This window comes from Streptomyces sp. NPDC030798 (assembly GCF_055572275.1).
On sequence record NZ_JBVIDR010000007.1, the window covers coordinates 340,145 to 397,067 of the forward strand.

Sequence of the window (56,923 nt, forward strand, 5' to 3'; positions counted from 1 at the left end):
CGTCGACTTCTCCGACCCGTACTTCGAGGCCACCCAGGCGGTGCTGACCGCCAAGAACAGCGGCGTCACCTCCCTCGCGGACGTCAAGGCCAAGGGCAAGAAGCTCGGCGCGCAGGCGCAGACCACCGGTGAGGACTACGCCAAGAGCAAGGGCCTCGACCCGGTCTCCTTCCACTCCTCCGACGCGGTCCTCAACGGCCTGCGCACCGGCCAGGTCCAGGCCGTCATCATCGACTACCCGGTGGTCCAGGGCTGGCTGAAGGACAAGGCGAACGCGAACGCCTTCCAGGTCGTCGACAACCTCAAGACCGGCGAGCAGTACGGCTTCACGGTCAAGAAGGGCAACAAGGCCCTGCTCGACGCCGTCAACAAGGCCCTCAAGAACGCCAAGGCCGACGGCACCTACAAGAAGATCTACGAGCAGTGGATCGGCCCCTACGACGCTGCCGCCGCCTCCCCGTCGGCCTCCTGACCCCATGACCGACACGGACACCCGGAGCCGGCCGAAGAGGTCGGGCCTCACCCGCCGTCAGAAGCGCCGGCTCTCGCGCGGGGCGCAGTACGCCGTCTTCGCCGCCGCGGTGATCGCCTTCGCGGTCACCGCGGACTGGGGGCGGCTGCAGAACCAGTTCGCGCAGGCGCACATCGCGCAGCAGCTCTTCCCGGACATCATCACGGTGGCCCTGAAGAACACCGTGCTGTACACCCTGTCCGGCTTCGTCGTCGGCCTCGCCCTCGGGCTGGTCATCGCCCTGATGCGGCTGTCGTCCGTGGGGCCCTACCGCTGGATCGCCGGCGTCTACATCGAGATCTTCCGCGGCCTTCCCGCCCTGCTGATCTTCATCTTCGTCGGCGTCGGCCTGCCCCTGGCCTTCCCGAGCATCCAGTACCCGGGCGGCACCTACGGCAAGGTCGCCGTCGCGCTCGGCCTCGTCTCGGCCGCCTACATGGCCGAGACGATCCGCGCGGGCATCCAGGCCGTGCCCAAGGGCCAAACGGAGGCGGCCCGTTCGCTCGGGTTCTCGCCCGCCCGGGCCATGGTCTCCATCGTCCTGCCGCAGGCCTTCCGGATCATCCTGCCGCCGCTGACCAACGAACTCGTCCTGCTCTTCAAGGACTCCTCGCTGGTGCTGTTCCTCGGCGTCACCCTGGAGGAGCGCGAGCTGTCCAAGTTCGGCAACGACCTGGCCAGTACGACCGCCAACTCCACGCCGATCCTGGTCGCGGGCCTGTGCTACCTGCTGATCACGATTCCGCTGAGTCTCGTCGTGCGCCGGATGGAGACCAACGCACGGAGGGAGATCCGGTGACCAGCCCCGAGATCCGCGTCCAGGACCTGCACAAGTCCTTCGGCGACAACCACGTCCTGCGCGGCATCGACCTGGAGATCGGCCAGGGCGAGGTCGTCTGCGTCATCGGCCCCTCCGGGTCCGGCAAGTCGACCCTGCTGCGCTGCGTCAACCTCCTCGAGGAGCCCACCCGCGGCCAGGTCTTCGTCGGCGGGACCGAGCTGACCGACCCCGACGTCGACATCGACGCCGTGCGCCGCCGCATCGGCATGGTCTTCCAGCAGTTCAACCTCTTCCCGCACCTGAGCGTCACCGAGAACCTCACGCTCCCGCAGCGCCGGGTGCTGAAGCGGGACAAGGCGACCGCGGCGCGCGTCGCCGCCGAGAACCTCGCCCGGGTCGGCCTGTCCGACAAGGCGGACGCCTACCCCTCCTCCCTCTCCGGCGGCCAGCAGCAGCGCGTGGCCATCGCCCGTTCCCTGGCCATGGGCCCGGAGGTGATGCTCTTCGACGAGCCGACCTCCGCGCTCGACCCCGAACTGGTCGGGGACGTCCTCGCCGTGATGCGCCGGCTGGCCGAGGAGGGCATGACGATGATGGTCGTCACGCATGAGATGACCTTCGCCCGCGAGGTCGCCGACCGGGTCGTCTTCATGGACGGCGGTGTGATCGTCGAGGACGGCAGCCCCGGACAGGTCATCGGCGACCCCCGCCACGAACGCACCCGCCACTTCCTCTCCCGCCTGCTCGACCCGGCGATGGCCGAGGTCGAGGAGGAGACCTCGGACCAGGTGGGCAAGACGGAGGCCTAGGCCTTTCGTTCGGATCAGGCCGGATCGGGGCGCGGTGCCAGGGGCCGCGAGCCCGGCATCATCCGAACGAGCGGCCCGGGGCCCACCCCTGTCCGCCCTGCGGCCGCACGCACCGGACCCCGCTCGGGCCGGCCCATCGGTCGATGTCGCTTTCCAGCGCCCTGATCGGCCGGGACGGCTCCGGGCTGATTAAGGTGCCGTACATGAGTGATGAGGCGGTGCTGCACCTGAAGGGGCGGGTCCTGGTGGGGCCCGAGGACGTCCGTGACGAGCTGTGGGTGGTCGGGGGCCGGATCTCCTACGACCGCCCGGCCCGCGCCCGGGACGTCACCACCGTCGAGGGCTGGGCGCTGCCCGGCCTGGTCGACGCGCACTGCCACGTCGGGCTCGGCGCCGAGGGCCCGGTCGACGCGGACACCGCCGAGAAGCAGGCCCTGACCGACCGCGAGGCGGGCACCCTGCTGATCCGCGACGCGGGCTCGCCCTCCGACACCCGCTGGGTCGACGCCCGCGAAGACCTCCCGAAGATCATCCGGGCCGGCCGGCACATCGCCCGCACCCGCCGCTACATCCGGGGCTACGCGCACGAGATCGAGCCCGCGGACCTGGTCGCCCACGTCGCGCAGGAGGCCAGGCGCGGCGACGGCTGGGTCAAGCTGGTCGGCGACTGGATCGACCGCGACCTCGGCGACCTCTCCGCCTGCTGGCCCCGGGACGCGGTGGAGGCCGCCATCGCCGAGGCCCACCGCCTGGGCGCCCGCGTCACCGCCCACTGCTTCGCCGAGAGCTCGCTGCGCGACCTGGTCGAGGCGGGCATCGACTGCATCGAGCACGCCACCGGCCTCACGGACGACCTGATCCCGCTGTTCGCCGAGCGCGGCGTCGCGATCGTCCCCACCCTGGTCAACATCGCCACCTTCCCGCAGCTCGCCGCCGGCGGCGAGCGGCGCTACCCGCGCTGGTCCGCCCACATGCGCCGGCTCCACGAGCGGCGCTACGACACCGTCCGCGGCGCCTACGACGCCGGGATCCCGGTCTACGTCGGCACGGACGCCGGCGGCTCACTGGCCCACGGACTGGTCGCGGCCGAGGTCGCGGAGCTGGTCACTGCCGGCATCCCGCCGGTCGACGCCCTGTCGGCGACCACCTGGGGCGCCCGGTCCTGGCTCGGCCGCCCCGGTCTGGAGGAGGGTGCACCGGCCGACCTGGTGGTGTACGCGTCCGACCCGCGCGCGGACGTGCATGCCCTGGCGGCGCCGCGCCGGGTGGTGCTGAACGGCCGGGTCGTGCAGTAGCCGGCCAGAACGCCTGTGCCCACGAAGTCGAACCGGCATGCGAAACATCCCCGATGGAGTGAAGTAACGCCGGATCGCTGACCGTTCACCCTCCGTGCGCAAAAGTTGACGGGTCCCACGCAAGTTCCGTCTGGGGGTCCCACACCTTGAACAGCACCGACTTCCGCATGCCCGCACGCCGTCTGGCCGCCGTCGCCGCGGTCACCGCCCTGTCCGCGGCGCCCCTCGCCCTGGGCGCGAGCGCCGCGCACGCGACCGCGCACCACGGTCACGCCTCCGCCGTCGTGCTGCGCACCGGGCTCGACGTGTCCCTGCTCGACAAGTCCGTGCACGTCCCGCTCGCGGTCGCACTCAACGAGGTCCAGGCTCCGCGCAGCGCCGACCGAACGGCCCTCACCGCCCGCCTGGACGGCGTGAACGCGGGCAGGCCGTTCACGGTCCTCGGCGCGCAGGCCGCCTCGGCGAAAGCCACCGTGACCGACCGGCGCGCCGAGGGCTCGGTGCGGCTGGCCCACGCCAGGCTGCACGTGCCCGGCCTGCCCCTGCTGTCCCTCGTCGAGGTCGGCACGGTCACCGCAACGGCGACCTGCGAGGCGGGCAGGACCCCGTCGGCCTCCGCGAACGTGCCGGGCACGGTCACCGTCCTCGGCCGGCGCACCACCCTCACCGCGGGCGGCCCGACCCGGGTGAAGGTCCCCGGCGTCGGAGAGGTGCGCCTCGACCTCTCCGAGCGCCGCACCACCTCCGGCACGGCAGCCGCCACGGCGCTCCGGCTCAAGGTCTCCGTCAACCCCCTGAAGCTCAACGTGGCCGAGGTGGAGGGAACGGTCACCCTGGCACAGGCGACCTGCGAGACCCCGGCCCTGCCGTCCCACCCGGCCCCGTCCCACGACCCGGCCGCCGGCACCAGGCCCCAGGGCGCCCGGGGCGACCTCGCGGAGACCGGCGGCAGCTCGCTGACGCCGTACCTCGCGGGCGGAGCGGTCGCGCTGGTCCTGGCGGGCGGCGGAGCGGTGGTGCTGACGCGCCGCGGCCGGAACTGAACCGACACCCCTGACGGAGACGGAGAGCCGGGCCGCTCGGCCGGCCGGGCGGGCGGCCGGGCACCGGCGGATCCCGTCCTCGGCGGGCCGTCCGTCGTCGGCTGTGGGCTCCGCACGGTCGGGATCCGCTTCCCGGACGGCGCCCGGGAGCGGGTGCCGCCGTTCAGCGAGGCGACGTCAGCGTCAGTGCCCGGTCCAGTGCCTGCAGGAAGGAGTTGACCGTCGCACGGTCCCGTACGGCGAGCCGCAGCCACTCCTCGCCCAGCCCCGGGAACGTGTCGCCGCGCCGTACGGCGAAACCCAGATCGCGCAAGTGCCGGCGCACGGCCGCCGCACGGGGCACCCGCACCAGGACGAAGGGGCCCTCGGCCGGCTCCACCAGGCGCAGCCCGTCGGCGGCGAACTCGCCGAGTCCGGCGACGAGATGGGCCCGGTCGGCGGCGATCCGGTGCGCCGCGTGCGCCGCCTCCGCCAGCGCCCGTGGCGCCACGCACGCCCGCGCCGCCACCAGCGCCGGCGTCGACACCGGCCACAGCGGCTGCACCCGCTCCAGTTCCGCGACGATCTCGGGAGCGGCCAGCACGTACCCGATCCGCAGCCCCGCCAGCCCCCACGTCTTGGTCAGGCTCCGCAGCACCACCAGCCCGGGCACATCGGTCCGCCCCGCCAGTGCCTCCCGCTCGCCCGGCACCGCGTCCATGAACGCCTCGTCGACCACCAGCACCCGCCCGGGCCGGGCCAGCCGTACGAGCGTCTCGGCCGGATGCAGTACCGACGTCGGGTTGGTCGGATTGCCGATCACCACCAGATCGGCGTCCTTTGGAACGGCGGCGGGATCCAGCCGGAACCCCTCCGCCTCCCGCAGCAGCACCCGGTCCACCGAGTGCCCCGCGTCCCGCAGCGCCGCCTCCGGCTCCGTGAACTGCGGATGGACCACGACCGGCCGCCGTACCTTCAGCGCCCGCGCCAGCAGCACGAACGCCTCCGCCGCGCCCGCCGTCAGCAGCACCCGCTCCACCGGCAGCCCGTGCCGCGCGGCCACGGCCGCCCGTGCGGCCCGCCCGTCCGGGTAGGCCGCGAGGGACGACAGCGAGGCGGCGATCTCCTCGCGCAGCCAGACGGGAGGCGTGTCCGCGCGGACGTTGACCGCGAGGTCGACCAGCGCGGCCCCGCCGTCCCGCACCTCCGCGTCGCCGTGATGGCGCAGGTCGTGCCCGGTGCCCCCGGCGTCCTCAGTGCGCATGGCTGTGTGTGTGCCCCCCGTGATGGTGGTGCCCGTGCCCGTGGTGGTGCCCGTCGTCGTCCGGGTGGAAGTGCGGCTGCTGCGGGAGCCCCACCTTGTCCTCGAAGCCCGGCAGCGCGATCCGGTACACGCACGAGTCGCAGTTCATCCGCAGATCGCCCTCGACGGCCTCCGCGTACCGCTCCATGACCAGGTCCAGCAGCTCCGGCTCGGGCCCGATGACGTCGGCCGAGCGCACCTCGAGCTCCGGGTGCGCGGCCGCCCACGCCCGGGTCTGCTCCCGCACCCGGTCCGGCAGGATCCCGGTGAACAGGAAGTACGGCAGGACGACGATCCGCCGCGCCCCCAGCCGCGCGCACCGGTCGAGCCCGCTCGGCACGTCCGGCGCCGCCAGGGACACGAACGCCGTCTCGACCCCGGCGTACCCGCGCCCCTCCCACAGCAGCCGGGCCGCCTTGAACACCTCGGCGTTGGCGTCCGGGTCCGTCGACCCGCGCCCGACCAGCAGCACGGTCACGTCGGACCGTTCCCCGGCCGTGCCCTCCAGTGCCTCCTCCAGCCGCCGCTCCAGCACCCGCAGCAGCGCGGGGTGCGGGCCCAGGGGACGGCCGTAGGTGTACGAGATCCCCGGGTGCCGCTCCTTCTCGCGGGCCAGCGCGGCCGGGATGTCGCCCTTGGCGTGCCCGGCGGACACCAGCATCAGCGGGACGGCCGCGAACCGGCGCACCCCGCGCTCCACCAGCTCCGCGACCGCCTCGCCCAGCGGCGGCGGGGACAGCTCGATGAAGCCGCCTGCGACGGGCAGTTCGGGGTGGCGGCGCCCCAGCTCCCGTACGAAGTCGCGGAACGCCTCGGCTCCGGCCTCGTCCCGGGTGCCGTGACCGGCGATGAGCAGGGCGGGCGGCGGGGTGGTCACGATGTCTCCTCGGATGAAGTGGGGTGGTACAGCAGGGCGTTGAGCGCGGCGGCGGCGACCGCCGAGCCGCCCTTCTCGGACACGTTGCTCACGGCGGGCAGCCCGCTCGCGCGCAGCGCGGCCTTGGACTCGGCCGCGCCGACGAAACCGACGGGCAGGCCGATGACGAGCGCGGGGGAGGCGTCCAGGGTCAGCAGTTCCTCCAGGGCGGTCGGCGCGCAGCCGATCACCCACAGGGCGCCGGGCCCGACCTCCTCGTACGCGAGCCGGACCGCATGGGCCGAACGGGTCAGCCCAGGTCCGGACCTGGCGTCACGGAGCCGGCAGACGGTCTCGCGCCGGGTGATGCCGGCGGCCACCATCTCGACGTCGACGACGACCGGCGCCCCGGCGTGCAGGGCCGTGTGCGCCTTCGCCAGGTCGCCCTCGTCCATGACGAGATCGCTCGCGTACTCCAGGTCGGCGGCGGAGTGGATGACCCGCTCCACCACCGCCCGGGTCAGCGGCGGGAAGGACGAGGTGTCCAGGCGGGCGCGCAGCCGGCGGAAGGACTCCTGCTCGATGGGGTGGACGACACGGTTCACTGGGCCTCCTCCGGCCGGGTGTCCTGCCAGCGGTAACCGCGCGGCGTCACCATGCGCCCCGCGATGATCCGGGTCGCGGTGTTGCCCACGGTGACGACCGTCATCATGTCGACCGTCGCCGGGTCGAGCCCGGCGAGCGTCGTGACCCTGCTGGACTCGTCCGGCCGGGAGGCGTTGCGGACGACACCGACCGGGGTGCCCGGCTCCCGGTGCTCCGCGAGGATCGCCAGCGCCTTGGGGAGCTGCCAGTCCCGGCCCCGGGAGCGCGGGTTGTAGAAGGTCACCACCAGGTCCGCCTCGGCCGCCGCCCGCACCCGCCGCTCGATGACCTCCCACGGCGTGTGCAGGTCGGACAGGCTGATCGACACGTGGTCGTGGCCGAGCGGCGCCCCCAGGATCGCCCCGGCGGCCAGCGCGGCCGTCACCCCGGGCACCCCGACCACGTCGATGTCGTCGGACGCCTCGGCGAGCGCCGGGGAGGCCATGGCGTACACGCCCGCGTCCCCGCTGCCGATCAGCGCCACCGCGTGTCCGCGCCGGGCCTCCGCGACGGCCGTACGGGCCCGCTCCTCCTCAGCGCCGAGCCCCGACTCCAGCACCCGGGTGCCGGGGCGCAGCAGGTCGCGGATCTGGTCGACGTACTGGTCGAGCCCGATCAGCACCGACGCCCGCCGCAGTTCGGCCGCCGCGCGCGGCGTGAGCAGGTCCCGGGCGCCGGGCCCGAGCCCGACCACCGCGAGCCGCCCGCGCCCCGGACGCCGTACGACCGCGCAGGTCGCCATCGCCGGCCGCGCCGCGGACTTCCGCTTCGGTACGAGGAGTTCGCCGCCGCGCAGCAGAGCCGCGGCCTCCGCCACGGACGGCGTGCCGACGGCCGCCAGCGGCGCCTCGGACGGGTTGGGCACCTCGACGGCCGCCAGCTCCTCGGCCGTGTACGTCACCAGGGGCACCCCGAGCCGCGCGGCGGCGCCGACGATGCCCGGCTCCCCGGACTTGGCGTCCACGGTGGCGAGTTCGGCGACCGACGCCACCGCCAGCCCGGCGTCCGCCAGTGTCTTCTCGATCAGCCCGAGCACCTCCGCCACCCGAGCGCCCCGGGACGCGCCGACCCCGACCACCAGGGACGGCGGCCTGAGCAGCACCTCCCGCTCGCCCGGTGCGACGGCCCGGTCGGTGAGCCGGATCGTGTACGCGCCCCGAGCCGAGACCGGCAGCGCCGGCAGCGGCCAGGCCACCTCCGTCTCCAGGGCGACCGGTTCGCCGTCCAGCAGGGCCCGGGAGACCGTCGCCACCGCGCCCTCGCAGGGGAAGCCGAGCGTGTCGAGCCCCGGCAGCCCGACGGAGTCCGTCGCCGTGGTCACCACCGGCTCGGCGTCCAGCAACCCGCCCACCTCCCGGGCGAGTTCGTTGGCGCCGCCCCCGTGCCCGCCGACCAGGGACACCGCGAACCGGCCGCCCTCGTCCACGCACACCACACCCGGGTCGGCCGCCTTGTCGCCGAGCAGCGGCGCAAGCAGCCGTACCGTCGCGCCCGTCGCCAGGAAGCACACCAGCTGGTCGCACTCCGCGAACGCCGTCCGCACGGCCTCCCCGACGGGACCGTCGTACACCCGCGCCCGGCCCGGCCAGGCCGCGGCCAGCCGGTCCCGCGCCGCCGCCCCCGCCGCGGTGGCGGAAATGAGGCCGATCACTGAACAACTCCTTCATTCGGTACAGGGGTTCTCACGCCCCACAGCAGAAAGACCGGATTGGCCGCGGCGAGCCGGGTCACGTCGCCCGGCAGCGGGGCCAGGCGCGAGGACTGGAGCAGTACTCCGTCGCACTGCAGTCCCGCACGTGTCAGCGCCTCGCGCGCCGCCGGCACCCGGTCCAGCGCGGCCAGGGCGACGACGACGGTCCGCCGGGCCCGCCGCGCGCACGCGCCGACGACGGCAGGCAGCTCGCGCCCCCCGCCCCCGACGAACACGGCGTCGGGGTCGCCGTCCAGCCCGGACAGCGCGTCGGGCGCCGAGCCGTGCACCACGTCCACGTCGACACCGTGCGCGGCCGCGTTGGCACGGACCCGCTCCACCCCGTCGGCGGCCCGCTCGACGGCGACGACGGCCGCGCCGAGCCGCGCGCACTCCACCGCCACCGATCCGGAGCCGGCACCCACGTCCCACACCAGGTCGCCCGGGCGCGGACCCAGCCGGGCGAGGGCCAGCGCCCGCACCTCGAACTTGGTGATCATGGAGTCCCGGTGCGCGAACGCGTCCTCCTCCAGCGCCCATCCGGGGGGCCGTGCGGGCCCCCCTGCGACCGTCCTGGCGCCTCCGAGCGCCCGCCGCTCGTCCAGGCACAGCACCACGCTCACCGCCGTACCCCAGTCCCGGGCCGCCGCCTCGGCCGGCGTCACCCGCTCCACGCGCTCGCGTTCCGGGTCGCCGAGCGCGCTCGCCACGACCAGCACCCGGTCACGGCCGGTCAGCGCGGCGCCCAGCTCGGCGGGCCCGGCGCCCGGGCCGGTGAGGACGGCCACCTTCGGGTGCGCCCGGCAGACGTTCACCGCGGTCCGCGGCTCCCGCCCGTGCGCGCTGACCACCACCGCGTCGTCCCAGGGCAGCCCGATCCGCGCGAACGCCGTGGCCACCGAGGACACCCCGGGCCGCACGTCCAGCCGTCCGGCCCCGAACCGCTCGGCCAGCGCCCGCACGATCCCGAAGAACCCGGGGTCCCCGGAGGCCAGCACGACCACCGGCAGCTCCTTGCCGACGTACGCGGCGATCGTGTCCAGGGCCGGCGCCAGCGGCCCGAGCACGATCCGCTCCGCACCCTTGGGCAGCCGTACGGCGTCCAGGTGCCGGCGCCCGCCGACGACCAGCGCGGCCCCGGCGAGCACGTCCGGGGGGACCGGCGCCCCCGTCCCCGTACCGACGACCGTGATCAACTCTTCGCCCTCTGCTCGCGCAGCGCCCGCCGCGCCTCCGGGTCGGCCTTGCGGTAGCCGTGGAAGTGGCCCGGGTGGTACAGGTGCGAGCGGGTGCCGTGGGCGTCCAGGGCCGGGCCGACCAGGAACAGGGTGTGCTTCCAGAGCTTGTGCTCCTTGACCGTCTCCTCCAGCGTGCCGACCGTGCACTTCACGATCAGCTCCTCCGGCCAGGTGGCCTGGTACGCCACGACCACCGGGGTGTCCGTCGGATAGCCGCCCTCCAGCAGCTCCCGCACCAGCTGGCCGCTGCGCGCGGCGGACAGGAAGACCGCCATCGTCGTGCCGTGCCGGGCGAACTCGCGCACCTCCTCGCCGGGCGGCATCGGCGTCTTGCCGCCACCGAGACGGGTGAGGATCACGGACTGCGCGACCTCCGGGATGGTCAGCTCGCGCCGAGCGAGCGCGGCGACGGCGGAGAACGACGACACGCCCGGCACCACCTCGGTCGCGATGCCGAGCTCGGCGCACCGGTCGAGCTGCTCCTGCGTGCCGCCCCACAGCGCCGGGTCACCGGAGTGGATGCGCGCCACCCGCAGTCCCTCGGCGCGGGCGCGCCGGTAGACGGCGACGACGTCCTCCAGCGACATGGCCGCCGAGTCCAGGATCTCCGCGTCCTCGCGCGCGTGCTCGAGCACCTCCGCCTGGACCAGGCTCGCCGCCCAGATCACGACGTCGGCCTCGGCGATCGCGCGGGCGGCCCGGAACGTCAGCAGATCGGCGGCGCCGGGGCCGGCACCGACGAACGTCACCTTGCCGGTGGGGGCATCGGCCATGGGAAGAGGTCCTCTCGTACGGGGAGCGCGCACGGGAGTGCGCGGGTCGGAAGCGGGTGAAATGTCAGGGTCTGTGGGAGTGCGGGCAGCCCCGGATGTGCGCGAAGGCACCTCCATCGGATAGCAAGGCCCTATGGCGGTCTTCGTCGCGCTCGGCGCGTTCCTGATGACGCTGGCCGGCGGCTGGACGGCACAGCGCGTGACCGACCGTCGCCATCTCGTCCTGGGACTGGCCGGCGGTCTGATGCTGGGCGTGGTCGGCCTCGACCTGCTGCCCGAGGCACTGCACGCGGCGGACCGCGAGATCTTCGGCGTGCCCGCGGCCCTGCTGCTGTTCGTGGCGGGCTTCCTGGTGGCGCACCTGGTGGAGCGCACCCTGGCCGCCCGCCAGGCCGCGCACGGCGCGAGCGGCGAGCACCATCACCGGGCGCCCGAGGTGGGCCTGACGGCGGCCGCCGCGATGGTCGGCCACAGCGCCATGGACGGCGTCGCGGTCGGCGCGGCGTTCCAGGTGGGCGGCGGCATGGGCGCGGCCGTCGCGCTCGCCGTCATCGCGCACGACTTCGCCGACGGCTTCAACACCTTCACCATCACCAGCCTGTACGGCAACGACCGGCGCCGGGCGATCGGCATGCTCGTGGCCGACGCGTGCGCCCCGGTGCTCGGCGCCCTGTCGACCGCCTTCTTCCACATACCGGAACCGGTGCTCGGCGGCTATCTGGGCCTGTTCGGCGGCGTGCTGCTCTATCTGGCCGCCGCCGAGATCCTCCCCGAGGCCCACCACGAGCACCCGGCCCGCTCGACCCTGCTGTGCACGGTGGCCGGCGCGGCGTTCATCTGGCTCGTGGTCGGTCTCTCCGGCGGCTGACCGCACCGCCCCGCTCACAGCTTCCCGCCCCGCCCGCCGTCGCGCCGCGGGGGCGCGATCAGCGTGGAGAGGTACGGCAGCGGCGCCCCGTCCAGCTCGGCGGCCGGCCGCACGGACTCCTCCGGCAGGCCGAGCGCCGACCCCCACACGGCGTCCTCGATCCGCCCGGTCTCCCGCAGCACACCGGCGACCTCGGCGGCCTGCCGCCCGAACTTGTACGCCACCACGGTCCCCGGACCGGCCAGCGCCTCCTTGAGCACGGCGGAGCCCGCGGTGACCGGCACCAGCGTCAGCGGCTCGGTGCCCTCCGTCAGCACGGCACCCGACCGCGCGGCCAGGTCCTGCATGGCGGTGATCCCGGGCACCGTCTCCACCACGACGCCCGGCACCAGCTCCGCGATCGTCTGCGCGAGATACGTGAACGTCGAGTAGACGTTCGGATCCCCGATGGTCGCGAAGGCCACCGACTCGTGGGCACCCAGCAGCTCGGCGACCCTCGTCCCCGCCGCGTCCCAGGCGGCCTCCCGGCGCGCCCGGTCAGTGCGCTCGTTCAGCGCGAACACCACCCGGACGACCTTGTCCTCGGGCACGTAGTGCAACACGGTCGCCTCGGCCCGCCCGCGCTCTCCGGTGTCCATGACCGGGACGACGACGACGTCGGCCGCGCGGAGCGCGTTGACCCCCTTGACGGTCACCAGCTCCGGATCCCCGGGACCGACCCCGACTCCGACCAGCCTGCTGCTCATGACGTCCGGCACCTCTCGACGAACCGACGGGCCACACCGGGACGGGACGCCCAGTGCGTGTGCAGATAACTCGCGTGCACGCCCTGCTGTACGAAACCTTCGACCCGCCGGACCGGGGCGCGCAGCCCCCAGGCGGGAGCGGCGCCGGCCCCGGGCTCGACGGCCGTGCGGTGGAACTCGTGGCCGCGCATCCGTGTGCCGGCGGCGGCCAGCACACTGTCCCCGACGGCCACCGCGTCCCGGTAGCCCAGGGTGAGCCGTTCCGTCATGCGCGCGGTGGCGTCCAGCACGCCGCACATCGGCTGCCCGTCCAGCTCCCGGCACAGGTACAGCAGCCCCGCGCACTCGGCGGCCACCGGGGCACCGGAGAGCGCCAGCTCGGCCACGGCCTTCCGCAGCGGTTCGTTGGCCGACAGCTCGGCGGCGTACACCTCCGGGAACCCGCCCCCGACGACCACCCCGGCCGTCCCTTCGGGCAGCTCCTCGTCCCGCAACGGATCGAACCCCACCACCTCGGCCCCGGCCCCGACGAGCAACTCGACCTGCTCGGCATACGAAAAACTGAACGCCGGCCCCCCGGCAACGGCGACAACCGGCCCGGGCTTGCCACTTGACAGCTTCGGGCCGGCGTTCTCACCCGACAGTTCCGGGTCGTGGGTGGGCGGGGCGGGGGTCCAGGGAGCGGAGCCCCCCGGTACGGCACCCGCGGTACGGGCAAGTGCCTCCAACGCGTCCAGATCGCACCCCTGAGCCACCAGCGCGGCCATGGCCCTGACGGAGTCGACCGCAGCGGAACGCCGTTCGACGACCGGCACCAGCCCCAGATGCCGCGACGGCGTGGACACCTGCCGAGCCCGCCGCAGGGCACCCAGCACAGGCACCCCCACCGCCTCCAGAGCCTCCCGGAGAAGCCCCTCGTGCCGCTCGGAGCCCACCTTGTTCAGGATCACGCCCCCGACCCGCACCCCCGGATCCCAGGACACGAACCCGTGCACCAGCGCCGCCACCGACCGCGACTGCGACGACGCGTCCACCACGAGCACCACCGGCGCCCCCAGCAACTTCGCGACCTGAGCCGTCGAGGCCAGCTCCCCTTCCCCCGCGGCCCCGTCGTACAGCCCCATCACGCCCTCGACGACGGCGAGGTCGCACCCCCGCGCCCCGTGCAGGAACAGCGGAGCGATCAGCTCGGGCCCGCACAGATACGCGTCCAGGTTCCGCCCCGCCCGCCCGGTCGCGAGCGCGTGATACCCGGGGTCGATGTAGTCCGGCCCGACCTTGTGCGGGGACACGGCGAGCCCCCGCGCGGCGAACGCGGCCATCAGCCCCGTGGCGACGGTGGTCTTGCCGCTGCCCGAGGAGGGCGCGGCAATGACCAGCCGAGGCACCGACGACCTCACCACTCGATGCCCTTCTGGCCCTTCTGGCCGACGTCCATGGGGTGCTTGACCTTGGACATGTCCGTCACCAGATCGGCGAAGTCCACCAGCTTCCCGGGCGCGTTCCGCCCGGTGATCACCACATGCTGGGTACCGGGCCGGTCCCGCAGCACGGAGATCACCTCGTCCGTGTCCACCCAGCCCCAGTGCATGGGGTAGGCGAACTCGTCCAGCACGTACAGCCGGTACCGCTCGGCCGCCAGGTCCCGCTTGACCTGCTCCCAGCCCTCACGGGCCTTCTCCTCGTTGTCCATCTGGGCGTCCCGCTGGACCCACGACCAGCCCTCGCCCATCTTGTGCCAGTCCACGGTCCCGCCCTCACCGGAGGCACCGAGCACCCGCAGCGCGTTCTCCTCGCCGACCTTCCACTTGGCCGACTTCACGAACTGGAACACCCCGATCGGCCAGCCCTGGTTCCAGGCGCGCAGCGCGAGCCCGAACGCGGCGGTCGACTTGCCCTTGCCGACGCCCGTGTGCACGACGACCAGCGGCCGGTTCCGCCGCTGGCGGGTCGTCAGACCGTCCTCGGGTACGACACTCGGCTGTCCCTGCGGCATTACGCGGCCCTCCTCGAAGTCCCCTGCACATCCCTGACCAGCCCGGCGATGGAGTCCGCCCGCAGTTCGTCGAGCGTCACGGCCGTACCGCCCAGCTCACCCGCGAGCTGCCCGGCCAGCCCCAGCCGCACCGGACCCGACTCGCAGTCCACGACCACGCAGGCGACCCCGTCGGCCGCGAACAGCCGCGCCGCCCGCCCGGCCAGCGCCACCGGCTCCGGACCACCGGTGGCCCGCCCGTCGGTCACCACGACGACCAGCGCCCGCCGCGCCGGATCCCGCAGCCGCTCCACCCGCAGCACCTCGTGCGCCTTGAGGAGCCCGGCCGCGAGCGGCGTACGACCGCCGGTCGGCAGCGACTCGAGCCGGACCGCCGCCGCGTCCACCGACGAGGTCGGCGGCAGCGCGACATCCGCCGCCGCACCCCGGAAGGTCACCAGCCCGACCTTGTCCCGCCGCTGGTAGGCGTCCAGCAGCAGCGACAGCACGGCCCCCTTCACGGCGCTCATCCGCTGCCGCGCCGCCATCGACCCCGAGGCGTCGACCACGAACAGCACGAGGTTGCCCTCGCGCCCCTCCCGGGTCGCCTGCCGCAGATCGTCCCGGCGCAGCACCAGCCCCGGCCCCGACCGGCCGCGCGCCCGCTGATGGGGCGCGGCGGCCTGCACGGTCGCCGCCAGATGCAGCTTGGTCAGCGTGCCCCGGGGCCGCCGGGCCCCCGTGGTCCGCCCGTGCTCGGTCCGCGCCCGCGACCGCCGCCCGGCGGCACCCTCACCGATCCCGGGCACGCTCAGCACCCTGGTCCGGAAGGGCTCGGCGGCACGCGCGGGTGCCTGCTCCCGGGCACCGGACGACTGCGGCTGCCCGCCCTCCCCGGCCTCGGGCCGCGCGGAGGCGTCCCCGCCGCCCTGCGGCCCGGTGTCGGGCGCCGGCTGCCCCCCGCCGCCGGGCCCGTCGGGATCGGGGTCGTCGTCGGTGTCCCCGCCGTCCCCGGAGAACTGCTCCAGCGTCTCGTCCAGCTTGTCCTCGTCGAGACCGGGCGCGTCGAAGGGATTGCGCCGCCTGCGGTGCGGCAGCGCGAGCAGCGCGGCCTGCCGCACGTCCTCCGCCAGCACCTCGGTCCGCCCCGCCCACGCGGCCAGCGCGGTCGCCGTACGCGCCATCACGATGTCGGCCCGCATGCCGTCCACCTCGAAGGCGGCACACGTCGCCGCGATCTGCCGCAGCGCCCCGTCGCCCAGCCGCACCTGCGGCAGCAACTGCCGTGCGGCCACGATCCGCTGCCGTACGACGGCCTCCTCGCCGGCCCACCGTGCGGCGAACGCGGCCGGATCGTCGTCGTACGCCAGCCGGCGCCGTACGACCTCCACACGCTGCTCCGGCTCCCGCGAGGCCGCGACCTCGACGGTGAGCCCGAACCGGTCCAGCAACTGCGGCCGCAGCTCACCCTCTTCGGGGTTCATGGTGCCGACGAGCAGGAACTTCGAGGCGTGCCGCACGGAGACGCCCTCGCGCTCGACGTACGAGGCGCCCATCGCCGCCGCGTCCAGCAGCAGGTCGACCAGGTGGTCGTGGAGCAGGTTGACCTCGTCGACGTACAGGATGCCGCGGTGCGCGTCGGCCAGCAGACCCGGCTCGAAGGCCTTCACCCCCTCCGCGAGCGCCCGCTCGATGTCCAGGGCGCCGACCAGCCGGTCCTCGGACGCACCGACGGGCAACTCGACCATCCGCGAGGGCCTGCGCGCCCCGGCGCCCGCCTCGTGCGGCCCGTCCGGGCACGACGGGTCCGGCGCCGCCGGGTCGCAGGAGAAACGGCACCCGGGCACGACCGCCACCTCCGGCAGGAGCGCCGAAAGAGCGCGCACGGCCGTCGACTTGGCGGTGCCCTTCTCACCGCGCACCAGCACGCCGCCGACCGCCGGGGACACGGCGTTCAGCAGCAGCGCGAGCCGCAGGTCGTCCTGGCCGACGACGGCCGTAAAGGGGAACGGGGTGGTCACTGGTCGCCCTCCAAGTCGCCTTCCAGCTCCAGGTAGGTGGCGCGCAGCCGCTCCAGCGTGTCCGCGTCCGGCTCCGCCCACAGCCCGCGGTCCGCCGCCTCCAGCAGCCGCTCGGTGATCCCGCGCAGCGCCCACGGGTTGGACTGCTTCATGAAGTCCCGGTTCTCCGGGTCGAAGACGTACTCCGCGCTGAGCTTCTCGTACATCCAGTCGTCGACCACGCCGGCCGTGGCGTCGTAGCCGAACAGGTAGTCGACGGTCGCCGCCATCTCGAAGGCGCCCTTGTAACCGTGCCGGCGCATGGCCGCCATCCAGCGCGGGTTGACCACCCGGGCCCGGAACACCCGGTGTGTCTCCTCACCCAGGGTGCGGGTCCTCACCTGGTCCGGTACGGCGGAATCACCCACGTACGCCTCGGGGTTGGCGCCGGTCAGGTGCCGGACCATGGCGACCATGCCGCCGTGGTACTGGAAGTAGTCGTCGGCGTCGACCAGGTCGTGCTCACGGGTGTCGACGTTCTTCGCGGCGACCGCGATCCGCTTGAACGCCGTCTCCATGTCCCCGCGCGCCGCCCGCCCGTCCAGCCCGCGCCCGTACGCGTAGCCGCCCCAGACGGCGTACACCTCGGCCAGATCCGCGTCGCTGCGCCAGTTCCGGGCGTCGATCAGCGGCAGCAGACCGGCGCCGTACGCGCCCGGCTTGGAGCCGAAGACACGGGCCGTCGCGCGCCGCCGGTCGCCGTGCTCGGCGGTGTCCTCGTCGGCGTGGGCCTTCACGAAGTTGCGCTCGACCGGCTCGTCCAGCTCCGCCACCGCCCGCACCGCGTCGTCGATCAACCCGACCACGTGCGGGAACGCGTCCCGGAAGAAGCCGGAGATGCGCACCGTGACGTCGATGCGCGGCCGGCCCAGCTCGGCCGGGGGGATCACCTCGAACCCGGTCACCCGGCGCGAGGCGTCGTCCCAGACCGGACGGCAGCCCAGCAGCGCCAGGATCTCGGCGATGTCGTCGCCCTGCGTGCGCATCGCCGACGTGCCCCACACCGTGAGGCCGACCGACTTCGGGTACTCCCCGGTGTCCTGGAGATACCGCTGGACGAGCGAGTCGGCGAGCGACTGCCCGACCTCCCAGCTCAGCCGGGACGGAATCGCCTTGGGGTCGACCGAGTAGAAGTTCCGGCCCGTCGGCAGCACGTTGACCAGACCCCGGGTCGGCGAACCCGACGGGCCCGCCGGCACGTAACCGCCGTTCAGCGCCCGCAGGATGTGCCCGATCTCGTCGGTGGTCCGGGCGAGCCGCGGCACGACCTCGTCGCAGGCGAACTCCAGCACGGCGAGCGGGTCCGGGAGTTCGGCCCCGAGCACGTCCCGCAGGACGCCGGGCACGGCCCTCCGCTCCCACGCCCGCGCCTCCATGCCCTCCGCGATCCGCCGGCACAGCTGCTCCAGCAGGTCGATCGCGTCGGCGGCGGTCCGGGACGGCCCCTCCACCAGGTCCGTCAGCTCCACCGGCACCTTCACCGGGGCGCCCGGCTCGGCCAGCAACTCCTTCTCGTCCAGTCCGAAGTGGACCGCCAGCGACGCGCGCAGGCCCGGCAGGGCGTTCGCCTGCCCGCCCCACACCTGGGACGCCCGCAACACGGCGAGCACCAGGTTCACGCGCGGCTCGCCGACCGGGCCGCCGCCCAGGATGTGCAGGCCGTCGCGGATCTGCACGTCCTTGATCTCGCACAGATAGCCGTCGATGTGCATGACGAACTCGTCGAACTCGTCGTCGTCCGGCTGCTCGGCCACATGCAGGTCGTGGTGCAGCTCGGCCGCCTTGACCAGCGTCCAGATCTGGGCGCGGACGGCCGGGGCCTTGGCCGGGTCGAGATCGCTCACCAGCGCGTACTCGTCGAGCAGCTGTTCCAGCTTGGCCAGATCACCGTAGGTGTCGGCACGCGCCATGGGCGGTACCAGGTGGTCGACCACCGTGGCGTGCCCGCGCCGCTTGGCCTGGGTGCCCTCGCCGGGGTCGTTGACGATGAAGGGGTAGATCAGCGGGAGGTCGCCGAGGACCGCGTCCGGCGCGCATCCGCCGCTCAGCCCGAGCCCCTTGCCCGGGAGCCACTCCATCGTGCCGTGCTTGCCCATGTGGACGATCGCGTCGGCGCCGAAACTGTTCTCCAGCCACCGGTAGGCGGCCATGTAGTGGTGCGACGGCGGCATGTCGGGGTCGTGGTAGATCGCGATCGGGTTCTCACCGAAGCCACGCGGCGGCTGGATCATCACGACCACGTTCCCGAACTGCAGGGACGCCAGCACGATGTCCTCGCCGTCCACGTACAGGCCGCCCGGCGGCTCGCCCCACGCCTCGGTCATCGCGTCCCGCAGCGTGGGGTCCAGCTTCTCGAACCAGGCCCGGTAGTCGGCGAGCGGCACCCGCGCGGGCGCGGCGGCCAGCTGGTCCTCGGTGAGCCACTCGACATCGTGCCCGCCGGCCTCGATCAGCCGGTGGATCAGCTCGTCACCGCCGGAGGGGTACTCGGTGAGCGCGTAGCCCGCCTCACGCAGCGCGTCCAGCACCCGCACCGCCGACGCCGGGGTGTCCAGGCCCACCGCGTTGCCGACGCGGGAGTGCTTGGTCGGGTACGCCGTGAAGACCAGGGCGATCTTCTTCTCCGCGTTCGGCTTGTGCTTCAGCCGGGCGTGCCGTACGGCGATTCCGGCGACCCGGGCGGCACGCTCGGGATCGGCGACGTACACCGGGACCTCGTCCGGCCCCTGCTCCTTGAAGGAGAACGGCACCGTGATCAGCCGGCCGTCGAACTCGGGGATCGCGACCTGCATCGCCGCGTCCATGGGGGAGAGGGCGGCGTCCGACTCCTCCCAGGCGGCCCGCGAGGAGGTGAGGCAGAGACCCTGCAGCACGGGCACGTCGAGGTCGGCCAGCGCGCCGACGTCCCAGGACTCCTCGTCACCGCCCGCCGAGGCCCCAGAGGCGTGCGTCCCGCCGGCCGCGAGCACGGTGGCCACCAGCGCGTCGGTCCGGCCCAGCAGCTCGTACAGCTCCGGGTCCGCACCGCGCAGCGAACCGCAGTACACCGGCAGCGCGTTGGCGCCCTTCGCCTCGATCGCCTCGCACAGCGTGTCCACGAAGGCCGTGTTGCCGCTCAGTTCGTGCGCCCGGTAGAACAGCACGCCCACGGTGGGGCGGCCGTCGCGCGCCGCGTACGAGCCGTGGACGCCGAACTCCGGCATCTTCCGGGGCTCCTCGAACCCCTCGCCGGTGAGCAACACGGTGTCGGAGAGAAACCGGGAGAGTTCCAGCAGGTTCGCCGGGCCGCCCTCGACCAGGTACTTCAGCGCCTCCGCCACGACACCGGCCGGCACGGTCGACTCGGCCATCAGCTCGGCGTCCGGCACGGCCTCGCCGCCCAGCAGCACCGCCGGGATCCCGGACGCCTTCAGCGCGGCCAGCCCGTCCTCCCAGGCGCGCTTGCCGCCCAGCAGCCGTACGACGGCGAGGTCCGCGCCGTCCAGCAGCCCCGGCAGCTCCTGGCCGACGTCCACCCGGGTCGGGTTGCCGATGCGGTAGTCCGCGCCGGAGGCACGGGCCGCCAGCAGATCCGTGTCGGCGGTCGACAACAACAACACTGTGCTCATGCGGGCGCTCCCGGTGGAATGAAAGGCAGTCCTTGCGGCGCGCCCGACTCGATGAGCCGCCACAGCGCGTCCGTGTCCGCGTGCTGTTCGATCAGGTCGCCGAGCCGGTCGAGCTGCTCCTCGCGCAGCGCGGCGAAGGAGGTGTCCGGCGCCGGCACGAAGCGGCGGCCCGCGGCGGCCGCCACCTCGCGCAGGAAGGCCCGCCGGAAGCCGTCCGACTCCAGCGAGCCGTGCCAGTGCGTGCCCCAGACGGAGCCGACCCGGCACCCGTCGAGGCTGTGTCCCTTGTCATCGCAGATGAACGCGTCGCCGCCCGTCACCTCGGCCACCCCGTGGTGGATCTCGTAGCCCTCGACCCGCTCGCCGAGGGCCTCGCCGGCCGGCCGGGTGAGGGTCTTCTCGCGGGCGAACCGCACCCGCACCGGGAGCACGCCGAGCCCCTCGACCTCGCCTGCGCGCGACTCGACCTCGTCCTCGATGTGCTCGCCGAGGATCTGGAAGCCGCCGCAGACGCCGAGCACGGGCCTGCCCTCGGCGGCCCGCCGCACCAGGGCGTCCGCCAGCCCCCGCTCCCGCAGCCATGCCAGCGCCCGTACGGTCCCCCGGGTGCCCGGGATCACCACCAGGTCCGCGTCGGCCAGTTCCTCCGGCCGGTCCACGAACCGCACCACGACCCCCGGTTCGGCGGCCAGCGCGTCCACGTCGGTGAAGTTGGACATCAGCGGGATCGCGCACACGGCGACCCGCAGCACGTCCTCGCCGACCGGGGGCGCCACGGCGGACTCCCGGACGGTGCCGCGCAGCGACACCCGCAGTCCGTCCTCCTCGTCGATGCCGAGCCCGTGCCGGAACGGCAGCACGCCGTAGGTGCGCCGCCCGGTGAGGCCGTACAGCATCTCCAGACCGGGCTCCAGCAGGGAGACGTCCCCCCGGAACTTGTTCACCAGGAACCCGGCGACCAGCTCCTGGTCCTCCGGCGAGAGCAGGGCCACGGTGCCGAAGAAGGAGGCGAAGACGCCGCCCCGGTCGATGTCCCCGACCACCAGCACGGGCAGCCGCGCGTTGCGCGCAATGCCCATGTTCACGATGTCGGTCCGGCGCAGATTGATCTCGGCCGGGCTGCCCGCTCCCTCGCAGATCACCGCGTCATACGTGCCCCGCAACCCGGCCAGGCAGTCGAGGACGGTGCCGAGCAACTGCTGCTGCCGGCCCCCGTGGTAGCCGCGCGCGCTCAACTCGCCCACCGGCCTGCCCAGCAGCACCACCTGACTGCTCTGCTCACCGCCCGGCTTGAGCAGCACCGGGTTCATCAGCGCGGTCGGCTCGATCCGGCAGGCCTGGGCCTGCATGGCCTGGGCCCGGCCGATCTCGGCGCCCTCGCGGGTGACGAAGGAGTTGAGGGACATGTTCTGCGCCTTGAACGGCGCGACCTTCACTCCCTGGCGCACCAGCCACCGGCAGATCCCGGCCGTCACGACGCTCTTGCCGGCGTCCGAGGTGGTGCCGGCGACGAGGAGACCCCCGTTCACTTCCCACGTCCCTTCACGAGTCGGCGCGCGGCGAACGTGACGCCGAGCGCGAGCAGGCCGACGCGGCGGGAGAGCCGTACGGCCCGGTCGATGTCGCCGACCCGGACGGGCCGTCCGGTGGCGCCGTTGAGGACGGGCCGGTGCTCGACCCGCCCGCCGTAGGAGAGGGTCCCGCCGAGCCGCACGCCGAGGGCACCGGCGAACGACGCCTCCACCGGCCCGGCGTTGGGGCTCGGGTGCTTACCGGCGTCGGCCCGCCAGGCGCGCAGGGCACCGCGCGGGTCGGGTCCGGCCAGCGTGGCGAGCACGGCGGTCAGGCGCGCCCCCGGCCAGCCGGCGACGTCGTCCAGCCGGGCCGAGGCCCAGCCGTAGCGCCGGTACCGGGGCGACTTGTGACCCACCATCGCGTCCAGGGTGTTGACGGCCCGGAACCCCAGCAGCCCGGGCACGCCGCCCGCGGCGCCCCACACCAGGGCGCCCACGACGGCGTCGGAGGTGTTCTCGGCGACCGACTCGACCACGGCGCGGGCGATCCCGTCGGCGTCCAGGGCCTGCGGATCCCGGCCGCACAGATGCGGCAGCCGGTCCCGGGCCGCCTCGACGTCCCCGGCCTCCAGGGCCCGCCCGATCGTCCGGGCCTCGCGGGCCAGCGAAGTCCCCCCGACGACGGACCAGGTGGCGACGGCGGTCAGCGCCGCGCAGGCGGCGGGGGAGCGGCGTACGGCGCGCTCGGCGGCGGCGCCCAGGGCGACGGCCGCGCCGGCGCACACGGCGGTGTGCAGCGCGCCCCACCCGCGGTGGTCGCGCCACAGCCCGCGTTCCACGGCCCCGGCCGCCCGTCCGAACAGGGCGACCGGGTGCCCCCGGCGCGGATCGCCGAGGAGCAGGTCGCCGAGGAGGCCGGCGGCGGCGCCGTACGCGTAGGAGCGATCGGCACCCATCGGCTCAGCCGGCCGTGGGCACAGGGGCGGGCCTGACGGGCCTGGTGCGTGTCCTCGATGGGCGGCCGAGCATGGCGATACGTGTCCTCACTCAGGGTGTCCGCGCCCTGGTTCGACGAGACCGGCGGTGAGAGTTCCTGGCTCCCGGGGGTTACTACCCCGGTGACAGTGGCGGGACCGCGCCGGATTCGCACCGGCTTCCTCTCCTGCCGCCGTACATGGCCCGGGCAGTCCACCACGGCCCCCGAACGGCCGTCAACTTGCCCTTGACCTGGGACGGCGGACTGTGCTGAGGCCCACACCGGCGGGGTGCCCGGCATGGGTGAGGCCCCTCGCCGGAACGTGCCGGTGAGGGGCCTCGGTTGCCCTGGGTCAGGGCTTGGCCACGATCAGATAGATGCCGTACGCCACCGCGGCCGCGCACGCGGCGAAGCAGACGTAGGCACCCGTCACGGCCAGGGACGCGGAGCCGCCCTGTGCGGCGGCCTTCTCCCGCCGCGCCAGGCCGTTGACGCCGAGGGTGAACAGGGCCACGAGGCCCACCGTGAACGCGAGGCTGACGCCGAAGACGGAGCCGATGGCCGCCCAGTCGATCTTCATGTCGGTACTACTTTCCTGTCACCGTGTGCGCGGGTCAGACCGCGGCGGCCGGCGGGACCGCCGGAGCCGCGGGGGCGGGTTCGGCCGTGGCCGGGGCCGGGATGGTGGCCGTCAGGTCCTCGGTGACCGTGCCCGCGGGGGGCGGCGTCACCGCGGCGATGGCGGTGGTCACCACGCCGGCCGGCTCGGCGGTCTCGTCGACCGCGTTGACGTTGCTGTGGTCGATGACCTCGCGGCGCGAGAGCTTCCAGATCGCGGCGCTGGAGCCGACCAGGAACACGGCGACGAGCGCGGTGCCCCAGTCACCGAGGTCCGTCACGGCCTCGGCGCCCGCGCCGACCAGCGCGGCGGCCGGCAGGGTCAGCGCCCAGGCGACGACCATCCGGGTCGCGGTGGACCAGCGGACCACGCCGCCCTTGCGGCCCAGGCCCGTGCCCATCACCGAGCCGGAGACGACGTGGGTGGTGGAGAGGGAGAAGCCGAGGTGGGAGGAGGCGAGGATGGCGGTGGCCGCGCTGGTCTGGGCGGCGAAGCCCTGGCGCGGCTCGAGGTCGGTCAGACCCGTGCCCATGGTGCGGATGATGCGCCAGCCGCCGATGTAGGTCCCGAGCGCGATGGCCAGGCCGGCGGAGAGGATCACCCAGGTGGGAGGGTTGGAGCCGGGGGCGAGGGCACCGCCCGCGATCAGCGCGAGGGTGATGATGCCCATCGTCTTCTGGGCGTCGTTGGTGCCGTGCGCGAGGGAGACCAGGCCGGCCGAGGCGATCTGGCCGGCGCGGTAGCCCTTGCGGGAGGCGTCGCCCTCGGCGTTCTTGCCGATGCCGTAGGAGAAGCGGGTGGCGAGCATGGCCGCCAGGCCGGCCACGACCGGCGCGGCGACGGCGGGGAGCAGCACCTTGGTGACCAGGACGTCACCGTGGACGGCACCGAAGCCCGCGGAGGCCACGGTGGCGCCGATCAGGCCGCCCATCAGGGCGTGCGAGGAGCTGGAGGGCAGTCCCACCAGCCAGGTCAGCAGGTTCCAGAGGATCGCACCGACCAGGGCGGCGAAAATGACCTCGGGACGGATGCCGTTCTCATCGACGAGACCCTTGGAGATCGTGTTGGCGACCTCCACGGAGAGGAAAGCGCCCACCAGGTTGAGCACGGCGGACATGGCCACCGCGACCTTGGGCTTGAGCGCGCCGGTCGAGATGGTGGTGGCCATCGCGTTGGCGGTGTCGTGGAAACCGTTCGTGAAATCGAACGCGAGTGCGGTTACCACCACAATCGCGAGGATCAGCGAGAAGCTTTCCATTTACCCAGGCAATCGTTCGAGCGTCATTGGCTGGTCGAACGTAGGCAACCTGAGTGAACGGAAGGTGAACTCGGCCGGGCTTCGCGGTGTCGGAAACAGACGAAGGCGCTTCCGCTCACACCGACGGCCACTTTGCGTGCCCGCGCGGTGGCAGGATCGGCACATGGCGAAGGCATCAGAGGCATCGCAGCCGTCGGAGGAAGAGGCCAGAGTCTGGGAGGCGCTGGTCGCGACGGCCCGCCGGACCGTCGCCGACGGGCTGGTCGTCGGCACCTCCGGCAACGTCTCCGCGCGCGTCGGCGACCTCGTGCTGGTCACGCCCTCGGGCGTGCCCTACGACCGGCTCACCCCGGACGACCTCACCGCCGTCGACCTCACCGGCCGGCAGGTGCGCGGCACGCTGGTGCCGACCAGCGAGCTGCCCCTGCACCTCGCCGTCCACCGCACCACCGACGCCCGCGCCGTCGTCCACACCCACGCCGTGCACGCCACGGCCGTCTCCACCCTCGTGGGCGAGCTGCCGCCGATCCACTACATGGCGGCCGCCCTCGGCGGACCGGTCCGGGTCGCCCCCTACGCCACCTACGGCACGGACGAACTGGCCGCGAACATGCTCCGCGCCCTCGCCGGCCGCTCCGGCTGCCTCCTGCAGAACCACGGCACGATCACCTACGGCGCCACCCTCGACGAGGCCTACGACCGCACCGCCCAGCTCGAGTGGATGTGCCGCCTGTGGCTCACGGCGTCCGCGGTGCCGGGCCTGACGCCTTCTCTGCTCAGCGAGGCACACATGGCCGAGGCCGGGGCACGTTTGAAGGGGTACGGCCAACGGAGGTGACCCTTGCTGCCCAGTTCCCTGTCCCCCCTGCTGCACGGCCGCCGGCTCCGCCGGTCCGCGACCGGCCGGCCCCGTCACGAGCGCCTCGCGCTCCTGGCGGCCCTCACGGGCGTCGTCGGCCTCGAGCGCCGTACCGGTCGCGGGCCACGGCGTATACGACCGGCGATGCCGAACACCCCTTCCGCGACGCGCCGGACGCCGGTCATGCCCGTCCTTCCGCTGGCCGGTGACGGCGGCCGCCCCGACACTGGAGCCGTGCGCACCGTCAAAGCGACCGCCGCCGCGCTCACCGCCGTCCTGGCCGCCGGCGCGGCCTCCGTGGCCGCCGGACGCCTCGCCAGCGACGCCGCGCTGAAGGCGCCCCCGGGCCGGCCCCTGCCCACCGAACCCCGGCTCACCGTGCACGGCACGGCCGCGGGACGGATCACCCTCACCCGAGACCTGGCCTCGCTGCGCCCCGGCACCTACGGCCTGGCCGGCGACGGCTCCCACGCGGTCGTCGGTGGTGTCCTGGAGGCGGCCGAGCACACCGCCGACACGGTCGTACGCCGGCTGCAGCGCGTCACGCACGGCACCTTCGCGGCCGGCGACTCCGTGTGGCTCACCCCGAACGTGCACGTCGGCAACCCCGGCACCGCCCTCGGGCTCGACCACGCCGACGTCGACGTGCCCGGCGAACTGGGCGCGCTGCCCGCCTGGTTCGTACCCGGCGACCGGGACACCTGGGTGATCGCGGTGCACGGCCTGGGCACCACGCGCGAGCACGCCCTGAACGTCATGGCGTTCCTGCACGGCCGCCGGCTGCCGGTCCTCGCGCTCGCCTACCGCGGCGACCTGGGCGCCCCGCGCCCGCCGGACGGCCTGAACCACCTCGGCGAGACCGAGTGGCGCGACGTCGACGCCGCGATCCGCTACGCCGTCCGCTACGGCGCCCGCCGGGTCGTCCTGCTCGGCTGGTCCACCGGTGCCACCATGGCCCTGCGCGCCGCCGAGCGCTCCGCCGTGCGCAACCGCGTCGCCGGACTGATCCTCGACTCCCCGGTGCTGAGCTGGCAGGCCACCCTGCGCGCCCTCGCCCAGGCCCGCCACACCCCCGAGCCGCTGCTGCCGCTCGCGGTGCGGGCCGCGCAGGGCAGGGCGGGGCTGCAGGCCGACCGCGTCGCCGGTACAGCCGATCCCGCCGGGCCGACCGTGCCCACGCTGATCGTCCACGGCCCGGACGACACGGTGGCTCCCTGGGAGTACTCCCGCCGGCTCGCCGACCGCCGCGGGGACGTCGTCGCCCTGCACACCGTGGCACGGGCGCCGCACGCGGCGATGTGGAACGCGGACCCGGAGGAGTACGAGGAGCGCCTGCGCCGGTTCCTGACGCCGCTGATGTGAGAGGGCCCCGGGCCGTCCTCCGGCACGAGTCGGAAGCCCCGGTTCCAGTGATTCCGTTCATGGCTGTACCACTGGCCTGATGATGTCCCCTCACCCGGTCCGGAAGCGGGTGCGTTGGCCAGCCCCGTCGCCCCGCGTGACATTCCGTTTGGGTTTTCGGACCGTCAACCGGAAGACTGCACCCGTGACGTCCCGTATCCCGCGCGACTCCAGGCTTCGACTCGTCCGACCGCGACCCCTGGCCGCCGCCCCCAGAGCTGTGAACCAGCGCCGCCCGCGCCGCCCCGCACCCCGGCCGCCCGAGGGCACCCCGGCCCCCGCCGAACTGGCCAGAATGGCGCGCACCGGCCTGGCCGGCGCGGTCCGCGTGGCCCGCTGGGCCGACGCCGCCCTCGGACCCGGGAGCGACGCGGCCACCGCCGACGGCAAGGCCACCCTGTCCGACGGGACCGCCGAACGCGCCGCCGCCGCACTCGGGCTGAGCACCGCTCAGGTCCGCGCCGAATGGGACACCGCCCGCCTCGCCGGACTCGTCGAGGTGCACGGGGACAGCGCGCGCCCCGGCTGGCGCCTGCGCGCCTGGGACCGGGACGACAGCGCCGTGCTGCGCGGCTGGGTCGCCCTCTTCGACGCCTGGTCGCTCGCCTACCCGGAACCCGAGGGTCACGAGGCCGCCGCCGTCGCCGAGGTCGTCTCGGCCATGCCCCAGGTGCTCTCCTTCCTCCAGCTCTCCGCCGGGCCCGTCCCGGTCGACCAGCTCCTCGACCTGCTCCAGCAGAGAGTCACCGAACTGCGCACGGAACGCTGCGAGGTCCCCTACGACACCGCCCCGGGCCGCCCGGCGGAGCCGGTGGCCGGCACGGAGCCGGCCGGGGCCGCCTCGGGCGCCCCCCTCGCGCCGCTGCTCGACTGGGCGTTGCGGGCCCTTGCCTCCGTGGGGGCGCTGACCTACGGGGACGGGCAGGCGACACTCACCCCGCTGGGGAGCTGGGCGGTGTGGGTGAAGCTGGAGCAGATCTGCGTGGCCGCGCAGAGCCCCGCCGGGAACATCGAGCAGTCCGCCGAGGACATGCTCCGCGGCTGCGCCCAGCTCCGCCCCAACGCGGCCCGCGCCGAGTACCGCGCCTGGCTCGCCGCCCGCCCCGTCGGCAGCGCCGTCACCGAGCTGCTCGCCGCCGCCCGCGGCGACGACGCCCTGCTGCGCGGCCTCGCCTTCGAGGCGCTGCGCGTCGTCGGCGCCCCCGCCGAGCCCGACGTACGCGCCGTCGTCGACGAGCCGGCCCTGCGGCCGTACGCCCTGCTGTGGCTCGCCGAGCACGACGGCGTCGACCCCGAGGACGCCCACGAGGTGCTCACCCGCGAGGAGGCCACCTGGCTGTGGGTCGACACCGCCGCCGCCGTCAGCGACCACGGCGAGACCGCCATGCTGGTCCGGCACCTGGAGGCCGCGGTGCAGCCCACCGTCCCCGCGCTGCTGGACGAGGTCCGCGCCGTGGGCCACCCGCGCACCGTGCAGGTCCTGGTCGCCCTCGCCGCGGCCCACCCCGACCCCGCCCTCGCCAAGGCCGTGCGCCGCGCGGCCTTCCAGGTGCACACCGGCGGATAGCCCGCCGGGCGGCGCTCAGACGCCGATCTCGGGGGCGTACGTCCCGAAGCTCCAGATGTTCCCCTCGATGTCCCGGGCCATGTAGTCCCGCGAGCCGTAGTCCTGGTCCGTCGGGGGCATCAGGATCTCCACGCCGTGCTCCACGGCCCGCTGGTGGTGGGCGTCGACGTCGTCCACCACGACGTACACCCCCGCGGGCCCCGCGTCCTTCATCGCCGTGTCGAACAGACCGCCGCGGCCCTTGGACCCGAGCATCACCGCGCCACCGCCCTGGACCAGCTCGGCGTGCATCACCTTGCCGTCCTCCGTCTCGTACACCGACAGCTCGGTGAAGCCGAGACCCTCCGTGAGCTGCCTGATCGCGGCCTTCGCGTCCGCGTACAGCAGCGTCGGACAGATGCCCGGCCGTCCACCCGTGCCCGCCATGCCGATCACTCCCTCGTGCGTCGGTTCCGCCGTCCTCCTCCGAGTGTTCCAGCCACCACCGACAACGCCCCCGGCGCGGCGGCCCGCCCCGGGCGACGGCCCTGGAGGGCGCCCGAACACGCGGACGTAGAAAAACCGCTTGCACGGCCCCGTTAGACTGGGGCCCATGGCCATTCTCCTCGCGCATTAGACGGCGGGAACGTCCTCATCCGTCCACCGCCAATCCCAGTACGCCCTGGAGTCTGTCCGTGATCTCCGCCTCCGGTATCGAGCTGCGCGCCGGTGCGCGCGTCCTCATCGAGAACGCCACCTTCCGTGTCGCCAAGGGCGACCGCATCGGCCTGGTCGGCCGCAACGGCGCCGGAAAGACCACCCTCACCAAGTGCCTGGCCGGCGAGGGCATCCCGGCCGGCGGCACCATCACCCGCTCCGGCGAGGTCGGTTACCTCCCGCAGGACCCCCGCACCGGCGACCTCGAGGTGCTCGCCCGCGACCGCATCCTCTCCGCGCGCGGCCTGGACGTCCTGATCCGCAAGATGCGCGAGAACGAGGAGCGCATCGCCAGCGGCAAGGGCGCCACGCGCGAGAAGGCGCTCAGGCAGTACGAGCGCCAGGAGACCGAGTTCCTCACCAAGGGCGGCTACGCCGCCGAGGCCGAGGCCGCCACCATCGCCGCCGCGCTCAACCTCCCCGACCGGGTGCTCGGGCAGCCCCTGCACACCCTCTCCGGTGGTCAGCGCCGCCGTATCGAGCTGGCCCGCATCCTGTTCTCGGACGCCGACACCCTGCTGCTGGACGAGCCGACCAACCACCTCGACGCGGACTCGATCATCTGGCTCCGCGACTACCTGAAGACCTACCGCGGCGGCTTCATCGTGATCTCCCACGATGTCGACCTCGTCGAGACGGTCGTCAACAAGGTCTTCTACCTGGACGCGAACCGTTCGGCGATCGACATCTACAACATGGGCTGGAAGCTGTACCAGCAGCAGCGCGAGGCCGACGAGAAGCGCCGCAGGCGTGAGCGCGCCAACGCCGAGAAGAAGGCCGCCGCGCTGAACGCGCAGGCCGACAAGATGCGCGCCAAGGCCACCAAGACGGTCGCCGCGCAGAACATGGCCCGGCGGGCCGAGAAGCTGCTGTCCGGTCTCGAAGAGGTCCGGATGTCCGACAAGGTGGCCAAGCTCCGCTTCCCGGAGCCCTCGCCCTGCGGCAAGACCCCGCTGATGGCCGAGGGCCTGTCGAAGTCGTACGGCTCCCTGGAGATCTTCACCGACGTCGACCTGGCCATCGACAAGGGCTCCCGGGTCGTCATCCTCGGTCTGAACGGCGCCGGCAAGACGACGCTGCTGCGCCTGCTCGCCGGGGTCGAGCAGCCCGACACCGGCGCCGTCGTCCCCGGCCACGGCCTCAAGCTCGGCTACTACGCCCAGGAGCACGAGACCCTGGACGCCGACCGCACGGTCCTGGAGAACATGCGCTCGGCCGCCCCCGACATGGACCTGGTCGAGGTCCGCAAGGTGCTCGGCTCGTTCCTGTTCTCCGGCGACGACGTCGACAAGCCGGCCGGCGTCCTCTCCGGCGGCGAGAAGACCCGCCTCGCGCTCGCGACGCTCGTGGTGTCGTCGGCGAACGTGCTGCTGCTCGACGAGCCGACCAACAACCTCGACCCCGCCAGCCGCGAGGAGATCCTCGGCGCCCTGCGCACCTACAAGGGCGCGGTCGTCCTCGTCACCCACGACGAGGGCGCCGTCGAGGCGCTCCAGCCCGAGCGGATCATCCTCCTGCCCGACGGCGTCGAGGACCTGTGGGGCTCCGACTACGCGGACCTCGTCGCCCTGGCGTGATCGAAGGACTGATCAACGGCGTATGGATCATTCGGCCGAGCCGTGATCCATCATCTGTGTGAGATCTCCTCGTATCGAGGTGTGTCGTACACCGATCCGGCGGCCGATCCCTCAGCATCCGAGGGGTCGGCCGCCGCGCCTCTCTGACCTGGTACTTCGCGAAACCACTCGTTCGGCCGTACGGACACGAGCTCATGGAATCTCGTATTCCGCTTGTGGGGAACCGCTCCTGTCGTCACAACGATGTCTCACGGACCTTGCCGAATGGGTGGCCATCACGCCCCGGAGGGGTGATCATGAGGAGACCAGAGCGCACTTCCCATGAGGAGGCACGGGTGGCCGAGACTCTGAAGAAGGGCAGCCGGGTGACCGGCGCCGCGCGCGACAAGCTCGCGGCAGACCTGAAGAAGAAGTACGACTCCGGTGCGAGCATCCGGGCGCTGGCCGAGGAGACCGGCCGCTCGTATGGCTTCGTACACCGGATGCTCAGCGAGTCGGGCGTCACGCTTCGTGGGCGTGGCGGAGCGACCCGGGGCAAGAAGGCCGCATCGTCCTGACTCCGGGCGGCCCATCGGCTTCGATGGTGGCCACCCGGTCGGTTGTCCGATCGGCCGGGTGGTTACTGTGCAGTCACTTAGCATTGCTCTGCTGACCGCACCCATCGGAGGCGCCCCATGGCTTCGCCCGACCAGGACCTCGCTCCTGTACTCGACAAGGACGGCGTACGGCTCACCGTCGACGACGCGCTCGCCACGGTGACGCTGACCAACCCGGCCAAGCGCAACGCGCAGAGCCCCGCTCTGTGGCGGGCGCTCACCGAGGCCGGGCGGTTGCTGCCGGGCTCCGTGCGTGTCGTGGTGCTGCGCGGCGAGGGCAAGTCGTTCTCCGCCGGGCTGGACCGGCAGATGTTCACCCCGGAGGGGATCCCGGGCGAGCCGAACTTCATCGAACTCGCGCGTCGTGACGACGCCGGGCTCGACGCGACCATCGCCGAATACCAGGAGGCGTTCACCTGGTGGCGGCGCAACGACCTCGTGTCCATCGCCGCCGTCCAGGGACATGCTGTCGGTGCCGGATTCCAGCTCGCGCTCGCCTGCGACCTGCGGGTCGTCGCGGACGACGTGCAGTTCGCCATGCGCGAGACCAGTCTGGGCCTGGTCCCCGACCTGACCGGTACGCATCCGCTCGTCGGTCTCGTCGGATACGCCCGCGCGCTCGAGATCTGCGTCACCGGGCGGTTCGTCGGGGCCGAGGAGGCGGTGACCTCCGGCCTGGCCAACCTCGCGGTACCCGCGGGTGAACTCGACGCCGCGGCACACGACTTGGCCGCCGCGATGCTGGCCGCGCCGCGCGACGCCGTGGTGGAGACCAAGGCGTTGCTGCGCGCTGCCCAGGGCCGGGACTACGACGCCCAGCGCGCAGCCGAACGCGCCGCCCAGACCCGCCGCCTGCGTGACCTGGCAGGCATCGGCGAATAGCCCACCCCCACCACCGCACGGCATCTGCCGGGGACGGATCCGGCCCCTCGCCAAGTGAGCCGCCGCCCGGCCACAGCAGCGGCACTGCACGGGGAATTGCCGGGGCCGAATCGGGTCGGCCGTCGATGAGTGAGCCGTCTGCCGGGCACAGTTGCGCCGGCGCACGGATTGCCGGGGACGGTATCCGGTCGGTCATCGGCGAGTGAGCCGTCTGCCGGGCCACAGCAGCGCCGACGCCCGCGAGATCTGCCGGGGCCGGGGCCGGCCCGCCCTCGCCGAGTGAGTCGTCGTCCGGGTGTGGCCGCGGTGCCGTGCGGGAGCTGCCGGGGCGCCCGAGGCCCCGCGCAGCCCGCGACGGTTGCGGGAGCGTGCCTCCGTGCGCTCAGTGGTTCCGGGCGGCCGGAGGGTGCGTCCCGGGCCGCCCGGACGCCGCTGCCTCAGAACCCGTGCCGCATCCCGCCGTCCACCGGCAGCATGATCCCGGTCAGATAGGAGGCGGCCGGGGACAGCAGGAACGCTGCCGCGCGGCCGAATTCCCCGGGGGTGCCGTAGCGGCGCAGGGGGATGCGGGACTCGTTGGCCGCACGGGTGGCCTCGGGGTCGGCGGACAGGGCGTCCAGTTCGCGGACGCGGTCGGTGTCGATGCGCGCCGGCAGCAGCCCGACGACGCGGATGCCGCGCGGCCCCAGCTCGTCGGCGATGGACTTGGCGAAGCCGGCGAGGCCCGGCCGCAGCCCGTTGGACACCGTCAGGCCCGGGATGGGCTCGTGCACGGAGCCGGACAGCACGAAGCCGATGACGCCGCCCGCCTCCAGCTCGGCCGCGGCCGCGCGAGCGAGCCGTACCGCGCCGAGGAAGACCGACTCGAAGGCGTCCCGCCACTGCTCGTCGGAGTTGTCGGAGACGAACCCGGGCGGCGGCCCGCCGACGCTGACGAGCACGCCGTGGAAGCCCCCGAAGTGCTCCCGCGCGGCCGCGATCAGCCGCTCGGGCGCCCCCGCCTCGGCGTTGTCCACGGCCACGCCCACCGCGTTCGGGCCCAGCTCGGCGGCCGCGTCGGCCACCCGCTTCTCGTCCCGCCCGGTGATGACCACCTTCGCCCCGTCGGCGACGAGCTCCCGCGCGGCCGCGTTGCCCAGCCCGCGCGTGGCGCCCGTGACGACGTACACCCGGTCCTTCAGTCCAAGATCCATGGTCCCTATCCTGCCGTGCCCTCATGTCGTGCCCTCATCCGGCCGTGCCCTCGGCCCCCGCGCCCCCGAAGAGGATCAGGGCGGTGTTCACCAGGGCGATGTGACTGAACGCCTGCGGGAAGTTGCCCAACTGGCAGCCGGCCACCGGGTCGTACTCCTCGGCCAGCAGCCCGACGTCGTTGACCAGCCCGACCAGCCGCTCGAACAGCTCGCGCGCCTCCGTGGTCCGCCCCGTCAGATGCAGCGCGTCGGCCAGCCAGAACGAGCAGGCCAGGAAGACGCCCTCGCCCTCCGGCAGCCCGTCGACGGCCGAGTCCTCGGTGTCGTAGCGCCGCAGGAAGCCGCCGTGGCCCAGCTCCTCGCGGACGGCGTCCACCGTGCCGACCACCCGGGGGTCGTCCGGCGGCAGGAAGCCCACCCGGGGGATGAGCAGCAGCGCCGCGTCCAGATCCCGCGAGCCGTAGGACTGCGTGAAGGTGTTGCGCTCCGGGTCGTAGCCCTTCTCGCACACCTCCCGATGCACCTCCTCGCGCAGCCGGCGCCAGCCCTCCAGGTCGCCCTTGAGGTCGGGATGCTCCTCCAGCGTGCGGACGGCACGGTCGGCGGCCACCCACACCATCACCTTGGAGTGCACGAACTGGCGCCGCCCGCCCCGCACCTCCCACAGCCCCTCGTCCGGCTGCCGCCACTGCTCCTGCAGAAACCCCATCAGCGCCCGCTGCAGCGCCCACATGTGCGGCCGGGGCGGCAGCCCGGAGGCGCGGGCCAGCGACAGCGAGTCCATCACCTCGCCGTACACGTCGAGCTGGAGCTGGTCCACCGCGCCGTTGCCGGTGCGCACCGGCGTGGACTCGGCGAAGCCGGACAGCCAGGGCAGCTCGGTCTCCGACAGCCTCCGTTCGCCCGCCACCCCGTACATGATCTGCAGGTCCGCCGGGTTGCCCGCGACCGCCCGCAGCAGCCAGTCGCGCCAGGCCGCCGCCTCGTCGTGGTACCCCGCGGACAGCAGGGCGCCGAGCGTGAGGGTGGAGTCGCGCAGCCAGCAGTAGCGGTAGTCCCAGTTGCGCACCCCGCCCGGCATCTCGGGCAGCGACGTGGTCGGCGCGGCCACGATCCCGCCGGTCGGAGCGTAGGTGAGCGCCTTCAGCGTGATCAGGGACCTGACCACGGCCTCCTGGTGGGGTCCCTCGTAGCGGCAGCGCGACGTCCAGCGCCGCCAGTCGGCGACGCTGTTGCTCAGCGCCTCGTACGGGTCGATGAGCGGGGGCCGCTTCTCGTGCGAGGGATGCCAGGTGAGCACGAACGCGACCCGCTCGCCCTCGGCCACGGTGAACTCCGCGTGCGTGCCCATGTCCTCGCCCCAGGTGTCCACGGGCGGTTCGGTGCGCAGCCACGCCGAGTCCGGTCCGGCGACCGCCACCCGGTGCCCGTCGGAGCGGCGCATCCACGGCACGATCGAGCCGTAGTCGAAGCGCAGCCGCAGCGTGCTGCGCACGGTCACGCGCCCGCTGACGCCCTCCACGATGCGGACGACGTCGGGCGCGCGCTCGCGCTGCGGCATCAGGTCGGTCACCCGCACCGTGCCGTCCGCGGTCTCCCACTCGGTGTCCAGCACCAGGGTGCCGGGCCGGTAGGCGCGGCGGGTGCAGATGTCCGCGCCCTTCGGCGCGATCCGCCAGTACCCGTTGTCCTCGTCGCCCAGGAGTCTGGCGAAGCAGGCGGCGGAGTCGAAGCGCGGCAGGCACAGCCAGTCGATCGAGCCGTCCCTGCCGACCAGGGCCGCGGTCTGTTCGTCGCCGATGAGGGCGTAGTCCTCGATGCGCGCGTCCACGGGGTGCGGTTTCCCTGCGGATCAGGGGGCCAATCAGGTGGTGCGCTGGGGGAGTGACACGCCGGCCGGCGCCGACCCGGCCCGGGAGAAGATCACCCCCGGGTCCGCCGGTGCCTGGTTGAGCACCCACAGGCCGATCAGCACCGCCACGGTGAAGACGACCGCGACGAGGACGGCGAGCACGAGGCGGCGGCGGCGCTCCCGGCGCAGCCACGCCCCGCGCGCGGTGCGGTAGGCGTCGGGCGCGGCGTGCACGCCCCCGGCCAGTGCGGCGAGGGCCTCGCGCAGTTCCCGCTCGGTGCGGTCCGGGCTCGTGCCACGCGACCCGGTCGCCTCTCGATGCGTCATCGCCGGGCCTCCATCGCCTGGGTCAGGGCGGCCAGGCCGCGCGAGGTGTGGGTCTTGACGGAGCCGCAGGAGATGCCCATCGCGGCGGCGATCTCGCTCTCCTTCAGCCCGAGCCAGTGCCGCAGCACCAGCGCCTCCCGCTGCCGGGCCGGCAACTGCTGCAGCGCGTCGATCAGGACGCGCTGGTCGTCGTGGAGCAGCGCGGTGCTCTCGGCGGAGGCGACGAGCTCCTCCAGCGGATGCTCCTCGTGCCGGCGGACCACCTGCAGATGCCGTATCCGCATCCGGGTCAGATTGCACACGGTGGAGCGCAGATACGCCTCGGCCGCCTCGGTGTCCCGCAGCCGCCGCCATTTGCGGTAGATCTGGTAGTACGCCTCGGCGACCACGTTCTCCGGGTCGTCCGCGCCCAGCAGCACGGCCAGGCGCAGCATCGAGGTGTAGTGCTGCTCGAACAGGCGGGCCACACCCGCCTCGCGCTCCAGGGCGGCCGGATCGCTCGCCGCGGGGGCGAGCGGCACGGGCACGGCAGTGCCTGCCACGGGTCTCACAGGCTGTCTCACGGGTTGTTCGCTCCCGTCTCGGGGCGCCGCCTGACGGTCAGGCGCGGGGGCAGGTCGGTCAGATCGGCGCCGCGCGGGACGCCCAGCCGTTCCAGGACCGCGGTCCCGGCCACGGCGACGGTCAGGTTCAGCAGCAGGGCCACGAGCCCGGCGTAGACCTCCAGCCCTCCGCCGCCGAGCGGCACGATCGAGGAGAAGCCCTCGCGCACCACCAGGTAGGTGCCGGTCACCATGCCCACGCCCCACCCCGCGACCAGCGCCCGGGGATGCAGCCGGCCGGTGAACAGCCCCACGGCCACCGCCGGGAAGATCTGCAGGATCCACACCCCGCCGAGCAGCTGGAGGTTGATCGCGTCCTGGTCGCGCAGCCCGAAGACGAACGCCACCGCGCCGACCTTCGCGGTCAGCGACACCACCTTGGCGATGCGCACCTGCCGCTTGGGCGTGGCCGTCGGATGGACGTACTCGACGTAGACGTTGCGGACGAAGCCGGTGGCCGCGGCGATCGACATCACCGCGGCCGGGACCAGCGCCCCGACGGTGATCGCGCCGAACACCAGTCCGGCCAGTGGGGCCGGCATCAGCCGGTCCACCAGCATCGGTACGGCGGCCTCGGCGCCGCCCTTCGGCGCTCGCACCCCGGCCGACAGGGCCGCGATGCCGAGGAAGCCGAACAGCGCCAGCAGCCCGGTCCAGGCGGGCAGCGCCACCGTGGTCCTGCGCAGGGTGCGCGGGCCGTCGGCGGCGAAGCCGGCGGTCAGCACGTGCGGGTACATCAGCAGGGCCAGCGCGGAGCCCAGCGCGAGGGTGGCGTAGGCGGGCTGCTGCTGCGGGGCCAGCACCAGCGCGGGGGCGCCGAGCCGCCGCGCGGCCCCGTCGAACACCGGGCCCGGCCCGCCGAGCCGTTCGAGGACCAGCCAGGTCACGGCGGTGAGCGAGACGAAGACCGCGACCGCCTTGAGCGCGGAGATCACCGCGGGGGCGCGCAGCCCGTGCCGGTACGTCGCCACCGCGAGCCCGGCGAACAGCGCCACCATGACCAGGTCCCCGGTCGCCCCCCGCGGATACACGCCCCCGGCCGTCAGCACCGCCCGTATGCCGAGCAACTGCAGCGCCAGGTAGGGCATCGTCGCGAGGATCCCGGTCAGCGCGACCACCAGGGCGAGCGGCGGCGAACCGTACCGGCCGCGCACGAAGTCGGCCACGGTGATGTACCCGTGCCGCCGGGCCACCGTCCACAGGCGGCTGAGCAGGACGAACGCGAGGGGACAGACGATCACCGTGTACGGCACCGCGAAGAAGGCGGCGGCTCCGCTGCCGTACGCGAGTCCGGGTACGGCGCTGAAGGTGTAGGCGGTGAAGACCGTGCCGCCCAGCAGGAGCCAGGTCCACACCGGGCCGAGACTGCGGTCGGCCAGCGCCCACCCCTCCAGGGCGGGCAGCCGGTCGGTGGGGCGCAGACGGCGCGCGGTGACGGCGAGCAGCGACGCCCCGCCGATCACGGCGAGGAACGTCGCGGTCATGGCGCCATCAGCCATGGGTCACCGTCCTTGGTGTGCCTGTGCCTCACCCGTTGGTTGCGCGGACGGGCCATCGGGTTGACGGGAAACCGGCGGGAAATCTTCTCGGCATTCGCTGTCAACCGCCGGCCGCGGGTGGGCAACTCTTGCACAGACCGACAGAGAGCGGGAGAGGAGCGCAGGTCATGGCACGGACCGGTCGTCACCGGCTACGGCGCGTCGCGATCGCCGTACTGCTCCTCGCGCCCGCCGCCGGCCTGCTGTGGGTTCCCTGGTACGCCGGTGCCGGTCCGCGGCTGGCCGGGACGCCGTTCTTCTACTGGTACCAGCTCGCCTGGGTGCCGGGGTGCGGCCTCTGCCTGCTCGCCGCGTACGCGCTGACGGACCGACATCGCCGCTGAACCGCACGAACCACCCGGACCACTGACCCGCCCGAGCCGCTGAGCCGCCCAGCAGCTGAAGCCCTGACCGTTGAGCCGTTGAGCCGCTCGACCGCTCGACCGCTCGACCGCTCGACCGCTCGACCGCTGGACCCGCGATCCCGCTGATCCTCCGATCCGCCCGCCCCTGTTGCCGCACCGCTTCCGGTGAGGAGTCGCCATGCCCACTACAGCCCTGCCCGAAATCGAACCGTCGGCGCCCGAAAAGTCACGGATGACCGCCAGATCCGTCCTGCTCTGGACGACCGTCGCCCTGCTCGGCGCCGTCGCCTGGGGCGTCCTCGCGCTGGCCCGCGGGGAGCGGATCTCCGCCGTCTGGCTGGTGGTCGCCGCACTCGGCTCGTACGCCATCGCCTACCGCTTCTACTCCCGCTTCATCGCGCGCCGGGTCCTGCGCCCCGACGACCGCCGGGCCACCCCCGCCGAACGCCTGGAGGACGGCGTCGACTTCCACCCGACCGACCGCCGGGTGCTGCTCGGCCACCACTTCGCCGCCATCGCCGGCGCCGGCCCGCTGGTGGGTCCGGTCCTGGCGGCCCAGATGGGCTATCTGCCGGGCACGCTCTGGATCGTCGCCGGAGTGATCTTCGCCGGTGCCGTGCAGGACATGGTGGTGCTGTTCCTCTCCATGCGCCGGGACGGCAAGTCGCTCGGGCAGATGGCCCGGGACGAGATCGGCCGGGCGGGCGGCGCGGCGGCCCTCGTCGCCGTCTTCGCCATCATGATCATCCTGCTGGGCGTGCTGGCCCTGGTGGTCGTCAACGCGCTCGCCCACTCCCCGTGGGGGACCTTCTCCGTGGCGATGACCATTCCGATCGCCCTGTTCATGGGCTTCTGGCTGCACCGCATCCGCCCCGGCCGGGTCGTCGAGACCAGCCTCATCGGCGTCGTCCTGCTGCTCATGGCGATCATCGGCGGCAGCTGGGTGCAGAACTCGTCCCTGGCGTCCTTCTTCACGCTCAGCCCGACGACCCTGGTCTTCTGCCTCGTCGGCTACGGCTTCGTCGCCTCCGTGCTGCCGGTGTGGATGCTGCTCGCCCCGCGCGACTACCTCTCCACCTTCATGAAGATCGGCACGATCACGCTGCTCGCCGTCGGCGTGGTGGCCGCCGCCCCGGTCCTGCGCGCCGACGCGGTCAGCGACTTCGCCTCCTCCGGGGCCGGGCCCGTCTTCGCCGGGTCGCTCTTCCCGTTCCTCTTCATCACCATCGCCTGCGGCGCGCTCTCCGGCTTCCACGCGCTGGTCTCCTCCGGTACGACACCGAAGCTGATCGAGAAGGAGTCCCAGGTCCGGATGATCGGCTACGGCGCCATGCTGATGGAGTCGTTCGTGGCGATCATGGCGCTGATCGCGGCGGCGACCCTGGAGCCGGGCCTGTACTACGCCATGAACGCCCCCGCCGGCCTGCTCGGCACGACGGCCGAGTCCGCCTCCCACGCGGTGGCCGGCCTCGGCTTCACCATCAGCCCCGACCAGCTCACCCACGCGGCCCGGGCCGTGGAGGAGCAGACGCTGATCGCCCGCTCCGGCGGAGCGCCCACGCTGGCGGTCGGCATGTCGGAGATCTTCTCCGGGGTCTTCGGCGGCACCGCGATGAAGGCCTTCTGGTACCACTTCGCCATCATGTTCGAGGCGTTGTTCATCCTGACCACCGTCGACGCCGGCACCCGGGTCGGGCGGTTCATGCTCCAGGACATGCTCGGCAATGTGTGGAAGCCCGTCGGCCGGGTCAACTGGAAGCCCGGCATCTGGCTGTGCAGCGGACTGGTCGTGGCCGCCTGGGGCTACTTCCTCTACACCGGCGCCACCGACCCACTCGGCGGGATCAACCAGCTCTTCCCGCTCTTCGGCATCGCCAACCAGCTGCTCGCCGCGATCGCCCTCGCGGTGTGCACGACGGTCCTCGTCAAGTCCGGCCGGCTGCGCTGGGCGTGGGTCACGGCGGTTCCGCTGGGCTGGGTCACGGCGATCACCTTCACGGCCGGCTGGCAGAAGGTCTTCTCCGGCGACCCGAAGATCGGCTTCTTCGCGCAGCGCGCCAAGTACGCCGACGGCATCACCGCCGGCCAGGTCCTGCCGCCCGCGCAGGACGCCGGCGACATGCACACGGTGGTCACCAACTCCACCGTGGACGGCGTGCTGATCGCGCTCTTCCTGCTCCTGGTCGCGATCGTGATCGTCAACGCCGCGGTCGTGTGCGTCCGCGCGATCCGCGCGCCGGGGACGCTGCCGACCAGCGAGGCGCCGTACGTCGAGTCCCGCATCGACGTGGCCGCCGAGGCTTCCGAGGCCCTGGCCGGGGTCCGCTCGTGAACGCCCGCCGGTGGGCGCGGGCGGTGCGCTGGTACCTGCGGGAGCTGACCGGCGAGGCGGAGTACGACCGGTACTGCGAGCGCCACCGCCGCCACCACCCCCTCGCCCCGCTCCCCACCCGCCGCGAGTACCAGGTCCTGCGCTCCCTCCACCGCGAGCACCACCCCCAGGGCCGCTGCTGCTGACCGGGCCGGCCGAAGCGGGTGCGCCACCCGGCGCACCCGCTTGCGGCGCGTTGCCCGGTCGGTGCCCTGAGCGGGCGCCCCCGCCGGCGCGCTGTTTCGGCGGCATCCTCGCCCGTGGCCCGCTCACGATGCGTCGCCTCGCGCGGCGCCTCCCGCCTTCGCCCTCGTCCGCGCCCACCGGCCCGCCGAGGCCGCGCCCGTCTTCCGCCGCATCGGCCGCTGCATGACCCCGCACCCCTGGGAGCTGCTGCCCGACCCGGAACGCACCTTCCGGTACTGGCGCGACCGCCTCGGCGGATGACGCTCACACCGCGGCCGGTTCCGTCTCCTCCGGCTCCTTCTCGGCCGCCGCCTCCTCGCGGTCGCGGATCTCGCGCCGGACCAGGAACCACCAGCCGACCGGGACGCCCGCGGCGAACAGCCACCACTGGATCATGTACGCGTAGTTCAGCGGGGCGTTCTCGCTGCCGGGGTCGGAGATCTGCTCCGGGGAGCCGCCCTTGGGCGCGGGCGCCGTCTGCTGGATGTACCCGCCGAGCACCTCGGCGCCGAGCCGCCGGGCCTCCTCCGCGCTGTTGATCAGCATGATCTGCCGGTCGGGGAGATCCTTGAGGTTCTTGATGCCGCTCGCCGCGGTGGTCTCGTCGACCATCAGCCGTCCGCTGATGGTGGTCCGGCCGGCCGGCGGTGCGGGAATCTTCGGGAACGCGGTCTGCGCACCGTCGGCCGGGATCCAGCCCCGGTTGACCAGCAGCACCTTGCCGTCGGTCAGGACGAACGGGGTGAGGACGTGGAAGCCGACCTCGCCGTCGGAGTTGGTCCGGCGCCGCACCACCTCTTCCCGGGCGGTGTCGAAGGTGCCGGTGGCGGTGACCGTGCGGTACTTGTCGTGGCGCGTCACGGCGTGCCCGGGGGAGGTGAGCCGCTCCACGGGAACCGGCTTGGCGCGCAGGGCGGCGGCGACCAGGTTGTTCCGGGCCGTGCGCTCCTCGTACCGGTGCTGTTGCCAGAAGCCGAGCCTTATCATCGTCGGGATCAGCGCGATCGCGACGAGGGTGAGGATCACCCACTGGCGGGACAGCAGGAAGCGGTAGCGGTGCACCCCACGACGGTACCTCCGCGCCGCGGGGTGCATTCAGGCGGGTACCGGGTCACACCCGGTCGACGATGCCCACCGCTCCTTCGGCGCGGGCGCAGTGCGCGCCGCAGTAGAACTTGCCGTCGGCCTCCACGCCCTGCCCGATGATCTGCACCCTGCAGTGCTCGCAGATCGGGGCCATGCGGTGGATCGCGCAGGAGAAGCAGTCGAAGACGTGGACCGCTCCCTGCGCGTGCACCTCGAAGGTCATTCCGTAGTCATTGCCGCACACTTCGCATTTCGCCATGCGCCACAGGGTGAGCCGTCGCCCGGGTCCGGGCGAGCGGACGCCGGGCGAGTCGTGGACCAATCACCCGGTCGTACGATCATTCGTCCGCGGGCTCGACATCCCTCAGCAGCTGCCCGAACGCGGCCTCGTCGACGATCGGCGTGCCGAACTGCCGGGCCTTGACCACCTTGCTCGTGCCCGAGTCCGGGTCGTTGGTGACCAGCAGGCTGGTCAGCCGGGAGATGCTGCTCGCCACATGCAGCCCGGCCTCGGTCGCCCGGTCCTCCAGCAGCTCCCGCTCGGTGGAGGTGTCACCGGAGAACGCCACCCGCATGCCCTGTTTGAGCGGTTTGTCGTCCTGGTACCGTCCCGGGTTGGGATACGGGCACGCGGGTCTTTTGCGGGAGGGTCGCCAACCACCGGCGCGATAGCTGCCGTAACCGCCCGAGGACTGCCGGGGCACGGGCCGGTCCGACCACTCCGTCAGCGGCCGGCACTCCAGCAGCGGCAGCCGTACCCCGCCCGCCGCCGCGGCCCGCAGGCTCGGCCGGAACACCTCGGCGAGCACCCGCGCGTCGTCCAGCGCGTGATGCGCCCGCTGCTGGACGACCCCGAAGTGCGCCGCCAGCGACTCCAGCTTGAAGTTGGGCAGCGGCAGCCCCAGCTCCTTGGACAGTGCGATCGTGCACAGCCGCTGCCGCACCGGGGCCTCGCGCCGGGCGCGCGCGTACTCGCGGGCGATCATCTGCCAGTCGAACACCGCGTTGTGCGCCACCAGCACCCGGCCGTCGAGCCGGGCCGCGAACTCCTCCGCGACGTCCCCGAAGAGCGGCGCCCCTTCGAGTACCTCGCTCGTCAGACCGTGTATCCACACCGGTCCCGGATCGCGCTCCGGGTTGACCAGCGTGTACCAGTGGTCCTCGACCTCGCCGCGCTCGTCCAGCCGGTACACGGCGGCGGAGATGATCCGGTCGTCCCGGGCCAGGCCGGTGGTCTCCACGTCAACGACCGCGTATCCCTTCGGATACGCGGTCGGCCACTGCGTGGGGGAGGACACTGCGGTCGCACGGTCTTCGAGCATGGTCACTGAGGATACGGGCCACGACTGACACCGCTGTCCCGGAGGTGCCGACCGCGGCTCGCGGGCCCGTCCTCCCGCTCGAAGCCCGCACGCGCGTGCCCGTGGGCGTTCTTCAACGCCCCCGTGGCCATCTCCACTTGGCCCTTCACCTCCGGACGTCGGCCTGCAACACGTGTGTCTCCGAGACCTGTTCACCCGCCCGGGTTCCGGCCACCTCGGCCCCGGACGCCGGTCAGTCTCCGGACGGCGCCAGCAACCCCTGGACCAGGGCCCGTACCGACGTGAGGAACAGTCGCTCGGTGTCCACGGGGCGGGCCAGGGCACGGGCCAGGGCCGGGTCGTCGCCGCCGGTCTCGGCGCGCCACAGCTCCTCCTCGCCGGGGTGCTGCGCAGGGGCGCGCTCCCGGTTGCGCTCGACCAGCACATGGCCGACGACCTGGAACTGCACGGCCCGCACGAAGCCGGCGGCCCGGGCGCCGCGCAGTCCCGCCGCGTGCGCCTCGCGCACCAGGGCCTGCTGGGCGGGCAGGAACATCCGGTCGGTCAGTCCGCGCTCGTGCACCAGGGCGACCAGGTGCGGGTGGTCGCGCAGCTGCCGGCGCAGGGCACGCGCCACCGAGACGACCCGCTGCTCGGGCGTGCGCCCCGACGGGCGGATCTCGCCGAGGCCGGCCACCGTGCGCTCCACCAGGGCGTCCAGCAGCGCCTCCCGGCCGCCCACGTGCCAGTAGATCGAGGTGACGGCGGTGCCCAGCTCGGCGGCCAGCCCCCGCATGGTCAGCGCGTCCGGGCCGTGCCGGCGCACCAGTGCGGCGGCGGCCCGCAGCACCTGCTCCCGGCTGAGCGCCCCTCTCGGCATCCTGCCCCCCGTCCCGCAATCCCGTCGCCGCGCGTATTTACCCCGCCCGCCGTCTGCTGTAACAGTGTTACAGGTGACGGTCCGTCAGAAGAAGGGCGGTACGGCGTATGGCACGCGTACGGTACGGCGCACGGACCGAGCGGGAGATCGCCGGCACGCGCACCGCGAGCGCACGGCTCCCCGCCGTCTGGTCCACGGGGGTGGTGGCCCTCTGGGAGACTGACCCGGACGCGGTCGCGGCGGTGCTGCCGCCGCCCCTGAAACCCGCGGGCCGCCCGCTGGTCCGCGTGACCATCAGCACGGTCGACCTGGCCGGACAGCGGCTCGGCGCCGGCTCGTTCGCGGTCGCCGCCGCCCATGGCACGGTCGACGGCTGGTACCCGCTGGTGATGCCGATGACCCACGAGCGCGCCCTCACCGGCGGCCGGGAGGTCTTCGGGGAGCCCAAGAAACTCGGCGAGGTCACCGTGGAGCGCGACGGCACCGCCGTCCGGGCCTCGCTGGCCCGGCACGGCATCGCCTTCGTCGAGATCCACGCCGCGGTCGACGGCCCCCTGCCGCTGCCGGAACCGGCCCGCAGGACGGACTTCTACTTCAAGTTCCTGCCCGCCGTGGACGGTTCCGGCTTCGACGGCGACCCCTTGCTGGTGCACTGCGTGCGGCACGAGACGATGCGCAGCCTGGAACGGCTCACCGGCGACGTCGTCCTGCGCGAGTCCCCGTACGACCCCGTCGCCGACCTGCCGATGCTGCGCCTGCTCGGCCTCACCCTCGGCGAGAAGACCAGCGACCAGAGCGGCCGAGTCGTCGAACGGGTCGACGCCCACGCCCTGCTGCCCTACGTCCACCAGCGCTACGACGACCCGCTCCAGGTCCTCGACGCACCCCCGCAAGGAGGCCGCTGATGGACCTGCGCCCCGGACAGGTCGCCGTCGTCACCGGAGCGGCGAGCGGCATCGGGCTCGGCATGGCGCGGCGGTTCGCCGCCGAGGGCCTGACCGTCGTCCTCGCCGACGTCGAGGAGGCCGCGCTGGACAAGGCCGTCGCGGACCTGCGCGCCGAGGGCGCCGACGCGCATGCGCGGGTGGTCGACGTCGGCGAGCGGGCACAGGTCCTCGACCTCGCCGCGTCGGTCTATGCCGCCCACGGCGCCGTCCACGTCCTGTGCAACAACGCGGGCGTCGGCTCGGGCGCCGAGGGACGCATGTGGGAGCACGAGCCGAACGACTGGCAGTGGGCCTTCGCCGTCAACGTCTGGGGCGTCTTCCACGGCATCCAGGCGTTCCTGCCCCGGATGATCGACTCCGGTCAACCCGGTCATGTCGTCAACACGTCCTCCGGCGACGGCGGCATCGCGCCCCTGCCGACCGCCTCCGTGTACGCGGTCACCAAGGCGGCCGTCGTCACCATGACCGAGTCCCTCTACGCCCACTTGAGGGCCGAGCACGCGCGCGTGGGCGCCTCCGTGCTCTTCCCCGGACCGCACATGCTGCGCACCGGCCTGTGGGAGTCCCATCGCAACCGGCCCGTCCGCTACGCCAAGCAGCGCCCCCGCAGAACGCCGTACCGCAGCCTCGACCAGTGGGAGACGGCGATGCGCGCCGCCGGCCGCGAGGTCCGCTTCACCCCGGTCGAGGAGGTGGCCGGCCTCGTCGTGGCCGGCATCCGCGCCGACCGCTTCTGGCTGCTGCCCGAGAGCGAGCACAGCGACGCCCAGATCCGCGCGCGGGCCCGCTCGATGCTGGACCGGACGAACCCGTCCTACCTCGAAAGCTTCATTCTCGACTGACCCGGAGGCTGTCATGGCCGGCCAGGACCCGTACCTGATCATCTCCTCCGACTGCCACGCCGGACTGCCCACCGAGCAGTACCGGCCCTATCTGGAGTCCCGCTTCCACCGGGACTTCGACGAGTTCCTCGCGGGCCGCGACCGGAGCCGGGAGGAGATGACCCGGCTCGGCATCCGCAACGAGGCGTTCGCCGAGCGGTGGTTCCACGACAACGAGGAGGGCCTGCGCGGCGGCTGGGACCCGGCCCGGCGGCTGAAGGAACTGGACGGGGACGGCGTGGCCGCCGAGGTCGTCTTCCCGGACGCCGACGCCGTGGACAGCCGCACCGCAGCGCCCTTCGGCGTAGGCCTCGGCCTGTCCGGCGACCACGACCCGGACCTCGGCATGGCGGGCGCCCGCGCGCACAACCGCTGGCTCGCCGACTTCGTCTCCGAGCACCCCGAACGGCACTGCGGGGTGGCGCTGCTGCCCGTCACCGCCCCCGTCGACCAGGTCGTCGCCGAGATCCGCCGGGCTCGGGAGTCCGGTCTCGGCGCCCTGATGATCCCCGCGATGTGGGGGAACAACGAGCCCTACCACGACCGGCGTTACGACCCCGTGTGGGCGGCCGCCGCCGAGTGCGGGATGCCGGTGCTCACCCACTCCGGCGCGGCCCCGCGCGAGGAGTACGGCGACCACCTCGGCATCTACGTGAGCGAGGTGACCTGGTGGCCGGCCCGGCCGCTGTGGTTCCTGCTCTGGTCCGGCGTTCTCGAACGCCACCCGGGACTCCGGTTCGGGGTCGCGGAGTCGGGCTGCTGGTGGCTGCCGAATCTGCTGTGGTTCATGGACCGCCTCTATCTCGGCGCCCACGGCGGCAAGAAGCTCTCCCCGTTCCAGGAGCTGACCCGCCCGCCGCACGAGTACCTCGACCGGCAGGTGTTCGTCTGCGCCACCAACACCAAGCGTCGCGAACTGGCCCAGCGCTACGAGATCGGCGTCGACAACCTCCTGTGGGGCAGCGACTTCCCGCACCCCGAGGGCACCTGGCCCGACACGCGCGCGTGGCTGCGCCGCACCTTCCACGACATCCCGGTGGCCGAGACCCGCCGGATGCTGGGCCTGTCCGCGGCGGAGGTCTTCGGCTTCGACGTGGCCCGCCTGGCGCCCCTGGCCGAGCGGATCGGCCCCACCCCCGCCGACCTCGGCCAGCCGGCCGACCAGGCGGCCGTGGAGGCGGCCTGGGCGCCGTCCCGCGCGGCCGGCCGGCACTGGCTGACCGGCCACGACTTCCCGGTTCTGGGGGTGACCCGGTGAACGACCGCTACACGGTCATCTCGGCCGACTGCCACGCGGGAGCCGACCTCCTGGACTACAAGCCGTACCTGGAGCGGCGCCACCACGACGACTTCGACCTCTGGGCGGCCACCTACGTCAACCCGCACGAGGACCTGCTCGCCGACTCCGCCGACCGGAACTGGAACTCCGAGCGGCGCCTCGCGGAGCTGGAGGCGGACGGGATCGTCGCCGAGGTGATCTTCCCGAACACCATCCCGCCCTTCTTCCCGTCCAGCTCCCTCATGGCCCCGCCGGCGAGCACCGAGGAGTTCGAGCGGCGCTGGGCGGGGCTGCGCGCCCACAACCGCTGGCTGGCGGACTTCTGCGCCGCCGCCCCGGGCCGCCGGGCCGGCGTCTTCCAGATCCTCCTCGGGGACGTCGACAAGGCCGTCCAGGAGATCCGGCGGGCCACCGCCTCGGGCCTCGGGGGCGGCCTGATGCTGCCCGGCACCCCGCCGGGCTCCGGTCTGCCCGAGCTGTACGCGCGCGTGTACGACCCGATCTGGGCCGTCTGCGCCGAGCTCGGCGTCCCCGTCAACCACCACGCGGGCTCCGCCTCCCCGCCCCTCGGCGACGAACCGGCCGCCCGCGCGGTCTTCATGGTCGAGACGACCTGGTTCTCCCACCGCGCCCTGTGGCACCTGGTCTTCGGCGGCGCCTTCCGCCGTCACCCGGACCTCAGACTCGTGCTCACCGAGCAGGGCTCGGGCTGGATCCCCGGGGTGCTCGACATGCTGGACTACTACCACGGCCGCCTGGTCGGAGCGGCCACGAAGGCGGACACGGCCGAGGCCCGGTTCGGCGCCGGCCTCGCCGACGGCATGGGGGAGGCCCCCTCCCGGGTCTGGCGCGAGAACTGCTACGTCGGCGCCAGCTTCATGCGCCCGCACGAGGTGCCGCTGCGCGACCGCATCGGCGTCGACAAGATCATGTGGGGCAGCGACTACCCGCACGACGAGGGCACCTTCCCGTACACCCGGGAGGCCCTGCGCTTCGCCTGCGCCGGCGTCCCGCGCGCGGAGCTCGCGGCCATGCTCGGCGGCAACGCGGCCCGCGTCTACGGCTTCGACCTCGACCTCCTGGACCCCATCGCGGCGAAGGTCGGCCCCACCGTGACGGAACTCGCCGAACCCCTGCGGGAGCCACCGCAGAACGCGACCAGCCCGGTGTTCGCGAGGGGGGCGTCGGTACGGGTGTGGTGAGCCGCGGGGTGGAATCCTCCCTCTGTGACGGAACCCACCCACGACGAGACCCACGGGGGCGCGCTGGGCTCCCGGCTGAACTGGCTGCGTGCGGCCGTGCTGGGCGCCAACGACGGCATCGTCTCCACCGCGGGACTCGTCGTCGGCGTGGCCGGCGCGACCGAGGACCGGGCCGCCCTGCTCACCGCGGGCCTCGCCGGGCTGCTGGCCGGATCGATGTCCATGGCGGCGGGCGAGTACGTCTCCGTCTCCACCCAGCGCGACTCCGAGATGGCCGCGCTGGCCGTGGAGACGCGCGAGCTGAGGGAGCAGCCGGAGGCCGAACTGGAGGAGCTGACCGAGCTGCTGCAGGAACGCGGCCTGTCCCGGGAGGTGGCGCGGGAGGCCGCCGAGCAGCTCACCGAGCGGGACGCGCTGCGGGCCCATGCACGCGTGGAGCTCGGCATCGACCCCGACGAGCTGACCAACCCCTGGCACGCGGCCTGGGCGAGCTTCCTGGCGTTCACGGTGGGCGCGCTGCTGCCGCTGCTCGCCATCGTGCTGCCCCCGGCCGCCTGGCGGCTCCCGGTGACCGTGGCGTCCGTGCTGGCCGCGTTGGTCCTCACCGGCTTCAGCAGCGCCCGCCTCGGCGCGGCCGGCCCCCGGCGCGCCGTGCTGCGCAACGTGGCGGGCGGGGCCCTGGCCATGGCGGTCACCTACGCGGCGGGCAGCCTGCTGGGAGCGGCCGGGGTGTGACACGCGTTCCCGCAGGCCCGGGGCACCCTCGGCGCGAGGCCGGAAGCGGCGGCGTACCGTGAGGGGGCGCCCGACCACCCCTGGGCGCACCGCACGACACCCCGCACGAGAAGGACCCTCGCCATGCGCGCCACCACCATCCACGCCCCGTACGACCTGCGCGTGGAGGACGTCCCCGAGCCGGTGGTGCAGCTGCCCACCGACGCCGTCGTACGCGTGCTGCGCGCCTGCGTCTGCGGCAGCGACCTGTGGGCCTACCGCGGCGAGGCCGCCCGGCAGCCGGGGCAGCGCATCGGGCACGAGTTCCTCGGGGTCGTCGAGGACACCGGCTCCGAGGTGGGCACGGTGCGGCGCGGTGACCTGGTGGTGGCGCCCTTCATGTGGTCCGACGGCGTCTGCGACTACTGCCGCGAAGGGCTGACGACCTCGTGCGAGCACGGCGGCTTCTGGGGCTCCGTCGGCTACGACGGCGGCCAGGGCGAGGCCGTGCGCGTGCCGTTCGCCGACGGCACCCTCGTGCGGCTGCCCAAGGACGCGGCCGGCGACGACCGACTGCTGTCGGCCCTGCTGACCCTCTCCGACGTCCTCGGCACCGGGCACCACGCCGCCCTCGGCGCGGGCGTCCGCCCCGGCGCCACGGTCGCCGTCGTCGGGGACGGCGCGGTCGGCCTGTGCGCCGTCCTGGCCGCCAGGCGGCTCGGCGCCGAGCGGATCATCGCGCTGGGCCGCCACGAGGCCCGTACGGCCCTCGCCCGCCGCTTCGGCGCCACCGACGTCGTCGCCGAGCGCGGGGAGGCGGCCGTCGAGGCCGTCCGCGCGCTCACCCGGGGCCAGGGCGCCCACGCCGTCGTGGAGGCGGTCGGCACCGAGCAGTCCATGCGGACGGCCGTCGGCATCACCCGCGACGGCGGCGCGATCGGCTTCGTCGGCGTGCCCCACGGCAGCGGCACCGGCCTGGACCTCGGGGTCATGTTCGACCGGAACATCGCCCTGCGCGGCGGAGTCGCGCCGGTCCGCGCCTACATTCCGGACCTGCTGCCCGACGTCCTCGACGGCACCATCGACCCCTCGCCGGTGTTCGACCTGACCGTCGGCATCGAGGGCGTACCGGACGGCTACAAGGCGATGGACGAGCGCACCGCCCTGAAGGTCCTCGTCACCAACGACTAGTCCTTCCCGGTGCCGAGGGACGGCCCGCGTCCCTGTGCACGATTCCGGCCGCCCGCCCTCAGCTCCAGCGGGCGCCTCCGGTGCCCCACGGCACCGGAGGCCGGGCCCAGTCGGCGGGGCCGCCCGCGAAGGACACCGGGGGCAGAGCGTGCCGCAGCCGCCCGAGCGGGCTGTCCGTCTCGGCGAGCCAGGCCTCCGGGCCCGGATACGGGACCCCTGGCGTGTCCCGGTCGCGGAGGACGCCGTCCGTCAGCCAGTGCGCGGTCCGGGCGAGCGCCAGCCGCACCGACCGGCCGTGCCCGTCGTACGACTGCTCGGTCACCGCCCGCAGGACGGCCGCCGCCAGCAGATACCCCGTGCCGTGGTCCAGGGCCTGCGCGGGCAGCGCGCCGGGCTGCTGCGCCGAGCCCTCGGTCACCGCGATGCCGGTCGCGACCTGCACCAGGCTGTCGAAGCCGCGCCGCCCGCCCCAGGGCCCGTACGCGCCCCACGCCGACACCTGCGCCACGACGAGCCCCGGGTGCCGCTCGGCCAGCGCTTCGGGGGAGAGCCCGAACCGGTCGAGGGCGCCCGGCCGGTAGCCGGTGACCACCACGTCGGCCGAGGCCAGCAGCTCCTCGAACCGCTCCCGGCCGGTGCCGAGATCGAGCGTCGCCGACCGTTTGCCGAAGCCCGTGTCGGCGTGCTGGTCGGGCAGTTCCGGCAGGTGCGGGGCGTCCACGCGCAGGACGTCCGCGCCGAGCAGGGCGAGGGTGCGGGTGGCGACCGGTCCGGCCAGGACCCGGGTCAGGTCCAGGACGCGCAGTCCGGCGGCCGGCAGCAGGGGAGCGGTGGCCGGATCCAGCGCGGGGAGCACGCGCGCGGGCGCCGTGTCCAGCCGCTCCCGCTCGACCAGCGGACGGGCGGCCACCTCGGTGGCCTGCTCGTGCTCCGCCCACTCCCGGGGGGTGCGCAGGGCCACGGCGAGGCCGCCGGCGCCGTGGACGGCCTCCTCCGCCTCCAGGGCGGTGCGTCCGGCGAACCGTGCGGCCACGTCGTCGACCGCGGCGTCCTCGGGCAGGCCCAGCGCGCCGAGCAACCGGGCCCGGTGGTGCGGGTAGTTGGCGTGGGTGCGCACCCAGCCGTCGGCCGTCCGCCAGAACCGCGACAGCGGCGCGAAGAGGACCGGGCTCCGCCCGTCGATCCGCAGCAGCCGCTCGCTGTGGAAGGCGGCGGCGACCGCACCGTCGTCCACCCGGACCTCCGGCACCGCGGCGAGCCCGGCCCGGCGCGCCCCGAGTTCGGCGGCGGCCAGCGCGCAGGCGCCGACGCAGGCGCGCGCCAACGGCCGGACGGGCAGCGCCGCGTCGAGCGCTCCCGGGCGGACGACGGCCGACACATGCGAGACCAGGGCGGGATCGCCGCCCACGGCGCTCCAGGCGTACTTGATTCCAGTCATGACTGCACTATGCAGTATTGATTCAATCAATATATGAGCCGGGGCTGCCGGCTGCAGCCGCCCGCACGGAGCCGGCAGCCCCCAGGGGCGCCCCGCTACTCGACCGCCCGCAACGCGTTGACGATGCCGAAGCCGTAGAAGCCGTTGACCCGCTTGCCGCCGACGCAGGTCGCGTCCACGACCCCGTCGCCGTCACCGTCGTACGGCTCGCTCGGGCAGCCCGGGTTGTCCGCCTGGGCCTTCAGCAGCGCCCGCAGCTGCGCGGGCGTGGCGCGCGGGTGCTCCGACTTCAGCAGCGCCGCCACGGCGGCCACGTGCGGCGACGCCATCGAGGTGCCCTGCAGGAACCCGTACTGGCCGTTCGGCAGCGTCGACAGGATGCGGCCGTTCTTCGACGGCGTGTCCGGGATCTGGAACTTGTCACCGCCCGGCCCCGCCACGTCGACGACACCCTGCCCGTAGCTCGAGTAGTACGCCTTGGCCCCCTTGACGCCCACCGCGCTCACGGTGACCACGCCGGGCAGCTGGGTCGGCACGTCGAAGCACTTGTGCGGGTCGATCGTGCGGGTCGTGGCCGTGGAGTCGTCCGGGCTGGAGTCGTCCACGATCGCCTGGGAGTCCAGGTCGTCGTTGGAATTGCCGGCGGAGGCCACATTGAGCGTGCCCTTGCGCTGCGCGTACAGCTGAGCCCTGTTGACCGCGTCGACGATGGCACGTTGATCGGGGTCGTCCATGCAGTTGTACAGCCATGGATCAACGTAGTAGCTGTTGTTGGTGACCTCGATGCCGTGGTCGGCGGCGAACACGAAGGCGCAGACCACGCTCTCCGGGTAGAACAGCTGCGTCGAGTCCGGCTGCGCCACGGTGATGCTCGCGACCTTGACCCCCGGTGCCACACCGGCAACGCCGATGCCGTTGCGGGCCGCGGCTATCTCGCCCGCCACATGGGTGCCGTGGTAGTGGTCGGCGTCGGCCGGCCGCCAGGCGCCGTAGGTCGTGTCCGCCTTGCCGCTCACGCAGTTCGCCGACTGGGACGCGGAGAAGTTCGGGGCGATGTCCGGGTGGGTGTCGTCCACGCCCGTGTCGATGACCCCGACGGTCACGCTCCGGCTGCCCGGGTCGATCGTCGCGGCCTTGTCGGCGCCGATCGACCGCAGGTCCCACTGGTCCGCCTCGAGGGGTTCCTCGCCCGCCGTCGCCCGCCGGGTGATCTTCGCGGCCTCCGCCTTCGACAGGACCTGCACCGCACCCTCGTCCGTCGTCCCCGCCGCGCTCAGCGGGGCGGTGCGCGTGGCACCCGCCGACTGCACGCCCCGCACGGCACGCATCTGCGGGCCGAAGTCCGGGTTCGCGGAATGGACGACGATCACGCCGATCCGGTCGTAACTCGCCACGATGCTGCCGCCGTTGCGGGCGATCGCCTGCTGCACCGACCTGATCGTGCGATGGTCCGTCCGGGTGTTCACCACATACGCGAGGCTCGGGCCGTCCGCCGCCCGCGCCGTCGTGGCCGCCGGAGCCGCCGCCGAGGCCGTCTGCGGCAGGACGCCGAGCGAGGCGGTCAGCGCCAGTACGGCCGGCACGGCGAGCGCGAGCCGCCGTCTGGAGCGCGAATGAACCATGGGATCTCCACATCATCCGGATACGGAACCGCCCGAGACACGGATGGTGCTCGGGCAGGTGCATGACGAGTGGTGCAGGCCGAAGCTATCTCGCCGTCCTGATCTCCGAAAGAGGCCGACGGACTTGAACCGCTTCGCGCGTGGCGCCGTGACCGTGGACGAAGGGCCCAGCAGGATCGTGCCCCCGCGGGAATCGCGCAGCGCTTCCATGATGTCACCGAGTGTGACGTGATCCCCGCCCCAGTGAGGTCAGCCGGCGCATGTCTGAAGCGAGGAGACTCCGTGGCCACCGAGACACCGCCCCCCGCCAAGCCCCAAGCCCCCCTACCCTCCACCGAGGAGTTCACCGAGGTGCAGCGCAGCGCGGAGTTCGGTGAGCTGCGCCGCGCCCACCGCTCCTTCGCCTTCCCCCTGACCATCGCCTTCATCGCCTGGTACCTGCTCTACGTCCTGCTCTCGAACTACGCGGGCGGATTCATGGGCACCAAGGTGGCGGGCAACGTCAACGTGGCCCTGGTCCTCGGCCTCGCCCAGTTCCTGACCACGTTCCTGATCGCCTGGTGGTACGCGCGGCACGCCGCGGCCAAGCTCGACCCCAAGGCGGAGGCCATCAAGTCCCGGATGGAGGGCGGCGCATGAGCCCGGACATCACCTTCGCCGCGGGCGAGGCGAGCCAGCACCGGCCGCTGATCATCACCCTGTTCGCGGTCTTCGTCGCCGCGACCCTCGTCATCACCGTCTGGGCCGGCCGCCAGACCAAGGACGCCGCCGACTTCTACGCCGGCGGACGGCAGTTCACCGGCTTCCAGAACGGCCTCGCCGTCTCCGGCGACTACATGTCCGCCGCGTCCTTCCTCGGCATCGCCGGCGCCATCGCCCTCTTCGGCTACGACGGCTTCCTGTACTCCATCGGCTTCCTGGTCGCCTGGCTGGTCGCCCTGCTGCTGGTCGCCGAGCCGCTGCGCAACTCCGGCCGCTACACCATGGGCGACGTGCTGGCCTACCGCATGCGCCAGCGCCCGGTCCGCACCGCCGCCGGCACCTCCACGATCGTCGTGTCGATCTTCTACCTGCTCGCCCAGATGGCCGGCGCCGGCGTCCTGGTCTCCCTGCTGCTGGGCATCACCAGCGACGGCGGCAAGATCGGCATCGTCGCCCTGGTCGGCGTCCTGATGATCGTGTACGTCACCATCGGCGGCATGAAGGGCACCACCTGGGTCCAGATGGTCAAGGCCGTGCTGCTCATCGCCGGCGCCGTGCTGCTGACGTTCCTGGTCCTGCTGAAGTTCCACTTCAACGTCTCCGACCTGCTCGGCAAGGCCGCCGACAACAGCGCCAAGGGCTCGGCGTTCCTGGAGCCCGGCCTGAAGTACGGCGCCACCGGCACCACCAAGCTGGACTTCATCTCGCTCGGCATCGCCCTGGTCCTCGGCACCGCGGGCCTGCCGCACATCCTGATCCGCTTCTACACCGTGCCGACCGCCAAGGCCGCCCGGAAGTCGGTCATCTGGGCGATCGGCCTGATCGGCGCCTTCTACCTGATGACCCTCGCCCTCGGCTTCGGCGCGGCCGCGCTGATCAAACCGGAGGAGATCATCGCCTCCAACAAGGCCGGCAACACCGCGGCCCCGCTGCTGGCCCTGCACCTCGGCGGCGTCGACTCCGACTGGGGCGCCGTGCTGCTCGCGACCATCTCGGCGGTCGCCTTCGCCACCATCCTGGCGGTGGTCGCGGGCCTCACCCTGGCCTCGTCGTCCTCCTTCGCCCACGACATCTACGCCAATGTCATCAAGAAGGGGCAGGCCACCGAGAAGCAGGAGGTGCGCTCGGCCCGCTGGGCGACCGTCGGCATCGGCGCGGTCTCCATCGTCCTCGGGGCCCTCGCCCGCGATCTGAACGTGGCGGGCCTGGTCGCCCTCGCCTTCGCCGTCGCCGCCTCCGCCAACCTGCCGACGATCCTCTACAGCCTGTTCTGGAAGCGCTTCACCACCACCGGCGCCCTGTGGTCGATCTACGGCGGCCTGGTCACCGCGGTCGTCCTGGTGCTGTTCAGCCCGGTGGTCTCCGGCAAGCCGGCCTCCATGTTCCCCGACGTGGACTTCCACTGGTTCCCGCTGGAGAACCCCGGCATCATCTCGATCCCGGTCGGCTTCCTCCTGGGCGCCGTGGGCACCCTGCTGTCCAAGGAGGTCCCGGACACCGGGAAGTACGCGGAGCTGGAGGTGCGGTCCCTGACCGGGACGGGAGCGCACTGAGGTTCCTACCGGCGGCCGCGTCGTCCAGGACTGTACGGTCCTACGACGCGGCCGCGCCGTACCTCGTGGGATCGGGCGCTGTCGTTGTCAGTGGTCTCACGTAGGCTCGGCAATGACGGAAAATGATGCTCCGATCGAGGGAGGGGGCCACGTGCTCATCGACACCTACGGCCGAGTGGCCACCGACCTGAGGGTCTCGCTGACCGACCGGTGCAATCTGCGCTGCACGTACTGCATGCCCGAGGAGGGCCTGCAGTGGCTGGCGAAGCCGGATCTGCTCACCGACGACGAGATCGTCCGCCTGATCGACATCGCGGTCCGCCTGCTCGGCATCGAAGAGGTCCGGTTCACCGGCGGCGAGCCGCTGCTGCGCCCCGGCCTGGTCGGCATCGTGGAGCGCGTCGCTGCCCTGGAGCCCCGCCCCCAGACGTCCCTCACGACCAACGGCATCGGCCTGCGGCGCACCGCGTCCGCGCTGAAGGCGGTGGGCCTGGACCGGGTCAACGTCTCGCTGGACACCCTGCGCCCGGACGTCTTCAAGGCCCTCACCCGCCGCGACCGGCACAAGGACGTCCTGGAGGGCCTGGAAGCCGCCCGTGCGGCCGGTCTGACCCCGGTGAAGGTGAACACCGTCCTGATGCCGGGCCTGAACGACGACGAGGCCCCCGACCTGCTGGCCTGGGCCATCGAGAAGGACTACGAACTGCGGTTCATCGAGCAGATGCCGCTGGACGCCCAGCACGGCTGGAAGCGCGAGGGGATGGTCACCGCCGGGGACATCCTCGTCTCGCTGCGCACCCGCTTCGAGCTGACCCCCGAGGGCGCCGAGGAGCGCGGTTCGGCCCCGGCCGAACGCTGGATCGTCGACGGCGGACCGCACCGGGTCGGCGTCATCGCCTCCGTCACCCGCCCGTTCTGCGCGGCCTGCGACCGCACCCGCCTGACGGCCGACGGCCAGGTCCGCACCTGCTTGTTCGCCACCGAGGAGACCGACCTGCGCGCCGCCCTGCGCTCCGGCGCCTCCGACGAGGAGATCGCCCGCATCTGGCGCCAGGCGATGTGGGGCAAGAAGGCGGGAGCCGGCCTGGACGACCCGTCCTTCGTCCAGCCGGACCGGCCGATGTCGGCGATCGGGGGCTAGACCCCTCCCGGGCCGCCCCCTGGCCGCTCTACGCCTCAGGGGGCGCCTCGGGCTGCTGCCAGTCCTGGAACTTCACCACGTCCTTCAGGAACCCCCGCACCCCGAGGAACTGCGACAGATGCTCGCGGTGCTCCTCGCACGCGAGCCATGTCTTGCGCCGCTCCGGCGTATGGATCTTCGGGTTGTTCCACGCCAGCACCCACACGGCGTCGGCACGGCAGCCCTTGGCGGAACAGATAGGCGTGTCACTCACAGGTTCGTCTCACAGAACGGCGTGCAAACAAGGCGACGCCGAGCAGCCACGGGGGGAGCTGCCCGGCGTCGGTCCGTCGCTCCGACGGGGGATGCGGAGCGCGTACGCAGTATGTCATGGGTCACCCGTCGCCCGGCACTGGAACTGCATGATTGATCTGAGCTTTTCTTGAGC

General features: G+C 73.4%; 52 protein-coding genes and 1 riboswitch (1 of these 53 only partly in view). Of the genes, 24 read left to right on the top strand and 28 right to left on the bottom strand.

Translation table 11 applies throughout. The annotated features are described in order from the left end of the window. The 5 genes from ACZ404_RS18870 to ACZ404_RS18890 form a co-directional block, all read left to right on the top strand. Positions 1-472: the 3' portion of a transporter substrate-binding domain-containing protein gene (locus tag ACZ404_RS18870; protein WP_468441208.1), read on the top strand. It extends 377 nt beyond the left edge of the window; the window shows 472 of its 849 coding nt (coding positions 378-849); its start codon lies off the left edge, out of view; it ends in the stop codon at positions 470-472. A 4-nt stretch (positions 473-476) separates the two neighbouring features. Then, complete coding sequence (locus ACZ404_RS18875; RefSeq protein WP_468441210.1) at positions 477-1,310, top strand: amino acid ABC transporter permease; 834 nt, start codon at positions 477-479, stop codon at positions 1,308-1,310. Then, positions 1,307-2,101: an amino acid ABC transporter ATP-binding protein gene (locus tag ACZ404_RS18880; RefSeq protein WP_468441212.1), complete on the top strand. Its 795-nt coding sequence runs from the start codon at positions 1,307-1,309 to the stop codon at positions 2,099-2,101. Before ACZ404_RS18875 ends, ACZ404_RS18880 begins: the two co-directional genes overlap by 4 nt. Before the next feature lie 203 nt (positions 2,102-2,304). Continuing rightward, positions 2,305-3,396: an amidohydrolase family protein gene (locus ACZ404_RS18885; protein ID WP_468441214.1), complete on the top strand. Its 1,092-nt coding sequence runs from the start codon at positions 2,305-2,307 to the stop codon at positions 3,394-3,396. A 146-nt stretch (positions 3,397-3,542) separates the two neighbouring features. Next, positions 3,543-4,439, top strand: a complete 897-nt coding sequence (locus ACZ404_RS18890; RefSeq protein WP_468441216.1) for an SCO1860 family LAETG-anchored protein — start codon at positions 3,543-3,545, stop codon at positions 4,437-4,439. 163 nt (positions 4,440-4,602) lie between these two features. On the opposite strand, the gene cobC is transcribed toward ACZ404_RS18890, so the two are convergent. Genes cobC through cobM form a run of 6 tightly spaced genes read right to left on the bottom strand, consistent with a single transcriptional unit; the run spans position 4,603 to position 10,923 of the window. Continuing rightward, on the bottom strand, positions 4,603-5,682 hold the full coding sequence (gene cobC, locus ACZ404_RS18895; RefSeq protein WP_468441218.1) for an Rv2231c family pyridoxal phosphate-dependent protein CobC: 1,080 nt from the start codon (positions 5,680-5,682) through the stop codon (positions 4,603-4,605). After that, the gene (locus tag ACZ404_RS18900; protein WP_468441220.1) at positions 5,672-6,598 is read right to left on the bottom strand and encodes a sirohydrochlorin chelatase; all 927 of its coding nucleotides are present in this window, start codon (positions 6,596-6,598) and stop codon (positions 5,672-5,674) included. The genes cobC and ACZ404_RS18900 overlap by 11 nt, the downstream gene beginning before the upstream one ends. Beyond that, a complete protein-coding gene (locus ACZ404_RS18905) occupies positions 6,595-7,182 on the bottom strand; it encodes a precorrin-8X methylmutase (protein WP_468441222.1) in 588 nt (195 codons plus the stop codon). Before ACZ404_RS18905 ends, ACZ404_RS18900 begins: the two co-directional genes overlap by 4 nt. Beyond that, positions 7,179-8,873 carry a precorrin-3B C(17)-methyltransferase gene (gene cobJ / locus ACZ404_RS18910; RefSeq protein WP_468441224.1) on the bottom strand — a complete coding sequence of 565 codons (1,695 nt, stop codon included), beginning with the start codon at positions 8,871-8,873 and terminating at the stop codon, positions 7,179-7,181. The genes ACZ404_RS18905 and cobJ overlap by 4 nt, the downstream gene beginning before the upstream one ends. Beyond that, entirely contained in the window at positions 8,870-10,108 is a 1,239-nt protein-coding gene (gene cbiE / locus ACZ404_RS18915; protein ID WP_468441226.1) for a precorrin-6y C5,15-methyltransferase (decarboxylating) subunit CbiE, read from the bottom strand. Before cbiE ends, cobJ begins: the two co-directional genes overlap by 4 nt. Further along, positions 10,105-10,923, bottom strand: coding sequence for a precorrin-4 C(11)-methyltransferase (cobM, locus tag ACZ404_RS18920; protein ID WP_468441228.1), 819 nt, complete (start codon positions 10,921-10,923; stop codon positions 10,105-10,107). Before cobM ends, cbiE begins: the two co-directional genes overlap by 4 nt. 133 nt (positions 10,924-11,056) lie before the next feature. Here cobM and ACZ404_RS18925 point away from each other — a divergent pair, with 133 nt between their 5' ends. Beyond that, positions 11,057-11,791, top strand: a complete 735-nt coding sequence (locus tag ACZ404_RS18925) for a ZIP family metal transporter (protein WP_468441230.1) — start codon at positions 11,057-11,059, stop codon at positions 11,789-11,791. Between the two features lie 14 nt (positions 11,792-11,805). Here ACZ404_RS18925 and cobI read toward each other — a convergent pair whose 3' ends face one another. From cobI to ACZ404_RS18970, 9 genes are all read right to left on the bottom strand, one after another. Then, positions 11,806-12,537, bottom strand: a complete 732-nt coding sequence (cobI, locus tag ACZ404_RS18930; RefSeq protein WP_468441232.1) for a precorrin-2 C(20)-methyltransferase — start codon at positions 12,535-12,537, stop codon at positions 11,806-11,808. Then, a complete protein-coding gene (locus tag ACZ404_RS18935; protein WP_468441234.1) occupies positions 12,534-13,937 on the bottom strand; it encodes a cobyrinate a,c-diamide synthase in 1,404 nt (467 codons plus the stop codon). The genes cobI and ACZ404_RS18935 overlap by 4 nt, the downstream gene beginning before the upstream one ends. Beyond that, entirely contained in the window at positions 13,934-14,533 is a 600-nt protein-coding gene (gene cobO, locus ACZ404_RS18940; RefSeq protein WP_468441236.1) for a cob(I)yrinic acid a,c-diamide adenosyltransferase, read from the bottom strand. Before cobO ends, ACZ404_RS18935 begins: the two co-directional genes overlap by 4 nt. Beyond that, positions 14,533-16,533, bottom strand: a complete 2,001-nt coding sequence (locus ACZ404_RS18945) for a putative cobaltochelatase (protein ID WP_468441238.1) — start codon at positions 16,531-16,533, stop codon at positions 14,533-14,535. Before ACZ404_RS18945 ends, cobO begins: the two co-directional genes overlap by 1 nt. After that, positions 16,530-20,180, bottom strand: a complete 3,651-nt coding sequence (gene cobN / locus ACZ404_RS18950) for a cobaltochelatase subunit CobN (protein WP_468441240.1) — start codon at positions 20,178-20,180, stop codon at positions 16,530-16,532. Before cobN ends, ACZ404_RS18945 begins: the two co-directional genes overlap by 4 nt. After that, a complete protein-coding gene (locus ACZ404_RS18955) occupies positions 20,177-21,709 on the bottom strand; it encodes a cobyric acid synthase (RefSeq protein ID WP_468441242.1) in 1,533 nt (510 codons plus the stop codon). The genes cobN and ACZ404_RS18955 overlap by 4 nt, the downstream gene beginning before the upstream one ends. Then, entirely contained in the window at positions 21,706-22,650 is a 945-nt protein-coding gene (locus tag ACZ404_RS18960) for a cobalamin biosynthesis protein (protein ID WP_468441243.1), read from the bottom strand. Before ACZ404_RS18960 ends, ACZ404_RS18955 begins: the two co-directional genes overlap by 4 nt. 112 nt (positions 22,651-22,762) lie before the next feature. Continuing rightward, positions 22,763-22,902, bottom strand: a riboswitch (cobalamin riboswitch). Between the two features lie 120 nt (positions 22,903-23,022). After that, entirely contained in the window at positions 23,023-23,250 is a 228-nt protein-coding gene (locus tag ACZ404_RS18965) for a hypothetical protein (protein WP_468441245.1), read from the bottom strand. Between the two features lie 34 nt (positions 23,251-23,284). Further along, on the bottom strand, positions 23,285-24,547 hold the full coding sequence (locus ACZ404_RS18970; RefSeq protein ID WP_468441247.1) for an inorganic phosphate transporter: 1,263 nt from the start codon (positions 24,545-24,547) through the stop codon (positions 23,285-23,287). A 163-nt stretch (positions 24,548-24,710) separates the two neighbouring features. Between ACZ404_RS18970 and ACZ404_RS18975 the strand changes: the two genes are divergently transcribed. From ACZ404_RS18975 to ACZ404_RS18985, 3 genes are all read left to right on the top strand, one after another. Further along, positions 24,711-25,385 carry a class II aldolase/adducin family protein gene (locus ACZ404_RS18975; protein WP_468441249.1) on the top strand — a complete coding sequence of 225 codons (675 nt, stop codon included), beginning with the start codon at positions 24,711-24,713 and terminating at the stop codon, positions 25,383-25,385. Between the two features lie 255 nt (positions 25,386-25,640). Continuing rightward, positions 25,641-26,768, top strand: a complete 1,128-nt coding sequence (locus ACZ404_RS18980) for an alpha/beta hydrolase (protein ID WP_468441251.1) — start codon at positions 25,641-25,643, stop codon at positions 26,766-26,768. A 184-nt stretch (positions 26,769-26,952) separates the two neighbouring features. Further along, positions 26,953-28,374 carry a hypothetical protein gene (locus ACZ404_RS18985; protein WP_468441253.1) on the top strand — a complete coding sequence of 474 codons (1,422 nt, stop codon included), beginning with the start codon at positions 26,953-26,955 and terminating at the stop codon, positions 28,372-28,374. A gap of 15 nt (positions 28,375-28,389) precedes the next feature. Here ACZ404_RS18985 and ACZ404_RS18990 read toward each other — a convergent pair whose 3' ends face one another. Next, complete coding sequence (locus ACZ404_RS18990) at positions 28,390-28,800, bottom strand: VOC family protein (RefSeq protein ID WP_468441255.1); 411 nt, start codon at positions 28,798-28,800, stop codon at positions 28,390-28,392. 248 nt (positions 28,801-29,048) lie between these two features. Between ACZ404_RS18990 and ACZ404_RS18995 the strand changes: the two genes are divergently transcribed. The 3 genes from ACZ404_RS18995 (at position 29,049) to ACZ404_RS19005 (ending at position 32,125) form a co-directional block, all read left to right on the top strand. Next, entirely contained in the window at positions 29,049-30,647 is a 1,599-nt protein-coding gene (locus tag ACZ404_RS18995; RefSeq protein ID WP_468441257.1) for an ABC-F family ATP-binding cassette domain-containing protein, read from the top strand. A 335-nt stretch (positions 30,648-30,982) separates the two neighbouring features. Continuing rightward, positions 30,983-31,204 carry a helix-turn-helix domain-containing protein gene (locus ACZ404_RS19000; RefSeq protein ID WP_004002281.1) on the top strand — a complete coding sequence of 74 codons (222 nt, stop codon included), beginning with the start codon at positions 30,983-30,985 and terminating at the stop codon, positions 31,202-31,204. A 117-nt stretch (positions 31,205-31,321) separates the two neighbouring features. Continuing rightward, complete coding sequence (locus tag ACZ404_RS19005) at positions 31,322-32,125, top strand: enoyl-CoA hydratase/isomerase family protein (protein WP_468441259.1); 804 nt, start codon at positions 31,322-31,324, stop codon at positions 32,123-32,125. Positions 32,126-32,562: 437 nt separating this feature from the next. Here ACZ404_RS19005 and ACZ404_RS19010 read toward each other — a convergent pair whose 3' ends face one another. The 5 genes from ACZ404_RS19010 to ACZ404_RS19030 are packed head-to-tail and all read right to left on the bottom strand — an operon-like array spanning position 32,563 to position 37,598. Then, on the bottom strand, positions 32,563-33,318 hold the full coding sequence (locus ACZ404_RS19010) for an SDR family oxidoreductase (protein ID WP_468441261.1): 756 nt from the start codon (positions 33,316-33,318) through the stop codon (positions 32,563-32,565). Between the two features lie 34 nt (positions 33,319-33,352). Beyond that, positions 33,353-35,149, bottom strand: a complete 1,797-nt coding sequence (locus ACZ404_RS19015) for a glycoside hydrolase family 15 protein (protein ID WP_468441263.1) — start codon at positions 35,147-35,149, stop codon at positions 33,353-33,355. A 33-nt stretch (positions 35,150-35,182) separates the two neighbouring features. Further along, positions 35,183-35,497, bottom strand: coding sequence for a hypothetical protein (locus ACZ404_RS19020; protein WP_468441265.1), 315 nt, complete (start codon positions 35,495-35,497; stop codon positions 35,183-35,185). Continuing rightward, positions 35,494-36,039 carry a sigma-70 family RNA polymerase sigma factor gene (locus ACZ404_RS19025; RefSeq protein ID WP_468441267.1) on the bottom strand — a complete coding sequence of 182 codons (546 nt, stop codon included), beginning with the start codon at positions 36,037-36,039 and terminating at the stop codon, positions 35,494-35,496. Before ACZ404_RS19025 ends, ACZ404_RS19020 begins: the two co-directional genes overlap by 4 nt. A 17-nt stretch (positions 36,040-36,056) precedes the next feature. After that, complete coding sequence (locus tag ACZ404_RS19030; RefSeq protein WP_468441269.1) at positions 36,057-37,598, bottom strand: sodium:solute symporter family protein; 1,542 nt, start codon at positions 37,596-37,598, stop codon at positions 36,057-36,059. 167 nt (positions 37,599-37,765) lie between these two features. Between ACZ404_RS19030 and ACZ404_RS19035 the strand changes: the two genes are divergently transcribed. From ACZ404_RS19035 to ACZ404_RS19045, 3 genes are all read left to right on the top strand, one after another. Further along, the gene (locus ACZ404_RS19035) at positions 37,766-37,981 is read left to right on the top strand and encodes a DUF3311 domain-containing protein (protein ID WP_468441271.1); all 216 of its coding nucleotides are present in this window, start codon (positions 37,766-37,768) and stop codon (positions 37,979-37,981) included. 199 nt (positions 37,982-38,180) lie between these two features. Then, entirely contained in the window at positions 38,181-40,334 is a 2,154-nt protein-coding gene (locus ACZ404_RS19040) for a carbon starvation CstA family protein (RefSeq protein ID WP_468441273.1), read from the top strand. Next, positions 40,331-40,519 carry a YbdD/YjiX family protein gene (locus ACZ404_RS19045; RefSeq protein WP_468441275.1) on the top strand — a complete coding sequence of 63 codons (189 nt, stop codon included), beginning with the start codon at positions 40,331-40,333 and terminating at the stop codon, positions 40,517-40,519. Before ACZ404_RS19040 ends, ACZ404_RS19045 begins: the two co-directional genes overlap by 4 nt. 304 nt (positions 40,520-40,823) lie before the next feature. Here ACZ404_RS19045 and ACZ404_RS19050 read toward each other — a convergent pair whose 3' ends face one another. From ACZ404_RS19050 to ACZ404_RS19065, 4 genes are all read right to left on the bottom strand, one after another. After that, positions 40,824-41,621 carry an SURF1 family cytochrome oxidase biogenesis protein gene (locus ACZ404_RS19050; protein ID WP_468441277.1) on the bottom strand — a complete coding sequence of 266 codons (798 nt, stop codon included), beginning with the start codon at positions 41,619-41,621 and terminating at the stop codon, positions 40,824-40,826. A gap of 49 nt (positions 41,622-41,670) precedes the next feature. Next, a complete protein-coding gene (locus ACZ404_RS19055) occupies positions 41,671-41,904 on the bottom strand; it encodes a hypothetical protein (RefSeq protein WP_468441279.1) in 234 nt (77 codons plus the stop codon). Positions 41,905-41,983: 79 nt separating this feature from the next. Beyond that, a complete protein-coding gene (locus ACZ404_RS19060; RefSeq protein ID WP_468441281.1) occupies positions 41,984-42,967 on the bottom strand; it encodes a DEDDh family exonuclease in 984 nt (327 codons plus the stop codon). 232 nt (positions 42,968-43,199) lie between these two features. Continuing rightward, a complete protein-coding gene (locus tag ACZ404_RS19065) occupies positions 43,200-43,826 on the bottom strand; it encodes a TetR/AcrR family transcriptional regulator (RefSeq protein ID WP_468441283.1) in 627 nt (208 codons plus the stop codon). Between the two features lie 107 nt (positions 43,827-43,933). On the opposite strand from ACZ404_RS19065, the gene ACZ404_RS19070 reads away from it, so the two are divergent. The 6 genes from ACZ404_RS19070 (at position 43,934) to ACZ404_RS19095 (ending at position 50,040) form a co-directional block, all read left to right on the top strand. Further along, positions 43,934-44,731 carry an acetoacetate decarboxylase family protein gene (locus ACZ404_RS19070; protein WP_468441285.1) on the top strand — a complete coding sequence of 266 codons (798 nt, stop codon included), beginning with the start codon at positions 43,934-43,936 and terminating at the stop codon, positions 44,729-44,731. Beyond that, positions 44,731-45,615, top strand: coding sequence for an SDR family NAD(P)-dependent oxidoreductase (locus ACZ404_RS19075; RefSeq protein ID WP_468441287.1), 885 nt, complete (start codon positions 44,731-44,733; stop codon positions 45,613-45,615). The genes ACZ404_RS19070 and ACZ404_RS19075 overlap by 1 nt, the downstream gene beginning before the upstream one ends. 13 nt (positions 45,616-45,628) lie before the next feature. After that, positions 45,629-46,912 carry an amidohydrolase family protein gene (locus ACZ404_RS19080; protein ID WP_468441289.1) on the top strand — a complete coding sequence of 428 codons (1,284 nt, stop codon included), beginning with the start codon at positions 45,629-45,631 and terminating at the stop codon, positions 46,910-46,912. Continuing rightward, positions 46,909-48,135 carry an amidohydrolase family protein gene (locus ACZ404_RS19085; protein ID WP_468441291.1) on the top strand — a complete coding sequence of 409 codons (1,227 nt, stop codon included), beginning with the start codon at positions 46,909-46,911 and terminating at the stop codon, positions 48,133-48,135. The genes ACZ404_RS19080 and ACZ404_RS19085 overlap by 4 nt, the downstream gene beginning before the upstream one ends. Before the next feature lie 24 nt (positions 48,136-48,159). After that, positions 48,160-48,870 carry a VIT1/CCC1 transporter family protein gene (locus ACZ404_RS19090; protein WP_468441293.1) on the top strand — a complete coding sequence of 237 codons (711 nt, stop codon included), beginning with the start codon at positions 48,160-48,162 and terminating at the stop codon, positions 48,868-48,870. A 123-nt stretch (positions 48,871-48,993) separates the two neighbouring features. Further along, positions 48,994-50,040, top strand: a complete 1,047-nt coding sequence (locus ACZ404_RS19095; RefSeq protein WP_468441295.1) for a zinc-dependent alcohol dehydrogenase family protein — start codon at positions 48,994-48,996, stop codon at positions 50,038-50,040. A gap of 58 nt (positions 50,041-50,098) precedes the next feature. Here ACZ404_RS19095 and ACZ404_RS19100 read toward each other — a convergent pair whose 3' ends face one another. Both ACZ404_RS19100 and ACZ404_RS19105 read right to left on the bottom strand, forming a co-directional pair. Continuing rightward, positions 50,099-51,478, bottom strand: a complete 1,380-nt coding sequence (locus tag ACZ404_RS19100) for a CoA transferase (protein ID WP_468441297.1) — start codon at positions 51,476-51,478, stop codon at positions 50,099-50,101. A gap of 95 nt (positions 51,479-51,573) precedes the next feature. Beyond that, positions 51,574-53,100, bottom strand: a complete 1,527-nt coding sequence (locus tag ACZ404_RS19105; protein ID WP_468441299.1) for a S8 family peptidase — start codon at positions 53,098-53,100, stop codon at positions 51,574-51,576. 282 nt (positions 53,101-53,382) lie between these two features. Between ACZ404_RS19105 and ACZ404_RS19110 the strand changes: the two genes are divergently transcribed. The 3 genes from ACZ404_RS19110 to moaA all read left to right on the top strand — a co-directional run bounded on the left by ACZ404_RS19110 (position 53,383) and on the right by moaA (position 56,496). Continuing rightward, positions 53,383-53,739 (top strand): DUF485 domain-containing protein, encoded by a 357-nt coding sequence (locus ACZ404_RS19110; protein WP_468441301.1) that lies wholly within the window; start codon positions 53,383-53,385, stop codon positions 53,737-53,739. Continuing rightward, complete coding sequence (locus ACZ404_RS19115) at positions 53,736-55,355, top strand: solute symporter family protein (RefSeq protein ID WP_468441303.1); 1,620 nt, start codon at positions 53,736-53,738, stop codon at positions 55,353-55,355. The genes ACZ404_RS19110 and ACZ404_RS19115 overlap by 4 nt, the downstream gene beginning before the upstream one ends. Before the next feature lie 151 nt (positions 55,356-55,506). Continuing rightward, positions 55,507-56,496: a GTP 3',8-cyclase MoaA gene (moaA, locus tag ACZ404_RS19120; RefSeq protein ID WP_468441305.1), complete on the top strand. Its 990-nt coding sequence runs from the start codon at positions 55,507-55,509 to the stop codon at positions 56,494-56,496. A 28-nt stretch (positions 56,497-56,524) separates the two neighbouring features. On the opposite strand, the gene ACZ404_RS19125 is transcribed toward moaA, so the two are convergent. After that, the gene (locus tag ACZ404_RS19125) at positions 56,525-56,749 is read right to left on the bottom strand and encodes a hypothetical protein (RefSeq protein ID WP_468441307.1); all 225 of its coding nucleotides are present in this window, start codon (positions 56,747-56,749) and stop codon (positions 56,525-56,527) included. Positions 56,750-56,923: the final 174 nt, after the last annotated feature.

Bases quoted from the DNA above. Each gene is read 5' to 3' on its own strand.
- ACZ404_RS18875 (WP_468441210.1), top strand. From the start codon at position 477: ATGACCGACACGGACACCCGGAGCCGGCCGAAGAGGTCGGGCCTCACC.
- ACZ404_RS18885 (WP_468441214.1), top strand. From the start codon at position 2,305: ATGAGTGATGAGGCGGTGCTGCACCTGAAGGGGCGGGTCCTGGTGGGG.
- cobC (WP_468441218.1), bottom strand. From the start codon at position 5,682: ATGCGCACTGAGGACGCCGGGGGCACCGGGCACGACCTGCGCCATCAC.
- cobM (WP_468441228.1), bottom strand. From the start codon at position 10,923: ATGGCCGATGCCCCCACCGGCAAGGTGACGTTCGTCGGTGCCGGCCCC.
- ACZ404_RS18925 (WP_468441230.1), top strand. From the start codon at position 11,057: ATGGCGGTCTTCGTCGCGCTCGGCGCGTTCCTGATGACGCTGGCCGGC.
- cobI (WP_468441232.1), bottom strand. From the start codon at position 12,537: ATGAGCAGCAGGCTGGTCGGAGTCGGGGTCGGTCCCGGGGATCCGGAG.
- cobO (WP_468441236.1), bottom strand. From the start codon at position 14,533: ATGCCGCAGGGACAGCCGAGTGTCGTACCCGAGGACGGTCTGACGACC.
- cobN (WP_468441240.1), bottom strand. From the start codon at position 20,180: ATGAGCACAGTGTTGTTGTTGTCGACCGCCGACACGGATCTGCTGGCG.
- ACZ404_RS18960 (WP_468441243.1), bottom strand. From the start codon at position 22,650: ATGGGTGCCGATCGCTCCTACGCGTACGGCGCCGCCGCCGGCCTCCTC.
- ACZ404_RS18965 (WP_468441245.1), bottom strand. From the start codon at position 23,250: ATGAAGATCGACTGGGCGGCCATCGGCTCCGTCTTCGGCGTCAGCCTC.
- ACZ404_RS18970 (WP_468441247.1), bottom strand. From the start codon at position 24,547: ATGGAAAGCTTCTCGCTGATCCTCGCGATTGTGGTGGTAACCGCACTC.
- ACZ404_RS18975 (WP_468441249.1), top strand. From the start codon at position 24,711: ATGGCGAAGGCATCAGAGGCATCGCAGCCGTCGGAGGAAGAGGCCAGA.
- ACZ404_RS18990 (WP_468441255.1), bottom strand. From the start codon at position 28,800: ATGGCGGGCACGGGTGGACGGCCGGGCATCTGTCCGACGCTGCTGTAC.
- ACZ404_RS19005 (WP_468441259.1), top strand. From the start codon at position 31,322: ATGGCTTCGCCCGACCAGGACCTCGCTCCTGTACTCGACAAGGACGGC.
- ACZ404_RS19010 (WP_468441261.1), bottom strand. From the start codon at position 33,318: ATGGATCTTGGACTGAAGGACCGGGTGTACGTCGTCACGGGCGCCACG.
- ACZ404_RS19020 (WP_468441265.1), bottom strand. From the start codon at position 35,497: ATGACGCATCGAGAGGCGACCGGGTCGCGTGGCACGAGCCCGGACCGC.
- ACZ404_RS19030 (WP_468441269.1), bottom strand. From the start codon at position 37,598: ATGGCTGATGGCGCCATGACCGCGACGTTCCTCGCCGTGATCGGCGGG.
- ACZ404_RS19035 (WP_468441271.1), top strand. From the start codon at position 37,766: ATGGCACGGACCGGTCGTCACCGGCTACGGCGCGTCGCGATCGCCGTA.
- ACZ404_RS19040 (WP_468441273.1), top strand. From the start codon at position 38,181: ATGCCCACTACAGCCCTGCCCGAAATCGAACCGTCGGCGCCCGAAAAG.
- ACZ404_RS19055 (WP_468441279.1), bottom strand. From the start codon at position 41,904: ATGGCGAAATGCGAAGTGTGCGGCAATGACTACGGAATGACCTTCGAG.
- ACZ404_RS19060 (WP_468441281.1), bottom strand. From the start codon at position 42,967: ATGCTCGAAGACCGTGCGACCGCAGTGTCCTCCCCCACGCAGTGGCCG.
- ACZ404_RS19065 (WP_468441283.1), bottom strand. From the start codon at position 43,826: ATGCCGAGAGGGGCGCTCAGCCGGGAGCAGGTGCTGCGGGCCGCCGCC.
- ACZ404_RS19070 (WP_468441285.1), top strand. From the start codon at position 43,934: ATGGCACGCGTACGGTACGGCGCACGGACCGAGCGGGAGATCGCCGGC.
- ACZ404_RS19075 (WP_468441287.1), top strand. From the start codon at position 44,731: ATGGACCTGCGCCCCGGACAGGTCGCCGTCGTCACCGGAGCGGCGAGC.
- ACZ404_RS19080 (WP_468441289.1), top strand. From the start codon at position 45,629: ATGGCCGGCCAGGACCCGTACCTGATCATCTCCTCCGACTGCCACGCC.
- ACZ404_RS19095 (WP_468441295.1), top strand. From the start codon at position 48,994: ATGCGCGCCACCACCATCCACGCCCCGTACGACCTGCGCGTGGAGGAC.
- ACZ404_RS19100 (WP_468441297.1), bottom strand. From the start codon at position 51,478: ATGACTGGAATCAAGTACGCCTGGAGCGCCGTGGGCGGCGATCCCGCC.
- ACZ404_RS19105 (WP_468441299.1), bottom strand. From the start codon at position 53,100: ATGGTTCATTCGCGCTCCAGACGGCGGCTCGCGCTCGCCGTGCCGGCC.
- ACZ404_RS19115 (WP_468441303.1), top strand. From the start codon at position 53,736: ATGAGCCCGGACATCACCTTCGCCGCGGGCGAGGCGAGCCAGCACCGG.